This window comes from Flavobacterium sp. TS_SC_5, from assembly GCF_056156265.1.
Genome location: NZ_CM149588.1, coordinates 1,995,515 through 2,052,284, shown reverse-complemented (window position 1 = coordinate 2,052,284; position 56,770 = coordinate 1,995,515). Strand labels below are relative to the sequence as shown.

General features: G+C 33.8%; 61 protein-coding genes, 3 tRNA genes, 1 pseudogene and 1 riboswitch (2 of these 66 cut by a window edge). Of the genes and pseudogenes, 37 read left to right on the top strand and 28 right to left on the bottom strand.

The features are described from left to right. The 5 genes from AC0J6S_RS09145 to AC0J6S_RS09125 form a co-directional block, all read left to right on the top strand. Positions 1–119: the 3' end of a heme-binding protein gene (locus AC0J6S_RS09145; RefSeq protein WP_474953530.1), read on the top strand. The gene continues 424 nt to the left of window position 1, outside the view; only the last 119 of its 543 coding nucleotides appear in the window; the start codon falls outside the window, past its left edge; it ends in the stop codon at positions 117–119. Positions 120–137: 18 nt separating this feature from the next. Continuing rightward, positions 138–545, top strand: a complete 408-nt coding sequence (gene uraH, locus AC0J6S_RS09140; RefSeq protein ID WP_474953529.1) for a hydroxyisourate hydrolase — start codon at positions 138–140, stop codon at positions 543–545. Between the two features lie 161 nt (positions 546–706). Next, positions 707–991, top strand: a complete 285-nt coding sequence (locus AC0J6S_RS09135) for a rhodanese-like domain-containing protein (RefSeq protein ID WP_474953528.1) — start codon at positions 707–709, stop codon at positions 989–991. A gap of 1 nt (position 992) precedes the next feature. Continuing rightward, positions 993–1,313 (top strand): rhodanese-like domain-containing protein, encoded by a 321-nt coding sequence (locus tag AC0J6S_RS09130; protein ID WP_474953527.1) that lies wholly within the window; start codon positions 993–995, stop codon positions 1,311–1,313. A 174-nt stretch (positions 1,314–1,487) separates the two neighbouring features. Continuing rightward, positions 1,488–2,063: a YciE/YciF ferroxidase family protein gene (locus tag AC0J6S_RS09125; protein ID WP_474953526.1), complete on the top strand. Its 576-nt coding sequence runs from the start codon at positions 1,488–1,490 to the stop codon at positions 2,061–2,063. A gap of 132 nt (positions 2,064–2,195) precedes the next feature. Here the strand turns inward: AC0J6S_RS09125 and AC0J6S_RS09120 are convergent, their stop codons facing one another. The 3 genes from AC0J6S_RS09120 to AC0J6S_RS09110 form a co-directional block, all read right to left on the bottom strand. Next, on the bottom strand, positions 2,196–3,290 hold the full coding sequence (locus tag AC0J6S_RS09120) for an alkene reductase (protein ID WP_474953525.1): 1,095 nt from the start codon (positions 3,288–3,290) through the stop codon (positions 2,196–2,198). A 27-nt stretch (positions 3,291–3,317) separates the two neighbouring features. Further along, complete coding sequence (locus AC0J6S_RS09115) at positions 3,318–3,818, bottom strand: hypothetical protein (protein ID WP_474953524.1); 501 nt, start codon at positions 3,816–3,818, stop codon at positions 3,318–3,320. 92 nt (positions 3,819–3,910) lie between these two features. Further along, a complete protein-coding gene (locus AC0J6S_RS09110) occupies positions 3,911–4,492 on the bottom strand; it encodes a Crp/Fnr family transcriptional regulator (RefSeq protein ID WP_474953523.1) in 582 nt (193 codons plus the stop codon). Positions 4,493–4,642: 150 nt separating this feature from the next. Between AC0J6S_RS09110 and AC0J6S_RS09105 the strand changes: the two genes are divergently transcribed. Together AC0J6S_RS09105 and AC0J6S_RS09100 are read left to right on the top strand one after the other, a co-directional pair. Then, the gene (locus AC0J6S_RS09105; protein WP_474953522.1) at positions 4,643–5,494 is read left to right on the top strand and encodes a transketolase; all 852 of its coding nucleotides are present in this window, start codon (positions 4,643–4,645) and stop codon (positions 5,492–5,494) included. Between the two features lie 75 nt (positions 5,495–5,569). Then, positions 5,570–6,523: a transketolase family protein gene (locus AC0J6S_RS09100; protein WP_113666293.1), complete on the top strand. Its 954-nt coding sequence runs from the start codon at positions 5,570–5,572 to the stop codon at positions 6,521–6,523. 67 nt (positions 6,524–6,590) lie between these two features. On the opposite strand, the gene AC0J6S_RS09095 is transcribed toward AC0J6S_RS09100, so the two are convergent. Next, positions 6,591–7,592, bottom strand: coding sequence for an FKBP-type peptidyl-prolyl cis-trans isomerase (locus AC0J6S_RS09095; protein WP_474953521.1), 1,002 nt, complete (start codon positions 7,590–7,592; stop codon positions 6,591–6,593). 79 nt (positions 7,593–7,671) lie between these two features. Here AC0J6S_RS09095 and AC0J6S_RS09090 point away from each other — a divergent pair, with 79 nt between their 5' ends. Further along, positions 7,672–8,073, top strand: coding sequence for an RNA-binding S4 domain-containing protein (locus AC0J6S_RS09090; protein ID WP_165152824.1), 402 nt, complete (start codon positions 7,672–7,674; stop codon positions 8,071–8,073). A gap of 169 nt (positions 8,074–8,242) precedes the next feature. After that, positions 8,243–8,743: a phosphoribosyltransferase family protein gene (locus AC0J6S_RS09085; protein ID WP_474953520.1), complete on the top strand. Its 501-nt coding sequence runs from the start codon at positions 8,243–8,245 to the stop codon at positions 8,741–8,743. Here the strand turns inward: AC0J6S_RS09085 and AC0J6S_RS09080 are convergent. Further along, the gene (locus AC0J6S_RS09080) at positions 8,735–9,253 is read right to left on the bottom strand and encodes a shikimate kinase (protein ID WP_474953519.1); all 519 of its coding nucleotides are present in this window, start codon (positions 9,251–9,253) and stop codon (positions 8,735–8,737) included. The genes AC0J6S_RS09085 and AC0J6S_RS09080 overlap by 9 nt on opposite strands. A gap of 126 nt (positions 9,254–9,379) precedes the next feature. Here AC0J6S_RS09080 and AC0J6S_RS09075 point away from each other — a divergent pair. From AC0J6S_RS09075 to AC0J6S_RS09060, 4 genes are all read left to right on the top strand, one after another. Then, a tRNA-Lys gene (locus AC0J6S_RS09075) sits at positions 9,380–9,452 on the top strand. A 39-nt stretch (positions 9,453–9,491) separates the two neighbouring features. Further along, a tRNA-Lys gene (locus AC0J6S_RS09070) sits at positions 9,492–9,564 on the top strand. 42 nt (positions 9,565–9,606) lie between these two features. After that, positions 9,607–9,689: transfer RNA gene (locus AC0J6S_RS09065), tRNA-Leu, on the top strand. Positions 9,690–10,123: 434 nt separating this feature from the next. Further along, a complete protein-coding gene (locus tag AC0J6S_RS09060) occupies positions 10,124–10,588 on the top strand; it encodes a hypothetical protein (RefSeq protein ID WP_474953518.1) in 465 nt (154 codons plus the stop codon). Between the two features lie 15 nt (positions 10,589–10,603). On the opposite strand, the gene AC0J6S_RS09055 is transcribed toward AC0J6S_RS09060, so the two are convergent. The 10 genes from AC0J6S_RS09055 to AC0J6S_RS09010 form a co-directional block, all read right to left on the bottom strand. Further along, positions 10,604–11,695 carry a DUF6371 domain-containing protein gene (locus tag AC0J6S_RS09055; protein ID WP_474953517.1) on the bottom strand — a complete coding sequence of 364 codons (1,092 nt, stop codon included), beginning with the start codon at positions 11,693–11,695 and terminating at the stop codon, positions 10,604–10,606. A gap of 128 nt (positions 11,696–11,823) precedes the next feature. After that, a complete protein-coding gene (locus AC0J6S_RS09050) occupies positions 11,824–13,368 on the bottom strand; it encodes a DNA primase family protein (RefSeq protein WP_474953516.1) in 1,545 nt (514 codons plus the stop codon). Further along, the gene (locus AC0J6S_RS09045; protein WP_474953515.1) at positions 13,358–13,657 is read right to left on the bottom strand and encodes a hypothetical protein; all 300 of its coding nucleotides are present in this window, start codon (positions 13,655–13,657) and stop codon (positions 13,358–13,360) included. The genes AC0J6S_RS09050 and AC0J6S_RS09045 overlap by 11 nt, the downstream gene beginning before the upstream one ends. A 5-nt stretch (positions 13,658–13,662) precedes the next feature. Next, positions 13,663–13,947, bottom strand: coding sequence for a helix-turn-helix domain-containing protein (locus AC0J6S_RS09040; RefSeq protein ID WP_474953514.1), 285 nt, complete (start codon positions 13,945–13,947; stop codon positions 13,663–13,665). Between the two features lie 108 nt (positions 13,948–14,055). Next, a complete protein-coding gene (locus AC0J6S_RS09035; protein ID WP_474953513.1) occupies positions 14,056–14,865 on the bottom strand; it encodes a hypothetical protein in 810 nt (269 codons plus the stop codon). A gap of 76 nt (positions 14,866–14,941) precedes the next feature. Next, positions 14,942–16,201: a phage integrase SAM-like domain-containing protein gene (locus tag AC0J6S_RS09030; protein ID WP_474953512.1), complete on the bottom strand. Its 1,260-nt coding sequence runs from the start codon at positions 16,199–16,201 to the stop codon at positions 14,942–14,944. Between the two features lie 821 nt (positions 16,202–17,022). Beyond that, complete coding sequence (locus AC0J6S_RS09025) at positions 17,023–17,559, bottom strand: DUF4252 domain-containing protein (protein ID WP_474953511.1); 537 nt, start codon at positions 17,557–17,559, stop codon at positions 17,023–17,025. A 1-nt stretch (position 17,560) separates the two neighbouring features. Beyond that, on the bottom strand, positions 17,561–18,064 hold the full coding sequence (locus AC0J6S_RS09020; protein ID WP_474956348.1) for a DUF4252 domain-containing protein: 504 nt from the start codon (positions 18,062–18,064) through the stop codon (positions 17,561–17,563). 173 nt (positions 18,065–18,237) lie between these two features. Then, positions 18,238–18,735: a hypothetical protein gene (locus AC0J6S_RS09015; protein ID WP_474953510.1), complete on the bottom strand. Its 498-nt coding sequence runs from the start codon at positions 18,733–18,735 to the stop codon at positions 18,238–18,240. Next, the gene (locus AC0J6S_RS09010; protein ID WP_474953509.1) at positions 18,722–19,231 is read right to left on the bottom strand and encodes an RNA polymerase sigma factor; all 510 of its coding nucleotides are present in this window, start codon (positions 19,229–19,231) and stop codon (positions 18,722–18,724) included. The genes AC0J6S_RS09015 and AC0J6S_RS09010 overlap by 14 nt, the downstream gene beginning before the upstream one ends. 123 nt (positions 19,232–19,354) lie before the next feature. On the opposite strand from AC0J6S_RS09010, the gene AC0J6S_RS09005 reads away from it, so the two are divergent. Continuing rightward, positions 19,355–20,806, top strand: a complete 1,452-nt coding sequence (locus tag AC0J6S_RS09005; RefSeq protein ID WP_474953508.1) for a S41 family peptidase — start codon at positions 19,355–19,357, stop codon at positions 20,804–20,806. 72 nt (positions 20,807–20,878) lie between these two features. On the opposite strand, the gene AC0J6S_RS09000 is transcribed toward AC0J6S_RS09005, so the two are convergent. Continuing rightward, positions 20,879–22,834, bottom strand: coding sequence for a TonB-dependent receptor plug domain-containing protein (locus tag AC0J6S_RS09000; protein ID WP_474953507.1), 1,956 nt, complete (start codon positions 22,832–22,834; stop codon positions 20,879–20,881). Positions 22,835–22,934: 100 nt separating this feature from the next. After that, positions 22,935–23,207, bottom strand: a riboswitch (cobalamin riboswitch). Positions 23,208–23,289: 82 nt separating this feature from the next. Between AC0J6S_RS09000 and AC0J6S_RS08995 the strand changes: the two genes are divergently transcribed. The 3 genes and pseudogenes from AC0J6S_RS08995 (at position 23,290) to AC0J6S_RS08985 (ending at position 26,243) form a co-directional block, all read left to right on the top strand. After that, entirely contained in the window at positions 23,290–24,432 is a 1,143-nt protein-coding gene (locus tag AC0J6S_RS08995; protein ID WP_474953506.1) for an ABC transporter substrate-binding protein, read from the top strand. A 52-nt stretch (positions 24,433–24,484) separates the two neighbouring features. After that, positions 24,485–25,461, top strand: a pseudogene (locus AC0J6S_RS08990) (iron chelate uptake ABC transporter family permease subunit). Then, on the top strand, positions 25,461–26,243 hold the full coding sequence (locus tag AC0J6S_RS08985) for an ABC transporter ATP-binding protein (RefSeq protein ID WP_474953505.1): 783 nt from the start codon (positions 25,461–25,463) through the stop codon (positions 26,241–26,243). The pseudogene AC0J6S_RS08990 and the gene AC0J6S_RS08985 overlap by 1 nt, the downstream one beginning before the upstream one ends. On the opposite strand, the gene AC0J6S_RS08980 is transcribed toward AC0J6S_RS08985, so the two are convergent. Both AC0J6S_RS08980 and AC0J6S_RS08975 read right to left on the bottom strand, forming a co-directional pair. Continuing rightward, the gene (locus AC0J6S_RS08980) at positions 26,240–26,695 is read right to left on the bottom strand and encodes a tRNA (cytidine(34)-2'-O)-methyltransferase (RefSeq protein WP_474953504.1); all 456 of its coding nucleotides are present in this window, start codon (positions 26,693–26,695) and stop codon (positions 26,240–26,242) included. The two genes, AC0J6S_RS08985 and AC0J6S_RS08980, sit on opposite strands and share 4 nt — an antisense overlap. A 55-nt stretch (positions 26,696–26,750) precedes the next feature. Further along, on the bottom strand, positions 26,751–27,326 hold the full coding sequence (locus AC0J6S_RS08975) for a pseudouridine synthase (protein WP_474953503.1): 576 nt from the start codon (positions 27,324–27,326) through the stop codon (positions 26,751–26,753). Positions 27,327–27,494: 168 nt separating this feature from the next. Between AC0J6S_RS08975 and AC0J6S_RS08970 the strand changes: the two genes are divergently transcribed. The 5 genes from AC0J6S_RS08970 to AC0J6S_RS08950 all read left to right on the top strand — a co-directional run bounded on the left by AC0J6S_RS08970 (position 27,495) and on the right by AC0J6S_RS08950 (position 31,082). Beyond that, a complete protein-coding gene (locus AC0J6S_RS08970; RefSeq protein WP_474953502.1) occupies positions 27,495–27,860 on the top strand; it encodes a hypothetical protein in 366 nt (121 codons plus the stop codon). A gap of 210 nt (positions 27,861–28,070) precedes the next feature. Further along, positions 28,071–29,441: a DNA recombination protein RmuC gene (locus AC0J6S_RS08965; RefSeq protein ID WP_474953501.1), complete on the top strand. Its 1,371-nt coding sequence runs from the start codon at positions 28,071–28,073 to the stop codon at positions 29,439–29,441. Between the two features lie 7 nt (positions 29,442–29,448). After that, positions 29,449–29,814, top strand: coding sequence for a 6-phosphogluconate dehydrogenase (locus AC0J6S_RS08960; RefSeq protein WP_474953500.1), 366 nt, complete (start codon positions 29,449–29,451; stop codon positions 29,812–29,814). Further along, complete coding sequence (locus AC0J6S_RS08955) at positions 29,815–30,360, top strand: acyl-CoA thioesterase (protein WP_474953499.1); 546 nt, start codon at positions 29,815–29,817, stop codon at positions 30,358–30,360. It abuts the gene before it with no gap. A 182-nt stretch (positions 30,361–30,542) separates the two neighbouring features. Next, positions 30,543–31,082 (top strand): YceI family protein, encoded by a 540-nt coding sequence (locus AC0J6S_RS08950; protein ID WP_474953498.1) that lies wholly within the window; start codon positions 30,543–30,545, stop codon positions 31,080–31,082. Positions 31,083–31,084: 2 nt separating this feature from the next. Here AC0J6S_RS08950 and AC0J6S_RS08945 read toward each other — a convergent pair whose 3' ends face one another. Further along, positions 31,085–31,999 carry a TIGR01777 family oxidoreductase gene (locus tag AC0J6S_RS08945; protein WP_474953497.1) on the bottom strand — a complete coding sequence of 305 codons (915 nt, stop codon included), beginning with the start codon at positions 31,997–31,999 and terminating at the stop codon, positions 31,085–31,087. A gap of 117 nt (positions 32,000–32,116) precedes the next feature. Here AC0J6S_RS08945 and AC0J6S_RS08940 point away from each other — a divergent pair, with 117 nt between their 5' ends. The 9 genes from AC0J6S_RS08940 (at position 32,117) to AC0J6S_RS08900 (ending at position 40,168) form a co-directional block, all read left to right on the top strand. Further along, complete coding sequence (locus AC0J6S_RS08940; protein WP_474953496.1) at positions 32,117–32,776, top strand: TetR family transcriptional regulator C-terminal domain-containing protein; 660 nt, start codon at positions 32,117–32,119, stop codon at positions 32,774–32,776. Beyond that, positions 32,776–34,083 (top strand): ABC1 kinase family protein, encoded by a 1,308-nt coding sequence (locus AC0J6S_RS08935; RefSeq protein WP_474953495.1) that lies wholly within the window; start codon positions 32,776–32,778, stop codon positions 34,081–34,083. The genes AC0J6S_RS08940 and AC0J6S_RS08935 overlap by 1 nt, the downstream gene beginning before the upstream one ends. Continuing rightward, positions 34,083–34,217, top strand: a complete 135-nt coding sequence (locus AC0J6S_RS08930) for a DUF2256 domain-containing protein (protein WP_338647841.1) — start codon at positions 34,083–34,085, stop codon at positions 34,215–34,217. Before AC0J6S_RS08935 ends, AC0J6S_RS08930 begins: the two co-directional genes overlap by 1 nt. Then, positions 34,193–35,497: a DASH family cryptochrome gene (locus AC0J6S_RS08925; RefSeq protein ID WP_474953494.1), complete on the top strand. Its 1,305-nt coding sequence runs from the start codon at positions 34,193–34,195 to the stop codon at positions 35,495–35,497. Before AC0J6S_RS08930 ends, AC0J6S_RS08925 begins: the two co-directional genes overlap by 25 nt. 7 nt (positions 35,498–35,504) lie before the next feature. After that, positions 35,505–36,989, top strand: coding sequence for a cryptochrome/deoxyribodipyrimidine photo-lyase family protein (locus AC0J6S_RS08920; RefSeq protein WP_474953493.1), 1,485 nt, complete (start codon positions 35,505–35,507; stop codon positions 36,987–36,989). Between the two features lie 55 nt (positions 36,990–37,044). Beyond that, positions 37,045–37,329 carry a TIGR03643 family protein gene (locus tag AC0J6S_RS08915; protein ID WP_474953492.1) on the top strand — a complete coding sequence of 95 codons (285 nt, stop codon included), beginning with the start codon at positions 37,045–37,047 and terminating at the stop codon, positions 37,327–37,329. 61 nt (positions 37,330–37,390) lie between these two features. After that, a complete protein-coding gene (locus tag AC0J6S_RS08910) occupies positions 37,391–38,074 on the top strand; it encodes an SDR family NAD(P)-dependent oxidoreductase (protein WP_474953491.1) in 684 nt (227 codons plus the stop codon). Positions 38,075–38,114: 40 nt separating this feature from the next. Continuing rightward, positions 38,115–38,726 (top strand): GTP cyclohydrolase I FolE, encoded by a 612-nt coding sequence (folE, locus tag AC0J6S_RS08905; RefSeq protein ID WP_241258514.1) that lies wholly within the window; start codon positions 38,115–38,117, stop codon positions 38,724–38,726. Positions 38,727–38,749: 23 nt separating this feature from the next. Then, the gene (locus AC0J6S_RS08900) at positions 38,750–40,168 is read left to right on the top strand and encodes an SDR family oxidoreductase (RefSeq protein WP_474953490.1); all 1,419 of its coding nucleotides are present in this window, start codon (positions 38,750–38,752) and stop codon (positions 40,166–40,168) included. Between the two features lie 78 nt (positions 40,169–40,246). Here AC0J6S_RS08900 and AC0J6S_RS08895 read toward each other — a convergent pair whose 3' ends face one another. From AC0J6S_RS08895 to AC0J6S_RS08865, 7 genes are all read right to left on the bottom strand, one after another. Continuing rightward, positions 40,247–41,542 carry a cryptochrome/photolyase family protein gene (locus AC0J6S_RS08895; protein ID WP_474953489.1) on the bottom strand — a complete coding sequence of 432 codons (1,296 nt, stop codon included), beginning with the start codon at positions 41,540–41,542 and terminating at the stop codon, positions 40,247–40,249. Further along, positions 41,542–42,003 carry an SRPBCC family protein gene (locus AC0J6S_RS08890; RefSeq protein WP_165152788.1) on the bottom strand — a complete coding sequence of 154 codons (462 nt, stop codon included), beginning with the start codon at positions 42,001–42,003 and terminating at the stop codon, positions 41,542–41,544. Before AC0J6S_RS08890 ends, AC0J6S_RS08895 begins: the two co-directional genes overlap by 1 nt. A 179-nt stretch (positions 42,004–42,182) precedes the next feature. Next, on the bottom strand, positions 42,183–42,623 hold the full coding sequence (locus tag AC0J6S_RS08885) for a sterol desaturase family protein (RefSeq protein WP_474953488.1): 441 nt from the start codon (positions 42,621–42,623) through the stop codon (positions 42,183–42,185). A gap of 46 nt (positions 42,624–42,669) precedes the next feature. Next, positions 42,670–43,509: a phytoene/squalene synthase family protein gene (locus AC0J6S_RS08880; RefSeq protein WP_474953487.1), complete on the bottom strand. Its 840-nt coding sequence runs from the start codon at positions 43,507–43,509 to the stop codon at positions 42,670–42,672. 1 nt (position 43,510) lies between these two features. Next, positions 43,511–44,986, bottom strand: a complete 1,476-nt coding sequence (locus tag AC0J6S_RS08875) for a phytoene desaturase family protein (protein WP_474953486.1) — start codon at positions 44,984–44,986, stop codon at positions 43,511–43,513. Between the two features lie 38 nt (positions 44,987–45,024). Continuing rightward, complete coding sequence (locus tag AC0J6S_RS08870) at positions 45,025–45,921, bottom strand: MerR family transcriptional regulator (RefSeq protein ID WP_474953485.1); 897 nt, start codon at positions 45,919–45,921, stop codon at positions 45,025–45,027. A gap of 452 nt (positions 45,922–46,373) precedes the next feature. Beyond that, positions 46,374–48,416, bottom strand: coding sequence for a CotH kinase family protein (locus tag AC0J6S_RS08865; protein ID WP_474953484.1), 2,043 nt, complete (start codon positions 48,414–48,416; stop codon positions 46,374–46,376). 413 nt (positions 48,417–48,829) lie between these two features. On the opposite strand from AC0J6S_RS08865, the gene AC0J6S_RS08860 reads away from it, so the two are divergent. The 3 genes from AC0J6S_RS08860 to AC0J6S_RS08850 all read left to right on the top strand — a co-directional run bounded on the left by AC0J6S_RS08860 (position 48,830) and on the right by AC0J6S_RS08850 (position 50,680). Then, positions 48,830–49,465, top strand: coding sequence for a phosphoribosyltransferase (locus AC0J6S_RS08860; protein ID WP_474953483.1), 636 nt, complete (start codon positions 48,830–48,832; stop codon positions 49,463–49,465). Positions 49,466–49,504: 39 nt separating this feature from the next. Further along, the gene (locus AC0J6S_RS08855; RefSeq protein WP_474953482.1) at positions 49,505–50,140 is read left to right on the top strand and encodes a dienelactone hydrolase family protein; all 636 of its coding nucleotides are present in this window, start codon (positions 49,505–49,507) and stop codon (positions 50,138–50,140) included. 102 nt (positions 50,141–50,242) lie between these two features. Then, positions 50,243–50,680 (top strand): VOC family protein, encoded by a 438-nt coding sequence (locus AC0J6S_RS08850; protein WP_474953481.1) that lies wholly within the window; start codon positions 50,243–50,245, stop codon positions 50,678–50,680. A 264-nt stretch (positions 50,681–50,944) separates the two neighbouring features. On the opposite strand, the gene AC0J6S_RS08845 is transcribed toward AC0J6S_RS08850, so the two are convergent. After that, positions 50,945–51,904 carry an ion channel gene (locus AC0J6S_RS08845; RefSeq protein ID WP_474956347.1) on the bottom strand — a complete coding sequence of 320 codons (960 nt, stop codon included), beginning with the start codon at positions 51,902–51,904 and terminating at the stop codon, positions 50,945–50,947. Between the two features lie 298 nt (positions 51,905–52,202). Between AC0J6S_RS08845 and AC0J6S_RS08840 the strand changes: the two genes are divergently transcribed. The 3 genes from AC0J6S_RS08840 to AC0J6S_RS08830 all read left to right on the top strand — a co-directional run bounded on the left by AC0J6S_RS08840 (position 52,203) and on the right by AC0J6S_RS08830 (position 55,432). Then, on the top strand, positions 52,203–53,096 hold the full coding sequence (locus AC0J6S_RS08840; RefSeq protein ID WP_474953480.1) for a dienelactone hydrolase family protein: 894 nt from the start codon (positions 52,203–52,205) through the stop codon (positions 53,094–53,096). Between the two features lie 322 nt (positions 53,097–53,418). Then, the gene (locus tag AC0J6S_RS08835; RefSeq protein ID WP_474953479.1) at positions 53,419–54,726 is read left to right on the top strand and encodes an AAA family ATPase; all 1,308 of its coding nucleotides are present in this window, start codon (positions 53,419–53,421) and stop codon (positions 54,724–54,726) included. Positions 54,727–54,733: 7 nt separating this feature from the next. After that, positions 54,734–55,432: an RloB family protein gene (locus AC0J6S_RS08830; protein ID WP_474953478.1), complete on the top strand. Its 699-nt coding sequence runs from the start codon at positions 54,734–54,736 to the stop codon at positions 55,430–55,432. Between the two features lie 350 nt (positions 55,433–55,782). On the opposite strand, the gene carB is transcribed toward AC0J6S_RS08830, so the two are convergent. After that, positions 55,783–56,770, bottom strand: partial view of a carbamoyl-phosphate synthase large subunit gene (carB, locus tag AC0J6S_RS08825; protein WP_474953477.1) — the 3' portion only. 1,865 nt of this gene lie beyond the right edge of the window; only the last 988 of its 2,853 coding nucleotides appear in the window; its start codon lies beyond the right edge, outside the window; it ends in the stop codon at positions 55,783–55,785.

Below are 56,770 nucleotides of genomic sequence, written 5' to 3'. Positions count from 1 at the left end.
TTTGGCACAACGGAAAAGTCATAGGTGGCATTGGTGTTGCCGGAGGAGGAAGTCCTGAAAACGATGATTTAATCGCTAAATCAGGCGCAATTGCAACCGCACAAATCACAACACATTAATTTTAAACACAAACAAAAATGAAAAATTTACTATTTAGTTTACTTTTTACGGCTGTAGCAACAGCAAGCTATTCTCAAAATAATACTTACCAATTGTCCAGCCATATTTTAGACATTTCCAGCGGAACTGCTGCAATTGGCGTCCCGGTTGTATTAGAAAAATACGATGAAACCACAAAAATATGGTCGTATGTGGATGAAAAAATAACGGATAAAAATGGTAGAATTATCGATTTTCTGAATTATAAAGAAATAAAAAAAGGAATTTATAAACTTAGATTCTTGGTCGCGGACTATTTTAAAAGCAAAAAGACAGATAGTTTTTATCCATTTATTGAAGTTGTTTTCCAAATTAAAGATGCCAATCATTATCACGTTCCCATTACGCTTTCCAGTTATGGATATGCAACGTATCGTGGCAATTAGTTTCGCTTGATTATTTTTGTAAGTTCCAAAAAAAGTAAAACGATTCCCGAAATGCTTTCCGAATTTTGTTGTTAAATAAATACGATTCATAACTTACGTAGTCGTAATTTTGTAGTATTAGATTTTACACCAAAGGGGAATAATCGTTAAAAAATAAAAAAATGGAAGTAGCAAAAATTATCAAAGAGAAACTGGGAACCATTGTAGATGTGCGTTCCTATGACGAATTTATGGGCGGTCACGTTGCCGGTTCAATCAATATTCCGCTGAATGAAATTCCGCATAGAATGCAGGAAATTCAGGAACTCAAAGCGCCATTAGTACTTTGTTGCGCCTCTGGAAATAGAAGTGGTCAGGCACAAGTTTTTCTGACCGCACACGGTGTGGAATGTTATAACGGCGGTTCCTGGCTGGATGTGAATTACCTTCAATCCCAAATCGTGTAACATGATAAACATACTCAAAAAAATATTTAGGCTTGGCGCCAAGGTGAATTATCCGGAATTAATAGAGAACGGGGCAATTGTCATAGATGTGCGCAGCAAAGCAGAATATTTAGCAGGCCATATTAAGGATTCCATTAATATTCCTGTGGATACACTTCGCAATAATCTGTTCAAACTACAAGATAAAAACCAACCTATTATTACGTGTTGCGCCTCCGGAATGCGCAGTGCTTCAGCAAAAAGTATTTTAAAATCAAATGGCTATACCGCAGTGTACAATGGTGGCGGATGGAGCAGTCTTAAAAATAAAATAGTACGATAAAAGAATTTTTGGCAACAGTAAATAATACTATTCGTATTTACAATTAGTTAATTAACAGTTGATTAGATTATTATTTGATTAATTTTATTCCACTTAAAAAATTTAAGTGAATGAGTTAGATAGAAAAAATAGTATCTATTATTTCTATACAATTTAATCTTAAAAACTACTATTATGAGAACTGCAATTAGTAAAAAAGAAGATGTTAAAGGTGCTATGCAAGCAAAAAGCAATGCCGCACATGGATTAAGAGACTTATTTGAAGGCGGATTGAAAGACATTTACTGGTCTGAGAAAGTTTTGACAAAAACGTTACCAAATATGGTAAAAAACGCTTCCTCACCGGAATTAGTAAACTCATTAAAAAGCCAATTAAATGAATCGAAAGAACATGTTTCTCGCTTAGAGAAAATTTTTCAAGAGAATGGTATGAAACCAACTGCAAAAAAATGTGATGCTATGGAAGGTATTCTAAAAGAAGCCGATGGTCTAATTAAAGAAACTGATATAGGTGCAGTAAGAGATGCAGGAATTATTGCTGCGGAACAAAAAGTGAAACATTACGAAATAGCAACGTATGGTACCTTGCACGCCTTTGCTAAAACATTAGGAGAAAACAAAGCTGCCAATTTGCTTGCAATGACACTCGATGAAAAGAAAAAAACAGATGCAACATTAACCGGAATTGCAATGTCAACCATCAATAAGCAAGCTCACAAAGCAAATGCGATTACAAACATTAAAGCATAATTTTGATACTAAAAACAGCTTAAAACTGTTTTTCCTACTACTTGAAAAGCCCGCAAATTGCGGGCTTTTCTGTGAATTATAATCTGACTTGAATAAAATGTAATCTGTTTTTATAGCTAATAAAAATTTAAATTATTCAGCCATTGCTGGATAATCAATGTATCCTTTCACTGTATCAGTATAAAAGGTAGTTTGATCGGGTGTGTTTAATGGCGCATCAGTTTCATAACGAGCCACTAAATCTGGATTCGCAATAAACGGAACTCCGTAAGCAACAAGATCAGCGTAACCGTCTTCGATAACTTTGATACCAGTTTCTTTGTTAAAACTTTTATTTATGATTAAAGTTCCTTTGTAAAATGGTCTGAAATGTTTGGCTACTTCAGTAACGGCAAAAGGCACCTCACTTACATCAGTGAAAGGCTCCGTCAAATGGATATAAGCCAAACCGTAATCATTCAGTTTATTGATCATGTACTCATAGGTAGGAATTGTCTGTTCATCCAGCATCATTCCCTGCGCATTGTGCAACGAAGGATTCAAACGAACACCAACTTTAGCATAATCAATAACTCCTTCTAAAGCATCTAGAATTTCAAATAGGATTCGGGATTTGTTTTCCATAGAACCACCGTATTCATCCGAACGATAATTAGAATACCCATTAAAAAACTGTTGCAACAAATATCCGTTGGCTGCGTGCAATTCGATCCCGTCAAAACCAGCTGCAATTGCATTTTTGGCTCCGTTTTTGAAATCTAAAACGGTTTGTTTGATGTCTTCAATGGTCATTTCTTTTGGAATAACTGTATCTACAAAACCATCATTAGTGTACGCTTTTGCAAAAGGATTTAAGGCTGAAGGTGCGTGTGGCAATTCACCGTTATGTAAATCTGGATGCGACAATCGGCCTGTGTGCCACAATTGTGCAAATATAGTTCCTCCTTTTTCGTGTACTGCTTTTGTAACGAGTTTCCAACCTTCGGTTTGGGCTGCACTATAAATTCCGGGTACATTGATAAAACCAACTGCTTTTGTACTCACAAAAGTTCCCTCAGAAACAATTAAACCCGCTGTTGCTCTTTGCGCATAATATTCTGCTGTAAGTGCTGTAGCAACATTTCCTTCATTATTAGAACGGCTTCGTGTCATTGGTGCCATCACCATTCGGTTTTTTAAACTACTGCTTCCTAATGTATAAGGCTGGAATAAAATTGATTTGCTCATTTGATTTTTTTTTAAATTATTGTTAGTTTATATGGTACTGGCTTTCAAACCAATACTTGTAAATAATGTCAAAATAGTCATTACGGCTTCCTTATCGTTTCCGTTCAAAAAAAAGGAATCGTTAGAATCATCCGCTGATTCGAAACTCTGAACAACTTTCGAAAAAGGAAACAAATCCTGCAATTTTTCAGCAGAATTTTCGATAGTAATCGTGTTCTTCTTGTTTTCCAAAAAAAGTACAATCTTGCCTGTAGCCACATTTCTGATTTTTTCAATCAGGTTGACATTAGTTGTAGCAGCATTTGAAAGTATAATAACGTCAGCTTCCCAACTTGCATTGGTTGGACAAATCATCAGCTCCGCATTTGCGTTTGGATATTCTGAAAGTATTTGGGAATAAAAGGTATTCAGTGCAACCAAATCATGATCAAACAGCAAAACGGGATTGGTTGTGGCAATTTGCTTCGCTAAAAAAATACTGTTGGTTTCTGAAACACCAAGTACTGCAAATGTTCTTCTGTTTGACATCGACTTTTATTTACCTGGCAAATTTAGGGCGGTATCGGTATAATTTCTGTTGATGTAAAACAAGAAATTCTATTGATCTATGTCAATTAAAATTAACTCCTATTATTAATTTGTTTGCGAACCCGACTCAATGTTTCCGGTTTCAGTCCAAGGTAAGAAGCGATCATGTGTTGGGGTACACGTTGAACAATTCCGGGATAAGCCAATCCCAAATTGGTATATTTTTCTTCGGCGGTTTCAGTTAAAGCCGAATTTATTCTGGCTTGGTTTGCGATGTAGGCATTTTGCAAAAGCAAGCGTTGGTATCTTTCGAACATGGGGATTTTATCCATCAATGCTTCTCTTGCTTCAGTGGTCAGCAGTAGCAATTCAGAATCCTCAAGCGCTTCAATGGTATAAATAGAGTTACTATTGGTTAGAAAACTAGACAAATCTGTAATCCACCAGCCTTCAATCGCAAATTGTACGATGTGTTCATTTCCTTTTTCGTCCATGGAAAAAGAGCGAAGAATACCTTTTTCAACAAATGCATTATAGATACAAATGTCTCCTTCCTGCAGCAGGATCTGTTTTTTACGTAACTTTTTTGGGATAAAAAACGTTTTACACAACTCCATTTCTTCTGGGGTTAGTGCCACTTTTTCCTGAATACTTTTGAATAATTGTTGAAACATGGTTGCAAGATACTAAATAGTGTTAAAAGTGAAAAATAGTGTTGGTGCCAAAAAATTGAATCCTTAATAACTATTAATAAATCTAAAAATGGAACCTTACATTAATCAAATTATCTGATTATATTTGCGCAGTCTAATTTTAACACACAAATGAAACCGAACACACAACAATTAAACGATTTAACAATCCAAGTCAGAAGAGATATTCTTCGAATGGTACACGCAGTCAACTCAGGTCACCCAGGTGGTTCTTTAGGTTGTGCTGAATTTCTGGTAGTTTTATACCAAAATATCATGGAACGCAAAGAAGGTTTTGATATGGACGGAATTGGAGAAGATCTTTTCTTCCTTTCAAACGGGCATATTTCACCTGTATTTTACAGCGTTTTAGCAAGAAGCGGTTATTTTCCGGTATCAGAACTGGCTACTTTCCGTTTGATCAATTCAAGATTACAAGGACACCCAACTACACATGACGGTTTACCAGGTGTGCGTATTGCGTCTGGTTCTCTTGGACAAGGATTATCTGTAGGGATTGGTGCTGCTCAAGCAAAAAAATTGAATGGTGACAATCATATTATTTACACGCTTCACGGTGATGGTGAATTGCAAGAAGGTCAAAACTGGGAAGCCATCATGTATGCTTCTGCAAAAAAAGTAGATAATCTTATTGCTACAATCGATTTAAACGGAAAACAAATTGATGGTTCTACTGACGAAGTTTTAGCCATGGGAAGTATTCGTGCTAAATTTGAAGCTTTTGATTGGGATGTTTTAGAAATTGAAAGAGGAAACGATATCGAAGCTATCATTGCTGGTATGAATGATGCTAAATCAAGAACTGGGAAAGGAAAACCAGTTTGTGTATTGTTGCATACTGAAATGGGCAATGGTGTAGATTTTATGATGTACAGTCATGCTTGGCACGGTAAAGCGCCTAATGATACGCAACTTGAAATTGCTTTAGGTCAAAATTATACTGAAGGAGAAAGCGACTATTAAATAATTATGAGTTATAAATTATGAATTAAGGGGTTTTCCTAATCATTCAATTTTTAAATCATTCAATTAAAGAAAATGAAAAAATATACAAATACAGGAAGTAAAGATACTCGTTCAGGTTTTGGAGCGGGAATGACTGAATTAGGTCAAAAAAACGAAAATGTTGTGGCACTTTGTGCGGATTTAATAGGTTCCTTAAAATTTGACGATTTCAAGAAAAATCATCCGGAGCGTTTTTTCCAAATTGGAATTGCGGAAGCGAACATGATTGGAATTGCAGCAGGTTTAACCGTTGGAGGAAAAATTCCTTTTACTGGAACTTTCGCTAACTTTTCTACAGGAAGAGTGTACGATCAAATTCGACAATCCGTTGCATATTCTGAGAAAAATGTAAAAATTTGTGCTTCACACGCTGGATTAACTTTAGGAGAAGACGGTGCAACACACCAGATCCTTGAAGACATAGGATTAATGAAAATGTTACCGGGAATGACTGTAATCAATACGTGTGATTATAACCAGACAAAAGCGGCTACATTAGCAATTGCAGATCATCATGGTCCTGTTTATTTGCGTTTTGGTCGTCCGGTTGTGCCTAATTTTATGCCAGCTGACGAACCTTTCGAAATAGGAAAAGCAATTGTTTTAACCGAAGGTTCCGATGTAACTATTGTAGCTACGGGACATTTAGTTTGGGAAGCTTTAATCGCAGCTGAAGCATTAGAAGCACAAGGGATTTCGGCTGAGGTAATCAATATTCATACTATTAAACCATTGGATGAAGAAGCTATTTTGAAATCATTAGAAAAAACAAAATGTATTGTTACTGCTGAAGAACACAATATTCTTGGTGGTCTTGGCGAAAGCGTTTCAAGAGTGTTAGCCTTAAACAGTCCCTTACCGCAAGAATTTGTGGCAGTGAATGACAGCTTTGGAGAATCTGGAACACCAGAACAATTAATGGATAAATACAAATTGAACAACCAAGCAATTGTTGAAGCAGTTGAAAGAGTAATGAAAAGAAAATAATCTATTCATTTAATAGCAAAAAAAATCCAGTTCATTTTTGAACTGGATTTTTTTTGAACGGTATTTTTTAATTACATTTTACTAAATGCCTTTTGACTCTGTCAGGATTAGTAGTATTACCGTCGCAGCTAGGGATAGACTCAAAAGGGATTAAAACACCATTAGTACCTGTGATTTCTGTTCTGGTACTTACGCCGTCCCCATCATCATCCGTATCTAAAAAGTTCGGGATTCCATCGCCATCCGTATCATCCAAATTTGTTGTGGGAGTTGTTGGGTAGTTTGTCTTGTTTCTGTAATCATAAACGTAGCCATCTCCGTCAAGATCTTCTTGAAAATTCATGATTCCATCACCATCTGAGTCAAGTCTGTTAATTTCATACAATTTAAAACTAAATATTAATGGCGCATATGCCGGAATACTATTACTTCCTAAGCTGTAATATCCTAGTCCAGAGGGGATAAAAATCACTCCTGCTCCAAAATCATTATATGAAACAGTACCATCAGCATTAGATGAATAGTTTCCGGTTTTAAATTCTGGAAAAGTTTCTCCCCAACCATTAATTGTAGTCGTTAGATTAAAAAACTGTTGTGGATTTTTTGATTCTTCAAAAAAAGTAGCCGTTAACGTTTCCACTTCGGCAACTTTTTGTCGGGAAAGGTAATCCCCTTTATATGCCGCCAACACACCATCAACATTAGAAGGTGATTTTCCGGTTCCTTCTCTTAAAATCAGGTAATATAATTTATAGGTAATATCGTGAAATTTCACATCTCTACTCAAAAGTTTTGGAAAAGTAGCACTATTCAAATAAGAATAAATGGACGGTTCTGTTCCGCCTACAGCAATCTTAGTAAAAGCAACATCCTGATCGTCTTGAAAACCAGCGTGGTTGACAACCGTAATATGATATGTTTTTAAATACTCTTCAATATCTGTTAAATCAGTTGCATATTGCACTGCATAATCTCTTGGCGGGGTAATTTCCGCAGCATCATCCTTTGAGCATGAAAATAAAGAGACAGTTGTAATTAATAGAATAAAATAATACTTAAATTTGTTCATTATAGCTAATTTTTTAAGTGCGCAAGATACAATTTTGATTGATTTTTGTAAACTATTTAACTCCGATTTTAGAAAATTTATGAGAATAGATAAATATTTATGGTGCATGCGGTATTATAAAACGCGAAACATGGTTACCGAAGCCTGTAAAAAGAATCATGTCACGGTAAACGGCTTGGTTGCCAAACCATCAAAGGAAGTTTTTCCTACTGATAAAATCACTTTTAGAAAAGACCAAATCACCCAAATCATTACGGTTTTAGACATTCCTGAAAATCGTGTAGGGGCAAAATTGGTGGATATCTATAGACGAAACGACACTCCGGCTGAAGCGTATCAGCATTTGGAACTTTTAAAGTTATCAAAAGAACATTATCGAAAAAATGGAACCGGGAGACCAACCAAAAAAGACAGAAGAGACATTGACGAATTTCTCCCCTCCCCGACCCTCCCCGAAGGAGAGGGAGACGAGCCTTCGTAAATTAAGTGAAATATCTAATAGCCTTTGCAAAACCCAGTTTCCGCCCGGAAGGTATGATGGGAAGACAAGTGTTGACAAATAAAAATTAAGTAAAACATCGAATAACCTTTGCCAGACCTGGCTCCCTCCCCTTCGGGGAGGGCTGGGGAGGGGAAAAAACCTTTAAACAATGAGCAAAAATATCATTTTAACAAATCAGGAAATAGAACATAAAATAAAAAGAATTGCCTACCAAATCTACGAAACCTTTGTAGATGAGGAAGAAATTGTAATCGCGGGCATTGCTGCTAATGGTTTTACATTTGCAAAAAAAATAGCATTGGCTCTGGAAACAATATCACCTATTAAAGTTTCACTCTGCGAAGTGCAAATCAACAAACAAAATCCACAACTTCCCATTCACACTTCCCTATCAAAAGAACAGTATACCAATAAAGGTTTGATTCTTGTTGATGACGTATTAAATTCAGGCACTACATTAATCTATGCCGTAAGACACTTCATAGACGTTCCTTTGAAAAAATTCAAAACGGCCGTACTTGTAGATAGAAACCACAAAAAGTACCCCGTAAAAGCCGATTTCAAAGGAATTTCTCTTTCGACGTCATTATTGGAGCACGTTCAAGTAGTTTTTGATGAAAATAATGACAGTTATGCGTATTTAAGCTAAAAGAGTTAGAATATCCAGAACGGTCTGATCAATGGTTTTATCATCGACCACAACTTTATGTTGTGCTTGGTTGTAATAAAAACTTCTTTCGAAGAGATGCATTGCAATAAACTCTCTCATCTCCTCATCACTTTTGTTGGCGATTAGGGGTCTTTTACTTTTATTAGCAGATAATCTTTTAAATAAAGTCTCAATTGACGCTTTAAGATAAATGGAAACAACATTATCTGCTTTTAGCAGCTCATGATTATTGGCATAACAAGGCGTTCCTCCGCCCAAACCTATAATTAATTGCTCCGGCGAATTCAACAATTCGATAAAAACTTCGTGCTCTACCTTTCTAAAGTAAATTTCTCCATGCTTTTCAAAAATGGCATTTATGGATAAATTCAACTTTTCTTCTATCTTTTCATCCAAATCTACAAAAGGGATACCGATATTTTTTGACAACTTATTTGCAATAGTGGACTTCCCGCATCCCATATAGCCTAATAATATAATTTTTCTCATGAAATAAAACCTTATAAACTAAGGCGTTAAGATTTATTGTTTAAAAAAGACAAATTTATAATAAAATTGCTTGGAAAACTCCAAAATAAGTCCTTATATTTGCACCCGCATTCAAGGAAAGAATATGACTCGATAGCTCAGTTGGTAGAGCACATCACTTTTAATGATGGGGTCCTGGGTTCGAGCCCCAGTCGGGTCACAATTTTAGTGATCAACACATAATTTTCTTGAAAGCATTGACTCGATAGCTCAGTTGGTAGAGCACATCACTTTTAATGATGGGGTCCTGGGTTCGAGCCCCAGTCGGGTCACAAAAGGTCGAGTAATTTATTACTTGACCTTTTTTATTTTAAGGCCACGTGGAGAAACGGTAGACTTGCCAGCTTGAGGGGCTGGTGCTCGCAAGGGCGTGTGGGTTCAAATCCCACCGTGGTCACTTTTTAGAACAAAAATAAATCATAACTACTTAATTTATAAGTGATTAGGATTTTTTAGTTTTAAATCTGTATTATTTCTGTATTCTAACTATTCAGTTCCTTAAAAAAATCTATTTTCTACAATAATAAATGTTTTGTTTCAAGTGCATACTTTACACACTTTACATTATCTTAATATCTGTGGTCGTATAAAATTTCAAAACTGCCTTAGGTTCTCCGTGGGACTTTTCTAACTACGGTGCGAAGAGCTCCCAAAACATCTAAATAGATAAAATTTATTTGGTACGCGGTACGAGATAGATTTTGGCTATATTTATGCGTACTTTTCTAACTTTTTTTTTTTTGGAATTGCTTATTATTGTCAAATGAGGATTCCCGTAATGTTTGTACTTTTTTTACTCATAAATTTGTTTATTAACCAATAAGCAATCAAATGAAAAACCAAACTAAATTAGAAAAAGTCAATGAATTTAACAACTTGACAGATGAGGAAAAGAAAAAAAGAGTAGAACAAAAAGTAAAAGAAGACGGTAAAAAAATGAAATTTATTGTTCCCATAATTTTATTCTTATTACTCTTTTTATTTTTCAAATGTGCTTGTGATTCTGAGCCTGAAATAAAACTTACAAAAGCCGAAATTCATAAACAAAATATTGAAAAATTATTTCATCCTTGGGATGGTTCAAATATTGAATTAGAAAAAAAAATTAAAGAAAGTTTAAACGATTCCGAAAGCTACGAACACATAACTACAACTTATATCGATACGGGTGATTTTTTATCAGTGAAAAGCATATTTACAGCAAAAAACGGTTTTGGTGGGGTAATAAAGGAAGAAGTAGTAATACAACAAGACACTTTAGGAAATATTATAAAAGTTGTCAAATGGTTTGAATAAAAAAAGGGCGTTCCGTTATGGTTCGCCTTTTTTACTAAAATAATAGTCTGCTAAATCAAACCCGTTTTCAAAATCAGTTTTTTCGATCAACTCACTAACCGCAATTTTAAAACCTATTTCCTTTAATTCGTTGGCTTTATTTTGCCAGTTGAAATATTCGCCTTTATCAGGAAACAAAACAATATTTCTTTTTTTGATAGGTTTCAGTAAATCCAATTTTAAATTTTGTTTGCTCCCTGTGGCAATCCAAATGTAATCAGGAATAAAAATACTCATGATTATTGCCGTCTTTTCACTTTCTACAATAGCAATCGTTTTTTGATAATCTTCATTAACTCGGTGTAATCCAAATAAACATTGGCAAAGATTAAAATCAGGCTCTTTGATTGCATTATGTAGCCAATTGATATGATTGTAAGGTTTTTTTATTCTTTTGCCTGTATGCCTATCGTATTGCATAATCTTGCAGGCGTGAATTTTCTCTTTGTCGTCAATTTGCCAAAACATTGTTGAATTTCCCCAAAAATGGTTTGTTCCTGTAATAAAATAATTTTGCATTGCTTTTTTTACCTCATCAGTTGAAAATTTTGTTTTTAGAAACTCGGTTAAATTGTCATCTTTTGGCTCTTTGAGATACATTTTGTCTATTAATTCCAAACTGTGAAAACTTGGTACGGCTTCGGGCGGTGGTTCTTTGGTGGTAACTACATTTATATAACCACCCTCATCAGTATTGAAATATTTACTTTCATTACTCAAATAATTGATTGTTGAGGTTTTTAAAAACCATTCTAAAATCCAACAATCATTTTTTGTTTGCTCCAGTATTTGTGATTTTGGTATTATTGAAATTATGCCGTTTACATCGGTTAATTTAATTGCTTTGTCTGAAATACTTTTCAATGACAAAAAGGGAACACAAAAAGCCTTTTTACCTTTGGGCGGTGCTTTGTGATAATTACAGTTTTGCTCCCTGTCACATTTACCATAGTCATCAGTTAAATAGGTTTTCGTTTCAATATCAATGTATTTGACAAAGGTTTTTTGTTGGCAATTAGGACAAATAAACTTCCCTTTTTTGCTTAGTGTGTATTTGAAAGTTTCCAAATTATCCGTTTTTAGAAAAAAAAAGATTGTTTTTTTAGGTGCATACTTTACATAGTTTACATTTAATCAATCCTTAAAAATGCAAAGTATGTAAAGTATGTAGCCAAAACAAAAACATTTTATTTTTGTTATTGATTACTAATATAAGCCACATTACCAATCATAATGCGGTTTACATAGATTTTATAATGTTTTAATCTTTGAATAAATTTTATTTTTCCTACTGGTCTGTAACCGTCATCAAAACAAAAGCTTTTATATTGTAGGTAGATAACAGAAATTAAAATAAATTCAGTAGTTGAGGTTTTAAAACCCTGTTCATTAATAAACAATTGAACACTATCACTTTGCTTTTCATAATCACTTCGGGCGTTGTCTATCGCTTCGCATTTACTGAAGTTCTTTTGCTCCATTACCCTATCCAATCCTTTTAAAATCCAGTTGAAAACCCCCGATAATTCATTTTTGATTATTTTTTGTGGTAACTGCTTATCTTGTTGGCTTTCGGGAATAGTAACATCAAAGCCAATAATTAAAAACCGTCTGAAATAAGCGTTTGTGTGTTCCACATCTTTTGGTAATTCATTACAATTGAAAATTAACTTTGCGTATCCAACTATTTCAAACGGATCTCCATACGGCAAACGTGCTTCTATTTTTTCGCCTGAAGACAATACTTTAAAAACATTTATATCCATCTTGCTACTTATCTCACTTGCATAATTTACCAGTTTATGAGCGATTTTTGCTCTATGGTAACCCTTTTCATCTGTTAAACTTTGTAATGAATAGTTGCTTATATTTTCACTTCCCAAAAGGGCGTTTAGTATCTCAAAAAATACACTCTTGCCATTTGCTCCAGTACCATATAAAATAAGCATCTTTTCAAGTTTTAAAACACTCGGTTTAATGAAAATATAACCGCAATACTCCGCAAAAACTTTTTGTTTGTCAGGATCGGGCAAAACCTGATCTAAATATTTTTGAAATAGTGGGGCGGTTGCTTCGGGGTCAAATTCAAAAGGCAATTGGTGTGTAATAAAGTCTTTTTGTTCAAATGGTCTTAAGCCTCTATTAGTTGGTGTAATCTCAAAAGTTCCGTTAAGCAAATTGATCAATATACTATTAGTTTTACTTTTAGGTGTAGGCAAATAAGCATCCGCTAAAAACTGTTTGAATAACTCATCTTTAAAGGTGTGAATTTTTCCTTTGAATTTTTCAACTCCCATTTGCAAAGCCACATTACCCAAAAAGAATTGAAGCCGTTCTTTGTCTATCTCATTCCAGTAACAACCATTATACAAATAAATAAAGCCGTTCTTTTTGCACAAACCCCATTTGTTCACAATAGCAATTTTAAGAAGTTGTTCAATACAAAGTATCAAATAATGATTTTTTGTAAGTTTTGAACTTTTTAGTTTACTGTCTAAAGTGTTAAATTCCGCTTGTTGTTTTTCGGTTAACTCCCCGCTTTTTGAAAGAATTGATTCTAAAACTTTGATTTTCTTTTGAACGTCTTCACTATCAGGAAAAGCCAGTAATTTAAAATCTATTTTCCCGATACTTTTTATAAGTTCCTGTAAAATGTCATCAGTTGTTTTTTGATTCGATTCTAAGCCGTTTATAAGGTTTTCAATGTCGTTTGAAACTACTTGTTTTAAATTATTTTCCATTTTGAAAACTTTTAAAAAGAATTAATAATTTTTCAGTTCCGTAAAATGGTTGTTCGGTTTTAGAAACGTTACAATAAAAAACGCCTATCTCAAAAATCTTTTTTTCTTCTATTAATTCATTGAAATATTGATTGAAAAATTCTGAAATTTTAAGTTCTTCTATTGATAAAAAAATTCCGATCATTTGTTTTGAAAATGGGGACAAATTCAAAAAATCTATAATTTGCCTTTTGTAACCCATTTTAACCAGTTCAAAAAGTCTTTCTTTTGTGATTGCTTGTTTTGTCATAACTACTATTTTTTTAAAGGTGTTATAGTAGCCATTAACTCCGAACGCTTATAGTAACACTTATTAGCAAACTTATAGACGGTAATACGTCCTTTGTTTGTCCATGCCCATAAAGTGCTCGCATTTATTTGTAGTAGTTCCAAAACCTCTGATCGGGTCATCAGGTCTTCATTTTCGGTATGGGTGTTTTGTGTAGTTTGAAAGTCTTTGAATTTAGTTTCAAAAACATTTCCGATTAAGTCCGTTAAATCTTCACGGCTTAAATTTTGAAGTAAGATTGAATTTTGCATTGTTTTATATTTATTGTTCGGGAACAAAAACATACACAATAAAAACCTAATCCATTGATTTACAATTGTCTAAAGTTGTCTAACAACTTGTAACAACTAAACAACTATTTATTTGATTGTTTTTTCAAGTTTTTCTTTGATAGTGATATAGTCATTATCCTTATGGTAATCACTTATCTTTAATTTTACATCGTTTACCTCAAACCACTTATTTACACCTTGCATTTTGATTGATTTTCCTATCAATGATTCTACAAAGTGTTTTCTGCTCAAATCCCTGCTATTAACACTATAATTTATAAGGTTAAATTCTTTGTGTAGTAAATAAATAAGATATGCCATTTTTTTATTATCATAATCCTTAAACTCTTTTTGGATTTTCTCAACAACCGAAATATTAATATCTACATTAAAAAAATCTATAAAATCTTTTTTGGGTTTGCTAAGTTTGATTTTTATAACCTCATCAGTATTGGAAATTTCTTTTTGTTGAGTTGGGTCAATAGTTGTTTCTTTTGATTTTATTATTTCAAACAATTCGTGCATAATATTTTGAAAACTCTCAAATTCATAGTACAAATATTTACAATTAAAGTTAAATATAGGGTTGGGGTTTATAGAACCAACTTTTTGTTGAATTTTACCGTTTTCAAAAGCATAATATTTTACCGGTAAAATTGAAAAAAAATCAGGGAAATTTTTTGTGTTTTCTTCTAATGCTTTGGAAAGTTCATCAGTTTTTTTGGGTAACATTTGTTCGTGAAATACTCGACTTCTACAATAGTTTTTATATTCTAAACTCAACTTACAAAATTCATTTGGATCTAAATTATTAGTTTGTTTTCGTATCTGTTTACTAATCGAAAAATCAGTAATATTTTCTAAGTTCCCGAAAAACTCGGTAATTTCATCTTTCATTTGAATTTTTGTTTTGCCTGTAAAATGTAAAGTATGTAAACTATGTAACCAATAAAACAATCTTTATTTTTAGTGTTTAAAAATAATTGGTTAATTCCATTGCTAAATCTTTGTTGCTTTTGCCTATGTAATTTAAAAACATAACCTCGGTACTATGTCCAGTAACATAAATTAAATAAGTTGTTGGTATTGTTCCGTAAAAGTTTGAAGCAAACGAACGTCTACCAATATGACTACTCACTAAATCGCATTTACGGTACTCTTTTGATACTTTTCTATAAATCCCGCTTTCGGGTTCGGTTTCAATTTTCTTACTCCCTTTAATGACTTGTGTTATCTCGGCAATCTCACAAACTGTTTTGATATAATCATTATATTTTTGATCTGAAATAGCATAAGGAAACGAACCGTTTCTTTTCTCCAGTATTTCAATAATTTTCGGGTGCAGTGGCACGGTCATAATTTTACCAGTTTTCTTTTGAGTAAATTCAATTAAACTTTTGCCGTTTTCAATTCGTATCATTTCTTTAGTAAACCGCATAAAATCTGAAATCCTTTGCCCGCAATAGCACGAAATTATTAACCAGTCTTTTGTATTTTCTAAACTTTCGGTTAGTTTGCTTTGCTCTATATTTTCAATCGCCTTAATCTCTTCAAAAGTCAAAAATATATTAGTTGCTTTCGATCTTGGAAAACTCAATTTATCCAGTTCCAAACTTGTTTCAACTCCTTTGGTTCTTGCATCAATGCAAATCGTTTTAACCTCGGCAAAATCTCTTTGTATTGTTATCCTACTATATTGTTGACTTTCGCAATAATCTGAAAATTCAAGTTTAAACCGCTTGTTTACGTCTTTTATTAAAATTGGTTTTTTCCTATGTGTTTGAAACCTCATTAGTTTTTTTTGCAGTACCCTGTATTTTCTAATTAAAACCTCGCTTGGATAGTTTTCTTTATACTTAATGTAATAATCAAAATATTCAATCAGGTTTTTAGGTATTATTTCGGTGGGTACATCGTTTAGTTTTGGATTGTAATGCAAATCAATTTTAGTTTGTAACCAGTCTTTTGTAATTACTTCGGGTGTAGTGGTTTTAAAGCTATCTAAAATAAGATTTTCAATTGTAGAACAAAGTTCTTTTACTTTAGTCTGTTGATTCCTAATTTCTACATTTCTACTATTAATTTTATGGTGCTTAGTCCAATAGTCTTTTGAAACCTCTATTTTAGTTTTGGCACTCCAAAGATATTTAATTGTATTTTCGGTGTGTTGTAATCGTACTTCTAAACAAGATTTTTCACGTGTTGAGCGATATAAAAAATGTACTGTTGCCATTGTGTATTTTTTAGTTGAAATCAGGAATACAAAAATACATAAATCTGTATTCTAAAATACAACTTAACACAATTAATTACATTTTATTGCAATAAACAAATTTACAAAAACCTTGTTAAACCCCTTATTTATTACTATTTTTGCAATTATTAAAAACGCAACTGATTTTAATTGATTGTGCAAAAGTATTCCCACCGTGGTCACAAAACAAAATGCTTCTGAAATCGTCAAGTAAACTTGATTTTTCAGAAGCATTTTTATTTAACAAAAAAATTACTTTATAGAATTAAGAAGAATCTATCCGCTTAGTTTTGAAAAAAAAATCCTAGAGTATTTAAAAAAAACATAACCATCAAAATTCCCACAGATAAGCTTCCTATAAACAAGAAGAAAGTGCCAATGTATAAATGTAATGTATTGTGTTTTTTTACAATAGTTTCATGATCACGTTTTGCTTGTACTGTTTTTTTCATTTTCTGATTTGATTATTCTGATAAGAAATATCATATAAATCTAACGCAAAACTACAGGAAATAAAAAGCTCTGACAATACCCACTTTTAGTGATTTATTTATAAAAAGCGAATTATTTTTAAGCTGGATTCAAGTTACAATTGCACTTTTTGGTTAAACATATAATTTCATGCACAAAATAAGAAGAACGCATGCACCGATTTTACAAAAGCAATTCAGTTGGGAAATCAAAATGCAGTTAAAAACAAAAAAATGTTTTGTAATTAATTTCAAAAAAAAATTTGAACGTAACAAAAAAAAAGCGTCTTGAACTTAATCAAGACGCTTCACCTTATTAGACTAACTAATTTACTTACTCATTAATTGCTGCAACGGTTTCAGTTGTTCCAAATCAATATTAGATTGCTGTAATACATTCATCATAGTCAGCACGCTGGTTGGGTTCATATCTTTACCCAAAATTCGGACTACTGCAAAACCATTTTCTTTTTTATTGGCATAAAAAACAAATTCCTCGATGTGTTCATCGCTACCAACAAAACTTACAGAGGCACCTTCCTTTCCAGAGCCAAATTTCATCAATTGCTGGTATTTTTTGTCCTTCAAAATCAAATCAACTTTAGCGCGCTCTGTTTCGAACTCCGCTTTATTTTTATCATTCAATTTGAAAGCTAAAACATTCATTTTGTCAAAAGATTTTAAAGCATCATTTTGAGCGACAGATAATTTTGTTTTATCCACATTCAAAATACTGGGAGAAACATCGAGCGCAATAAAATTTTTGTTCTCTGTATTTTCTACAAAATACTTTTGCAAAGTCGGCTCCGAATTGCAGCTGATCAGGAACAAACTAAACAGCAGTAAAATTCCATATCCTATTCTCATCTTACTTTTTACCTTTAGTTGCTTTCTTCAAGTCGTCGCCTCCTGGAATTCTCATCTTATCGGTAAGAATCGAAATTTCATTCAAATCGAAATTACCTGTCAAAGACATTAGAACCGTATCATCATTTTTAGCACCTTCAATAAACATCAGTAATTCTCTTATTTGAGAATCTGTTGCACCAGATTTTACCAAAATTTTAATGTTTCTGCCATTTTCATTCACGCGCATCAACTCTTCTAGCCCGGCTGTTTTTATATACTTCTCAGCAGTAGCCTTCATTTCCCCTTCTACCCGAGTGCTTTTGGTAGTGAATACTTTTAAATTATCGAGCTTTTTTATTAAGGCTAAGTATTGTTGGGTTTCTTTATCCGAAGCGTCAACTTTTACTTTACTCATCAAGTCAAACATTTTTTTGTTGACAATAATCGAGGTTACATCATCTTGTCCGTCGAATTTATCGAAAGCTGCTTGCGCAAAAATTGGACTTGCAATAAAAAGTAACATTACGGTGATTAAAAACTTTTTAGCTGTACTTAAACGTGAGTTCTTTTTAATCTGATTTGCTGGTGTGCAAAAGCTTGGATTGGGATTGATTGATTTCATTTTTTTAAATTTATTTAGTATTATTTGAATTGATTGTAGCGTTTTACGCCGTGATTATTGTTTTCTAAAAGCAGTTAAATACCTCTAGATTTATTTTTAGTTTTTCGGAATACTTTATTTTTTGCGATTTGATATTCTTCAACATACTTTACACTTTCTATGCCAACATTTACATTTTTTGACAATAATGAAAGCGCTTTCTGAGTTTCTTTAAAAGCTACTTCGGGATCATCATACGTTCCTAAATCATTGCTGTTATTTACCGGTTCCGAATAATAGAAAACATACGTACCAATTCCCATCAAAACAACAACCGAAGCTGCAATGGAGACCCAAGCAAAATTTCGTTTTTGATTCCTGTTTTCATCCTTTTGAATTTGTAACACTGGGATTTCCTGTTCAAACTGTTGTTCTTTTGCAACAGCAAAATGGTTAAATATTGCGGTATATTTTTCTAAATGTGGAGCAACATGATGAGTCGAAAAATAACACTGTAATTCTTTCTCTTCCGCAATTGAAGTTTCACCCTCAAAGTATTTTTCAAGTAACGCTTCTACTTTATATAATTCCATAATTATGTGTTTTTGTCATGTATTCTCGTATCGTTTTTCGAGCTCTGGAAAGCGTCACTCTTATGGCACTTTCATTCATATCAAGCATTTTAGCGATTTCTTCGAACTCATATTGTTCAATATCACGAAGCTGAATGATGATTCGTTGTTGCTCCGGCAATTGACTGATACTTCTTTCGACCCAATTCAAACTATCGTAATCTTCCAGTTTTTTATCTAATGCGGGCGCTGAATCAGTATAATTTGTATCAACAATTTTGAGATTTCCAGATCTTTTGGATTTTAATTGGTCTAAACAATAATTCTTTGTCATCGTCATCGCAAAAGCTTCAATGTTGCCGTATCCAGACAAAGTTCCATTTTTGCTCCATAATTTCACCAAAACTTCCTGCGTTGCATCTTCGGCTTCCTCAACACTTACCAGCATTCGCTTGGCTAACCTGAAGACTTTGTCTTTGAATGGAGTTACCATCAGCACAAACTCATTTTGGTTCATAAAAATTCTGGTATTAAACTGTTTATAGAGATAAGACGATTCAAATATATTTTTGCAACATAAAAACATAAAAATAAAACTAAAGTTACTATTTTTACGTTAATTAAGAATAAAACCAAATTTATGAGAACCTACATCAAACTTACGCTTTTATTATTTGTTACCGCTTTTACTATACAAAGCTGTCAGGACAACGATGATATTGCACCGCCAGCCAGTTTAGAAATTCAGGATTTCATCTGGAAAGGAATGAATCAATATTATTTGTGGCAAGCGGATGTCCCTAACTTATCTGACGACCGTTTTGCGGATCAAACAGCTTTAAACTCTTTTTTAAGAGGTTATCCAGTTCCTGAGGAATTATTTGATGCATTAAGAGTGAGTTCCTCAATAGACAGATTCAGTTGGATTGTAGATGATTATTTAGAACTAGAAGGAAGCCTTCAAGGTACTACTAAAAATAATGGTGTCGATTTTGGTTTAAGTTTCAAACCGGGAAGTACGACCGAAATATTTGGTTACGTTCGATATATTATTGAAAATTCCGATGCTGCTACTAAAAACATCAAACGTGGTGATTATTTCACTGCCGTAAATGGAACTCAACTAACCGTTAGTAATTATCAATCCTTATTATTTGGTTCAAATGAAAATTATACGCTAAATCTTGCAGATTTTAACGGAAGTGCAATTGTTGGAAACGGAAAATCAGTTTCTCTTACAAAAACTGTATTAACTGAAAATCCAATTTTAGTTAATAAAGTTATTACTTCAGGTGCCCACAAAATTGGCTATTTGATGTATAATGGCTTCTATGCTAATTTTGACACACAATTAAATGATGCTTTTGGTCAATTAAAAACACAAGGAATTACTGAATTAGTTTTAGATTTAAGATACAATGGTGGTGGTTCTGTTCAATCTGCTACACGTTTGGCGAGTATGATTACCGGACAATTCACAGGGAAAGTTTTTGCAAAACAGCAGTGGAATAAAAAAATTAATGATTATTTCGAAGCTGAAAATCCGGATGCTTTGTACAATTATTTTACTGATAAAATAGGAAGCACGCCCATTAACAGTTTAAACTTGAATAAAGTTTATATTCTGACCAGCGCAAGCTCCGCATCAGCAAGTGAATTAGTAATCAATGGATTAGAACCACATATCAACGTAATCCAAATTGGAGATGTAACGGTAGGAAAAAATGTTGGATCAGTTACTCTTTATGATTCCCCTAGTTTTGGTTCAGAAAACAGAAATCCAAACCACAAATATGCCATGCAGCCCCTTGTATTGAAAATTGTCAATTCCGTTGGTTTTGGGGATTATTTCAACGGATTGGAACCTGATTTTCTGCAAAAAGAAACGTTAAGTACTTTAGGCGTTCTTGGTGACACGGCTGAACCTCTATTAAGCACAGCGATTGCAAAAATTACTGGAACTGGTAGAATGACTAAACAAAGCTTAGGAAAAGAATTTGAATTTTTCACTGACACAAAATCGGTAAAAGGTGTCCAGAATCAAATGTACATTGAGAAAGCACCAGAAGGACTTTTGAAAGCTTTGGAATAATAACGATAAATCTTACAGACAAAAAAAGGCTTTCATCACCGAAAGCCTTTTTCTATTTAAAGAAATCCCGAATTACAATTTGATATTCATACCCAATTTAAAATTCCTTCCTAAAGTATTATAACCAACATTTTCAACAAAATCAGCGTTTAAAATATTGCTAACTGCACCAAAAACAGACAACCTGTTTTTCAATAATTCATAACGAACAGACGAATTTACTAACTGATACGAGTCTAAAACAATATTCTGTGTAGCAAAAGTTGCTCCGTCAAAAAAAGCATCATTTCTACTGTCTACATATTGATAATCTACATTGAAAAATAATCTGTCATTAATTTGAAAATCCAAAGCTGAATTTACTTTATGTTTTGGAATCAATCGATCCAGCGCTTTATCTACTTGCGTAAAAGTATAGTTTGAATTCCAGTTAATTTTTTCGCTCAAGGCAAAAGAGAATTCGGTTTCTACTCCTTTTGCTTTATTCATTCCATCTATATTAATGTAGTTCGAATCGAAAGTTACCGGATTGAAATAAAATCCGATGAAATTAGTTTGCTCACGGTAAAAAGCAACAGCATTCAGTTTGATTTTTTTATCTAAAAAATGCGTCTCAAAACCTGCTTCCACAGTTCTGTTTTTCTCCGGTGTCAAATCCGCATTTCCATATTCAGAATACAATTGGTACAAACTTGGCGTTACAAAAGCGGTGCTGTAAGAAGCCAAAATCTTCAATGGAACCGATTTAAAATCATAAGAAGGATTTACATTGTAAACCAATTGATTTCCATATTGACTGTGAATATTCAATCGCGCACCAGCATTCAGATTCAATCCAAAATCCGTGGAAAGAACTCCAGTAATGTAAGGATCAATCATATTGAATTTAGTAGCTTCCTTCAAAATTCCACCAAAAGGAGTGATACTGTTCATATCATGAAACTGATATTGTGCTCCGGCAACAAGAAAAAACGATGCTGAAAATTCGTATTTATTAAAACCATCAACGTTGACACTTCGGGATTCATACTCTGAAAACCCAGGTTTATTGGAATAAAAATCGAAATCGTTGTACGTTCGAACAATTTTGTTAAAGCTGGAATTCAAAACAAATTCCCCTTTAGAATATTTGTATTTTGGTAAAAAACCAAAACGAAATTGTTCTGATTCGGTGGAATTCAAATCGGTATCATTTGTACCGGTATTATCAAACGATGCATCATAATCGGAACTTATTTTATCATAATTACCAAAGAAATCCAATGTCAATTTATCAGTTGCTTTATACCCTAACTTCGCCAGATAATTGATTCTGGAAAAACGATCTTCTTCATAATTATCCGTTGAATTTACAGGAGCAATCTGTGACATTCCGCTTATTTCAGTACTGTTCAACGACGCAAAATAATTCACTTTATTCGAATTTCCATTTACCGAAAAACCTTGATTATAATTCTGAGCGCTAGTTTTGTCAGTATTTGCGGTATTGTTGGTTCCCACATTTACATATGCATTCCCTTCAATGGCTTTCTTGCCTGATTTTTTCAAAGTAATATTTATTACTCCTGTTCCGGCACCTGAACCATACAACGTACTCGATGCACCTTTCATAATTTCAACGCTTTCTACCTGCTCCACCGGAAGCAAACGCAAATCATACTCAAAACTAATTCCTGAAGCATCATTTACCGGAATTCCATCAATAAGAATCAACACTTGATTGTTTTTTCCACCCCGAATGTAGTACCCTAAGTTTTTTCCGGCAGCGGTTTGGTTCCCGTTAATTTCTACACCTGCAACAGAACTTAAGACATTTGCAAGGCTTTGTCCAGCTTTGTTTTTCAAATCCTCAGCAGTAATTTTAGTAATTACTTTTCCTGATTTTTCTTTTGCCAAAGCAAATTTGGAGTCGGAAACTACCACTTCTTTTAATTCATCTTGAGAGGAAATAGTTTCATTTTGTTGCGCAAAAGCACAGCTTGTCACTAGTACGCACAACGCACTAATACGAACGATTTTTTTGTTCATTTTAATTAAACATTTAGTAACAGCAATTTTCTGTTACATGACTAAAAATGGGGAGAAAAGCATAGAATTACCCATACCCAAACCTTTTTTCCCGAAAGTTTGATACTCGATGTAATAGGCAGGTCTCCTGGCTTGCGTCTTGTTGTTTACCTTCCCATTCGCCTTGACGAACAGTGGTTTTGTAGATAACAACAAGCTTGATAGCTTACAGTTGCGGGTACAGCGTGAGATTTTTGAATATGGATTTATCAAAATTGATTACAGATTTTAAATCTGAAATCAAAAATCGTTAATCAACAATTTTCAATCACTCTCTTCCCTTTTAATGCCGGTTTGAAAAAACAAAACAGCAACCTCAATACGGGTGCAAATATAGCTTTATGATTGGAATAAAAAATAAAATTTGATTTTTAAAACGGATTAAATATACCTTTGCAGTTCTTGAAAAACATTTTATGAAATCTTTTTTATTACCATTTACGCTCTTTTTATTTGTCATTTCGATAGCTGGATGCAAACAAAATAACAAGAATCCTACTACCGGAATTACAGCCTCTGCTAATGAAATTCAATATGCCGAAGGATTAGAAATTTACAAATATCAAGGGTATTCTATCGTAAAAGTTACCCGACCTTGGCCTGAAGCCAAAGAAAGTTTTACTTATGTTTTACAAGAAAAGAACGGTATCATTCCAGACAGTTTAAAGCAGTTTTCCATCATTCCAATACCCATAAAATCGATTGTTGTAACCTCAACGACACATATTCCGGCTCTAGAAATGTTAGGTGTCGAAAACACTTTAGTTGGTTTTCCGAACACTGATTACATTTCGTCTGAGAAAACCAGAAAACGCATTGATTCCGGAAATATTAGAGAAGTAGGAACCAACGAAACTCTAAATACCGAGGTTCTAATTGATATGGCTCCAAATGTCATTGTCAGTTTTGGTTTGAATGATAGTAATCCAACGCTTGATAACCTTCAAAAAAGTGGTTTAAAAGTACTTTTGAATGGCGATTGGGCTGAACAATCCCCACTTGGAAAAGCGGAATGGATTAAGTTTTTTGGAGCCTTATATGGATTGGATTCCAAAGCAAATACCATCTTCTCTGAAATCGAAAAAGAATATACAAATACTTTGGCTTTAGCCAAAAAAGCAACATCAAAACCTACTGTTCTAAGCGGTGCAATGTTTCAGGATCAATGGTATGTGCCGCAAGGCGAGAGTTGGGCTTCGCTGTTTCTTAAAGATGCACAATCTAATTATTTGTGGGCTGAAACTAAAGGAACCGGCAGTTTGCCATTGCCTTTTGAAAAAATTTTAGAAAAAGCGCAAAATGCTGAATATTGGATTGCTCCTGGAGATTTTTCTTCGTTGAAACAAATGAGTGACAGCAATCCGCATTACAGTGAATTTGCCTCTTTTAAAAATAAAAAAGTATATTCGTACGGCATAAATAAAGGAGCTAAAGGTGGGATTTTATATTTTGAATGGTCTCCTACCCGACCGGATTGGGTTTTGAAAGATTTGATTACAATTTTTCATCCTGAATTGTTGCCTAATCACAAACTATTTTTCTTTCAGAAATTAGAATAAATTGACTAAAACTAACCGAAATACAGTTCTTTTCATCATCCTAACCTTTGGGATGCTATTTTTGTTTGTCGTAAATATCAGTTTAGGTTCTGTTGCCATTCCTGTAAAAGAAGTGTTTAGGAGTCTAACTGGGGGAATTGCAAGTAAAGAAACCTGGGAATACATCCTTATCAACTATCGCTTACCGAAAGCTATTGCTGCTATTCTTGTTGGAATGGGGTTATCCATAAGCGGCTTATTAATGCAAACTTTAGAAATCCGCTGGCAGGACCTTATGTTCTGGGATTAAGTTCCGGTGCGAGTTTGGGCGTTGCAACCGTTATTTTAGGCGCAGCGCTGTTACCGCCTTTTTTAGCAACACTTTTACTTTCTTCTTACGGAATTATTTTGGCCTCCAGTTTAGGAAGCTTCACCGTTTTACTGGCTGTATTGGCAGTTTCCCATCGATTACGGGATACGATGGCTATCTTAATTGTAGGCCTTATGTTTGGGAGTTTGACTAGTGCCATTGTTGGTACCCTGACTTATTTCAGCACCGCCGAACAATTACAGAAATTCACATTCTGGTCACTTGGAAATCTTGGTAATTTATCATGGACCTCTATTTCACTTTTAACCATCTGCGTAGCGATTGGATTATTACTCAGTTTACTCAGCATCAAGCCGTTGAATTCATTACTTCTGGGAGAAAATTATGCCAAAAGTCTGGGTTTAAATTATAAAAAATCACGACTGATTATCATTTTTTCCACCAGCATTTTGGCCGGAAGTATCACTGCTTTTGCAGGTCCAATTGCTTTTATTGGATTAGCAGTTCCTCATATTGCAAAGCTAGTTTTTCAGACAAGCAATCACACAATTTTATTTTGGAGTACCATACTTTTTGGGGCGATTATCATGCTCATATGCGACAGTATTTCGCAACTTCCAGGCAGTGATTTTACGTTACCAATTAATGCCGTAACTTCTATTTTTGGAGCTCCGATTGTCATTTGGCTATTAATCAGGAAACGCAAAATGATGGGATAATGGAAAATAAAATCATCTTACAGGGTTCACAAATCAGCATTGGTTATTCTCATAAAAAAGAAAAAACTATTGTTGCTTCCAACATTGATATTTGTTTAGAAAAAGGAAAACTTATTGCTTTAATCGGTGCTAATGGAATTGGAAAATCTACACTATTACGAACCATAACAGGCATTCAAAAACCAATTTCAGGAACTGTTTTGCTCAATGGCCAAAATATTCATGAGATAGACGCTTTGACCTTGGCACAAAATCTAAGTGTGGTTCTAACCGAAAAATTACCTCCCAGCAATTTGACTGTTTTTGAACTCATTGCTTTGGGAAGACAACCATACACGAACTGGATAGGAAAATTAACTGCTGAAGACATAGCAAAAGTGAATGAAGCGATAGAATTGACTCAAATTAGTCATCTAGCTGCTAAAAGACATTACGAAATCAGCGACGGACAATTACAAATAGTCTTAATTGCACGAGCTTTAGCGCAAGACACACCGTTAATTATTTTGGATGAACCCACAACTCACTTGGATTTGCTGCATAAAGTGGTATTATTTAAACTATTAAAAAAACTCACTCAGGAAACTCAAAAATGCATTTTATTCTCCACTCACGATATCGACATGGCGATACAATTGAGTGATGAAATGATCATTATGACTCCAGAAAACATAGTGCAGGATCAACCTTGTAATTTGATTCTAAAAGGAACTTTTAATACGCTTTTCAAAGACGAGCATATTATTTTTGACGCGTCCAAAGGGAAATTTGTAATTTCTTAAAGCTTCAATCCTATTTGTCTTTTTGCTTCGCCAATGACAAATGTTACCGAATTAGCAATATTGAAACTCCTAATAAGCGGTGACATTGGAATGGTAAGATGATTGGGAAATTCATTTAAAACAGCTTCGCTCAAACCCTTACTTTCTTTTCCAAAAACTAACCAATCTCCATCTTGAAAATTAGTCTCCAGATATGATTTTTTGGCATGTGAACTCATAAGAAAAACACGGGATAAATCAGGAATTTGGGATTTCCACTCTGATACATTTTGATATTCGGTCACATCAAGATGCACCCAATAATCCAAACCGGAACGTTTCAGGTTTTTATCATTGATGACAAATCCAAAAGGATGAATTAAGTGCAAACGGCTTTCGGTACCTACACACAATCGGCCAATATTTCCGGTATTATTTGGTATTTCAGGTTCTACTAAAACGATGTTTAACATTTTATACTTTATTAAAAGATTGAAAAATTAAAAGATTGAAACTTATTCCAATCCTTTAAATTTCTATTTGAAAATTTCCTACTTCCTTAACTTCTCCTGCCTGTAAATCATGGAGATGTACATTTCCTATTCGAACACGAACCAATCGCAAAGTAGGAAAACCAACAGCTGCAGTCATTTTACGAACTTGCCGAAACTTCCCTTCATTCACCGTAATCGAAGCCCATGAAGTTGGTCCGTGACGTTCATCGCGAATTTTTTTACCTCTTGCACCAAAAACTGGAATTTCGTGTATTAAAGAAGCCTTGCAGGGTTTTGTAATATACTTTGTTCCGTTAAAACCTATTTCAACTCCTTTTTGCAACCGCTCAATTGCCTGCTGATGAATAATTCCATCGACTTGTACATAATATTCTTTATCGACTTTCTTGCTTCGAATGATTTCGCTAATCATCCCATCCGTAGTCAATAACAGCAATCCTTCGGAATCTTCGTCAAGACGGCCTATTGCCATCGTTCCTTTAGGGAAATCATGCAATTCACCAAGCAATTTCTTTTTTCGCTTCAGCTCATAAATAAACTGACTTAAATATCCGTAAGGCTTGTGGATAATGAAATGCGAATGGGACATTGTATTTGTTTTAAAGATGGCAAAGATAGTTTTGTTTTCGCTGGATTTAAAACTGTCAAACCATACATTTATTAGTGTAAACCAAAAGCTATGTTAAAAATTCGATTATTCAACATTAATGGCGTAATATTATAGGAGTAATTAGTAATAATTTTAAAATTACAGAATATGGAAAACAATGATTTAGGTTCAAAAAAGACGAATAACAAGCAAAATATAAACGAAGGATTTAGCGGTGAGAACTTGTCCAAAAATAATAATCCGGAGTCAACCAATTTGAAGTCAGAAGTTGAAACTGACAACCACGGAAATCAAAAAATTGTTCAAAGGGCAAGAAATATAGATGGAACTTTAGAACAAAATGATGCCGCTACTTCTGAGAATTTAAAGTCAGACGTTGAGCAAATTCCTGAAGAACAGGCAAAAAAGATGGTAGAAAACAAAGATCATAACTCTGATATAACTCCAAATCGTTATCCAAACGAACACCCTGATAATAAAGAAGACAGAGGGAACATAAAACTGGATGAATAATCATTCCATTTAATTAAAAGGCCAATATGAAAACTAATTCATATTGGCCTTTTTTTTATTTACAAATCACTAAAACACACAAATTAAAAGAACAATTAATACCTAAAGCCACAAAATTCGTAAATACTAAAACTTGCATTAGTATTTTGATTTCTCCAAGGAAACCAAAAAACTTTTGTTTATTTTTACAACTTTACAAAAAGAAATTCTATGTCAAATATGCTTCCGTTTTTATTGATTTTCATTGTTGCGCTCGCCATTGGTATTTTCATTGGTAAACTCATTTTCTCTGCCCGATTTCAATCAGAAAAAATTAGTTTAGAAGAAAAACTTATTGCTTTTTCCACCCAATTCAATCAACTGAAAGAGCAGATTATTGCTGACAAAACAACTTTCGAAAAGCAATTAGAAAACGTCAACATTGAAAAAGAAAATATTCGAAGTGAAAAAGACAGCCTAGCAATCCAACTTTCGAAAAAAGAAGTTGATTTTGAGAATCTTTGGGAACGCAACAAAGAACAAAAAGAAGAAGTCGAGAAGCTACAAGAAAAATTTACCAAGGAATTCGAGAATCTTGCCAACAAAATATTAGACGAAAAGTCGAATAAATTCACGGAGCAGAACAAGGAAAATATGAAAAATATCCTGACGCCATTACAGGATAAAATTCAATTGTTCGAAAAGAAAGTCGAAGATACCCATAAAGAAAGTATTGATTATCACGCGGCTTTGCGCCAACAAATTCTGGGTTTACGTGAAATGAATATCCAGATGAGCAAGGAAACCATCAACCTGACCAAGGCTTTAAAAGGCGACAGCAAAATGCAGGGAAATTGGGGCGAATTAGTTTTGGAACGCGTTCTTGAAAAATCAGGATTGGAAAAAGGCCGTGAATATGAAGTGCAACAAGCCTTCACTACAGAAGATGGGAACCGTGTTTTTCCAGACGTTGTCATTAATCTGCCTGATGGCAAAAAGATGATTGTCGATTCTAAAGTCTCTCTAACAGCTTACGAGAAATATATTAATGAGGAAGATGATATTTTAAAAATAAACTATTTAAAAGAACATGTCAATTCCATCAAACGCCATGTTGAGCAATTAGGAAGTAAAAATTATCATGATTTGTACCAAATAGAAAGTCCTGATTTTGTACTGTTATTTATCCCTATAGAACCCGCTTTTGCAATGGCGCTTAATGAAGATACAAGTTTGTACAACAAAGCATTTGAGAAAAACATCGTTATTGTTACGCCTGCAACTTTATTAGCGACTTTACGAACTATTGACAGCATGTGGACCAATCAGAAACAACAAGAAAACGCACTCGAAATTGCGCGACAAGCGGGCGCTTTGTACGATAAATTTGAAGGTTTTGTTGCAGATTTAATTAAAATCGGAAAAAAAATAGACGAGAGCAAAATAGAATACAGCGGTGCGATGAACAAACTCGTGGAAGGAAAAGGAAACCTAATTGTGAGCGTAGAAAAATTGAAAAAAATGGGAGCTAAAGCTAAAAAAGCGCTTCCAGAAAGTATATTGAACCGAGCAGAAAAAGACGAAAATCAACTTTTAAATTAAACAGAAAATGAGAAAATTTTTAATGGTTATCAGTGCCATAGTCGTCTTATCTATTGTAGCTTATTTTACTTTTTTATACAACGCCACGTACAGCGAAGGTGTTCGTTCAGGCGAATTAATAAAAGTAAGTAACAAAGGCGTTGCTTTCAAAACATGGGAAGGCGAAATAAGCCAAGGCATTTCAGGAGCACAAATCTTTTCTTTTTCGGTACTAGATAGCGAAGAAAAAGTAATTGCTGACCTGCAAGAATTAGAAGGACAATATGTACAAGTAAATTATGTGGAACGTTACCGTACGTTTCCGTGGTGGGGTGATACTCGCTATTTTATTACAGAAGTCAAAAAAGTAAATTCTCCATTTAAAATAAAATAGATGAATCGTACCTTTAAAACTGTAGCTTCCTCCGACATTAGTATTTCGGAATTAATGTTGCCTTCCAATACGAATTTCAGCGGTAAAATACATGGTGGATATATCTTATCCTTATTGGATCAAATAGCTTTTGCTTGTGCCTCAAAATTTTCCGGAAATTATTGCGTAACGGCATCGGTAGATACCGTAAATTTCTTAAAACCTATCGAAGTCGGGGAATTGGTAACAATGAAAGCCAGTGTAAACTTCGTAGGAAACAGTTCAATGATTGTGGGTATCCGAGTGGAAGCCGAGAATATTCAGACTGGAAAAATCAAACATTGCAACTCTTCTTATTTCACAATGGTCGCCAAAGATAGTGAAGGCAAAAGCACTTTAGTACCTGGTTTAATTCTCTCTAACATGAATGATGTGCGCCGCTATTTTAACTGTATCAAGCAAGTTTCACTGAAAAAAGAACAAAACATTCATGAAGAAGTATTTGATTACACTTCGAAAGAATCATTAGAAAGTTTAAAAAAGTATAATGTAAAGTTAGAACTATAAACGCAACGAAATTTATGATTAGAGGAAAGCAGTACTACACTTTTTTTATAAGTATAATTTCATTGTAATTTCTGATTTAAAAAATCCTCCACAATTAATTAAACCCCAAAATTTTCATTGGGTCGCTACTAATGTTTCCACTATTTTTTTGTAACTTTAAGTAATTTAATTCATAAATCATTATGAAAAAAATTACTCAAATAGTGCTAATTTTGATTACAATTACTGCTACGGCCCAAGAAAAAATGGTGTCATACATGGGGATTACAAATTTTGAGGCATCCATTCCCTTGTTTGAAGAAGTAAAAGCAATAAACGAAAAAACTACCTGTGTTTTAATACTAAAAACAGGTGAAATAGCTTGTTGGGTAAACATCAAAGATTTTAAATTTAAAAGAGAATTGATGCAAGATCATTTCAATAAAAATTACATGGAAAGCAATCGTTTTCCAAGGGCTGTTTTTAAAGGTAAAATTTATAAATTTGATTTACAAAAACTTACTACAACCAACAATCAATATAAAATTACGGGAAAAATAACAATTCGCGGGCGAACTAAAAAAATTGTAATCAACGGAACTCTTAAAAAAGTGGATAAAGGAATAGAACTTTATTCCGCCTTTCCTTTAAACACAGATGATTTTAGTATCGAAATTCCTTTTATTGTCCGCAACAAAATATCAAAAAAAGTAAATACTCAAATTATTTGTGTCTTAGAATAGTCCTATTTCGTTAAACAATCTCTTAATGCTTCTTCTAAAGTGTTAAATTTAAATTTGAAACCGGTTTGTTCCATTTTATCTGAGGAAACTCTCCTTCCGGTTAATACAATTTTAGCCATTTCACCCATAACTAATTTTAGTACAAAAGCAGGAACATTGGGTAACCAAATAGAATATCCAAAAATACGTGCTAATGTTTTAGAAAAAACAGCGTTGGTCGTGTTATCGCAAATAGCTGCATTATAAGGACCCTCCATAAGTTCATCTGAAATAGCTTGCAAATAAATAGCACACAAATCATCAACATGAATCCAAGGCATATATTGCTTCCCGGAGCCCAATGCCGAACCCAATCTATATTTGAACAAGGGAATCAGCTTCTTCAAAAAACCGTCATTTTTACCTAAAACTAATCCAGTTCGGATTTTCACTGTTCGAATATTCAAATTCTCAATAAAGTCAATAGAATCTTCCCATTTTTGACACGTATATCCCAAGAAATCATTTGCCGGTTTCATATCTTCCGTACAAATTTCTTCCCCATTTACAGCACCATAAATCCCCACTGCCGAAGCAGATATAAAAGCATCTAGTTTTTTATAATGCTTTTTTAAAACGGAATATAATAATTGAGTGGATTTTTCCCGACTATCAATTATGGCTGCTTTTCTCTTCGCAGTCCATCTTTTCTCTGCTATATTTTCACCTGCCAAATGAATAATATAATCTGCTTTCAAAATTGCTTCATCATCAATAGTCTGCTTTGCAACATCCCATTTATAATAGAAAACATCTCCTTTATTTTGTTTTTCACTCCTACTTAATATGGAAATAGAATATCCCTTGGCTACTAATAAAGCAGTCAAATTTTTTCCAATAAATCCCGAACCGCCGCTTATTAAAACATTTTTTTTCATGATAGTGTAAAGCTAATGATTTATAATGATATAAAATTATATTAAATTTTGTTTAACTTTATTAATATATCGTTAAACATTTCATACCTTTATACTTTAATTAGAAAAACATCAAAAATGGCTACTAAAAAAACAACAATAACAAAGGACAAAATAGTTTCAATGTACATGAATTATGTACTAGAACATAGTGAAAAACCAAAGTCAGTCTATAATTTCACAAAATTAAATGATTTTACCGAAACAGAATTTTATGCATTTTTTGGAACTATTGAAAGTATTGAAAAAGAAATTTTCAAAATGTTTGTAGAAAAAACTATCGATTTGCTAAATAAAAACAAGGAGTACGAGATGTATGACATGAAAAGTAAAATGCTAAGTTTTTACTTTACTTTCTTTGAAATACTAACTGCCAATAGAAGTTACGTTGTACTTGTATTGCAAGAGCACAATAACCAGTTGAAAAAATTGATGCAGCTTTCCGGACTAAGAAACAGTTTCAAAAATTTCCTTACTGAAATCATTTCGGATGAATTTAGAACACAACAAGAAAAACTTCAAAATTTTCAAGAAAAAACTTTTCAAGAAACATCTTGGCTTCAACTTTTATTGACTTTGAAATTCTGGTTAGATGATTCGTCACCTTCTTTTGAGAAAACAGATATTTATATTGAAAAATCAGTAAAAGTGACTTTTGAACTAATGAACATTGCTCCTATTGACAGCTTAATCGATTTTGGAAAATTTATTTTCAAAGAAAAAATATACAACAAGTAATGAAAACTATAGACTACATCCCTACTTCAAAAATTGAAAGGGCTACAAAACTGGTACAAACCGGTGCAAAAGTAGGTGTAAACTACCTAAAATATTACGGAGAAAAAATGGTCAATTCTGATTTGACTCGTGATAAATTAAATGAAGATAATGCCGAAGATATTTACGACGGATTAAAAAGCTTGAAAGGAAGTGCGCTAAAAGTTGCACAAATGTTAAGCATGGACAAAAGCTTTTTGCCACAAGCTTACGTTGAAAAATTCTCGTTGTCTCAATTTTCTGTACCGCCGCTCTCAGCTCCATTGGTATTAAAAACGTTCAAGACAAATTTTGGAAAAACACCGTACGAAATATTTGATGAGTTCAATGCTGAATCAAGGAATGCTGCAAGCATTGGACAAGTGCATATTGCGGTAAAAGACGGCAAAAAACTAGCTGTAAAAATTCAATATCCTGGAGTTGCCAACAGCATTTCATCGGATTTAGCGATGGTAAAACCAATTGCAGTGAGAATGTTTAACCTTCAAGGTAAAGACTCCGATAAGTATTTTAAGGAAGTTGAAGATAAATTAGTTGAAGAAACCAATTATTTATTAGAATTAAAACAAAGCCAAGAAGTAGTTGCTGCATGTAAAAAAATTCAAAATTTAGTGTTTCCAGACTATTATCCTGAATTCTCTTCAGAAAAAATTATCACGATGGATTGGATGAGCGGCAAGCATCTTTCAGAATTTACAAAAATAAATACCAATCAGGAAGTAGCCGATAAAATTGGGCAAGCTTTATGGGATTTCTACATGTACCAAATTCATGTTTTGAAAAAAGTACATGCTGATCCACATCCTGGCAATTTCTTGGTGAATGAAGAAAATCAATTAGTGGCGCTGGATTTTGGTTGTATGAAGCAAATTCCAAATGATTTTTATACTCCTTACTTTGAATTAATTGATAAAAAGGTCATAAACGACACAAAATTGTTTAATGCAAAATTGTTTGAATTGGAAATTTTACGTGTTGATGATTCAAAAGAAGAGGTAGCTTACTTCACAGAATTGTTTCATGATTTATTGTCTTTGTTTACAAAACCATTTCAGGCAAAAACATTCGACTTTTCTGATGAGACTTTTTTTGAAAGTATTGCAGCATTAGGAGAACGCTTTTCAAAAGATACCAATCTTAGAAAAATGAATGGTAACCGAGGTTCTAAGCATTTTATTTACATGAACAGAACATTCTTTGGATTGTACAATTTGATGTTTGATTTAAAAGCAAAAATTGTTGTCAATGAATATCAAAAATACAAGTAGTGAAAAAGGAAAATCTGCCTTCAAAAATGTGTCTGGTTTGCAACCGACCATTTAACTGGCGGAAAAAATGGGAAAAAGTTTGGGACGAAGTCAAATATTGTAGCGAGAAATGCAAAAGAAACAAAAAGGGTTAGTTTGGTTTAGAAATGATTTAAGAGTTCATGATAATGAATCGTTGACGAATGCTATAGATGAAAATGAAACTGTAATCGCAGTGTATTTTTTCGATCCAAGGCATTTTGAGGATACTAATTTTGGATTTAAAAAAACAGAAAAGTTTCGGGTAAAGTTTCTGATTGAATCGGTAACGGCCTTGAAACAAAATATGGAAAAATTGAATATTCCGCTTTTGGTTTATCACCAAAAACCTGAAGATGCGATTCCCAAAATAATTACTCAAAATGAAATCAGTTCTATTTACTTCCAAGAAGAATGGACGAGTGAGGAAATGGAAGTTTTAGAGAATGTAAAATCGAAAGTTTCAGATTCGATAAACTTTAAAAGCACGTACAATCAGTTCTTATTTCATCCTGAAGATATTCCGTTTGACATTGCATCGATTCCAAATGTTTTTACACAATTTAGAAATCAGTGTGAAAAATCAACAAAAATCCGTTCTGAATTTAGGGCTAAACCGCTGCTGAAAGAGAATTTAATTACAAACGAAACTGTAATTCCCAGCATGGAAAAATTAGGTTTTACTGATTTTAAAATGGATTCTAGAACGGCGTTTCCTTTTCGCGGTGGTGAAGATGAGGCAATAAAACGATTGCAAAATTATTTTTGGGAAACCAAAAAACTAAGCGTTTATAAATTGACCCGCAACGGATTAATTGGTACTGATTTTAGTTCTAAATTTTCACCTTGGTTGGCAAACGGTTCCATTTCGGCAAAGACTATTTATTGGGAAATTATAAAATACGAACAACAAATCGGGAAAAATGAATCCACCTATTGGTTGATTTTTGAACTAATTTGGAGGGATTATTTTAAATACGTTTCATTGAAAAATGGGAATTCGATTTTTAAAATTGGAGGGATTTTAGACAAAAAATACGTTTGGAAAACCAATAAATTAGCGATAAGTGATTGGATAAACGGTACTACATACGAACCATTTGTAAATGCCAATATGATTGAATTGCAACAAACAGGATGGATGAGCAATCGTGGCAGACAAAACGTAGCGTCATTTTTTGCAAAAGAGCTGCTGATAGACTGGCGCATTGGAGCTGCCTATTTTGAAGCAATGCTAATCGATTACGATGTACACAGCAATTACGGCAATTGGATGTATGTTTCCGGTGTTGGTAACGATCCCAGGGACCGAAAATTCAACATTAAGTTACAAGCGTCCAATTACGATGGGGAATCAAAATTCCAAAAATTATGGCTGCAACAACAATTATTTTAAAAAGTAAATGAGTACAAATAAAAAACATATTAATGTAGTTTGGTTCAAAAGGGATCTTCGTTTACAGGATAACGAGGCGATTTTTAATGCAACAAAAACTGGCATACCCACATTGTTGCTTTATGTATTCGAAAAATCTTTAGAAAATGATTCGCATTACAGTTCAAGACATTGGAATTTTATTAAGCAGTCACTTTTAGATATTAACAAACAACTGGAACAATCGAACACGCAGGTGTTAGCAGTATCGTCAGAGGTACTTCAAGTTTTCAATATTCTTGAGGAAACATATAAAATTGAAACCGTGTGCTCACATCAGGAAACCGGCTTAAAAATCACTTACGAAAGAGATAAAACGTTCAAACGCTTTTGCAAAAACAATCAAATTAATTGGATTGAAAATACCAACAACGGAATTTTCAGAGCCTTACGTAGCAGAACGAATTGGGTTTCAAAATGGGAAGACTACATGAATCAACCGCAATTTATTTTTGATGGTAAACCAGAAAATTTTCTAAATACGGAAGCAATATTGGAACTCGAAAAAGCTTTAGAAAAAACCAATTTAGAAACTGTTCCGGATGCTATTTTCCAAAAAGGTGGGAGCAACATGGCCCAGAAATATTTACAAACATTTTTTGATGAACGATACCACAATTATAATTCACATATTTCGAAACCTTTATTAGCTCGAAAAAGCTGTAGCAGGTTATCACCCTATATTGCTTGGGGAAATTTATCTTCGAGACAAGTATTGCAAAAAGCGGCTACGTTCCTCTTGACCTGCAATAACAAAAAGCAAATAGATTCATTTGTTTCTAGATTGACTTGGCAAGCACATTTTATCCAAAAATTTGAAATGGAAGAAGTCATGGAGTTTGAAAGTGTCAATAAAGGATTTCATTCGTTGAAAAAGAAATTGAATGAAAATTATATTGAAGCATGGAAAACAGGACAAACCGGATTTCCTTTGATTGATGCTTGCATGCGTTGTTTGAACGAAACGGGTTATTTGAATTTTAGAATGCGTGCCATGTTAGTTTCATTTTTCACCCATAATTTATGGCAACCTTGGCAGGAAGCAACGCAGCATTTATCACAAATGTTCTTAGATTTTGAACCAGGAATACATTTTCCGCAGTTGCAAATGCAAGCAGGCGAAACCGGGATTAATATGTTACGTATATATAATCCTATAAAGAACAGTTATGAACACGATCCTGACGGAGAATTCATAAAAAAATGGGTGCCGGAACTGCGCGATTTGCCACGAGCTTTTGTACATGAACCCTATAAAATGACCTATTTAGACCAAAAATTTAACGATTTTGAAGTAGGCATTAATTATCCGAAACCAATTGTAAATATGGAACGAACAAGAAAATTTGCCAGTGATTTTTTATGGAAAATGAAGAAAAATCCATTGGTCAAAGAAGAAAGTTCACGGATATTGAAACTTCATACAATGGCTGATATAGGCGATAGCGAATAATTTTCAACAACAATTTCAAAAAAAATTCAATAGCAATTTCAAAAAATAGAATCTCGTGACTATAAAAAAAGAACTTACTGATTTAGACAAAGACCGAATCATAGAAATGGCTTGGGAAGACCGCACTACTTTTGATGCCATTTTATTGCAATTTGGGTTAAAAGAACAAGAAGTAATTGACCTGATGCGTACCGAAATGAAACCTTCCAGTTTTAGAATGTGGCGTGAAAGAGTACAAGGCCGTAAAACAAAACACGAAAAATTAAGGGATTTTCGTGAAGGGCGATTTAAATGTACGATGCAAAGACAAATTAACAACAACAAGATTGCCAAACGATAAGTTTTCGATAATTAAGAAACAAACCCAAAATAAATTTTAAATAACTGATTGAATAATACATATGAAAAACATAGTAATCATTGGTGGTAGTAAGGGAATTGGCAATGCCATTTTGTTGCAACAATTAGAGACAAACTTGGTTCACAACATCAGCAGAAACGAACCTGAAATAACCCATCCCAACCTTAAACATTACTCATTAGACGTTTTAAAAGATACACTTCCAGAAATAGAAGTTGTTGACACCTTGATTTATTGTCCGGGTTCTATCAACTTGAAGCCTATTGGAAGTTTGAGCATAGATGATTTCAGAAATGATTTTGAAATTAATGTAATTGGCGCAGTAAAATCCATTCAGAAATACTTACCTGTTTTAAAAAAGGGAACTAATCCATCGATTGTTTTGTTCAGCACGGTGGCTGCAAAATTAGGGATGCCATTTCATGCGAGTATTGCTACTGCAAAAGCGGGAGTGGAAGGATTAGTGAAATCCTTAGGAGCAGAACTGGCTTCGGTAGTGCGCATCAATGCCATTGCTCCCACGATTACCGAAACAACACTTGCAGCAGGTATTTTGAGAAACGATCGTATGAAAGAAAACATGGTGGAACGCCACCCGATGAAAGGATATTTGAAACCGGAAGAAGTAGCCAATATGGCTAACTTCCTAATATCGGAAAACGCAAAATCAATATCAGGTCAGGTTTTCGAAATGGATTACGGAATCGTGACTTTTAAAATCTAAAAAATAAATAGCCAAACTTAAAATAGAAATACAGCATACCATGATAAAAGAAATGAAAAGTTACGAGAAAATTGAACAATACGACACCGAAATTACAGAAGCATTAGCAGATAATTACAAAGTAATCATTGAGAATTTAGGTGAAGATGTTACACGCGAAGGGCTAGAAAAAACACCGGAACGCGTGGCAAAAGCGATGCAATATTTAACCCATGGTTACGGACTAGATCCATTAGAAATCCTAAAATCGGCGATGTTTACAGAAGATCACCAACAAATGATTGTTGTAAAGGATATCGAAGTGTACTCTATGTGTGAACACCACATGCTGCCATTTTTTGGAAAAGCACATGTCGCTTATATACCAAATGGTAAAATTGTTGGTTTAAGTAAAATTCCAAGAGTCGTGGATGCTTTTGCCAGAAGAATGCAAGTGCAGGAACGATTGACAGATCAGATTAAAAATTGCATTCAGGATGCTTTAAACCCACTTGGAGTGGCGGTTGTGATTGAAGCGCAACACATGTGCATGCAAATGCGTGGGATCCAAAAACAAAATTCAGTTACAACGACTTCTTCTTTTACAGGAGCTTTCGAGAAAGATAAAACAAGAAAAGAATTTATTAGTTTAGTTTCCAATAAATTGAGTTAATTTTAATTTCTTAAATACAAATCATGAAAATTCTCTTAACAGGTGCAACAGGTTATATCGGGAAGCGACTTTTGCCTTTGTTGGTAGAGCGAGGACATGAAATAATCTGTTGTGTAAGAGATAAAAACAGGTTTTATTGTCCAGTTGATTTTCAAAAATATGTTACGGTAATCGAAGTTGATTTTCTGAATCAGGAAACATTAACCGCTATCCCTGAAGATATTGATGCAGCCTACTATCTAATACATTCCATGTCGGGATCAGCTTCAAATTTCGATGAATTAGAAAGTAAATCTGCACTAAATTTTGTGCAACGATTGAATGCAACCAATGCCAAACAGGTTATTTACTTGAGCGGCATTGTCAATGATAAATCGTTATCCAAACATTTATCTTCCAGAAAAAAGGTAGAAGAAATTTTAAATACAGGAACTTTTGCCGCAACTACTTTGAGAGCTGGAATTATCGTTGGTTCTGGAAGTGCATCATTTGAAATCATTAGGGATTTAGTGAATAAACTGCCCATAATGATCACTCCAAAATGGCTGAATACAAAATGCCAGCCGATTGCAATTCCGGATGTTCTTGATTTTTTATCCAAATCATTACTGAATCCACTTACCTACAATCAGAGTTTTGACATTGGCGGACCCGATATTTTAACGTACAAAGAAATGCTTTTGGGTTTTGCTGAAGCAAAAAAATTAAAGAGATGGATTTTCACTGTTCCTATAATGACACCGAAATTATCTTCCTATTGGCTTTATTTTGTAACCTCAACATCTTACAGGCTCGCCTCAGCTCTGGTCAGCAGCATGAAAGTCGAAGTAGTTTGCAGTGATAACCGAATCAATGAATTACTGCATGTTACGCCGATGTCCTACAAACAAGCACTTTCTCGCGCATTAATAAAAGTAGATGAAGATAAAGTAGCTTCTAGTTGGAAAGATTCCTTAATCAGCGGACGTTTTAGCAATAACATGTCGGAATATTTAAAGGTTCCAAAAAAGGATTGCTACATCGACCGTCGCAAAATGGAAATCATCGATCGTAATTTCACCATAAACAGGATTTGGTCCATTGGTGGTGATACGGGTTGGTATTATGGCGATTGGCTGTGGGATTTACGCGGTTTTATTGATAAATTATACGGTGGTGTTGGTTCCCGAAGAGGTAGAACAAACCGACACGATATACATTCTGGTGATGCTTTAGACTTTTGGCGTGTTTTGTATGCCAATAAAGAAGAGGGGAAATTAATTTTGTTTGCCGAAATGAAACTCCCAGGCGAAGCTTGGCTCGAATTTAAAATAATAGGAAATACGTTATATCAAGCTGCAACTTTCAGACCCCGAGGAATTTGGGGAAAATTATACTGGTATTCCGTTTTGCCGTTTCATGGATTTATTTTTAAAGGAATGCTGCAGAAACTGATTAAATAATATTTTACAAACATATAAGTCATTTCAGTATTTAGATAGTGTAAATAAAAACTTAGATGACTTATATGTTAAAATAAATTATTTCAAAATTCCGGCTTTGTAAGTCGCAATTGCTCTATCTCTCGCCATGGCGTGTTCTACCATAGGTTTTCCGTATCCCAAATCGAATTCTTTAATCCATTTTCGGATATAAATTCCTTTTTCATCAAATTTCTTTTGTTGAATCTCTGGGTTGAAAACACGAAAATAAGGTGCGGCATCACAACCAGTTCCTGCTGCCCATTGCCAGTTGCCAACATTGGCAGACATATCGTAATCGAGTAGTTTCTCGGCAAAATAGGCTTCTCCCCATTGCCATTGAATCATTAAATGTTTAATTAGAAAACTGGCAACCACCATGCGAACTCTGTTGTGCATGTAACCCGTTTCATTAAGTTGACGCATTCCGGCATCGACCATAGGATATCCAGTGGTTCCCGTACACCAAAGCTTGAAATCTTCTTCATTATTGCGCCACTGAATCCCATCATAAGCCGATTTAAAGTTTTGAGTAACAACTTTTGGAAAGCTGAATAAGATTTGCATAAAGAATTCTCTCCAAATCAATTCACTCAAAAAGACATCGTTTTTATGAAATGCCCAATTAACTAATTTCCGGACGCTTATCGTTCCAAAACGCAAATGTGGTGACAGATAAGAGGTTTTATCCAATGCTGGAAAATCTCTAATATCTTGATAATTTGCAATGTATTTTAAGTTGTGAGGCTTTACTTTTATAGGACTTTCTTCGAAACCTATTTGTTCTAAAGTAGGAAAAGCAAAACTGTTTTTATGGAAATTAGAAAAAAGGGCTTCCGTATCATGTTCCTGAACCGGCGTCATTGATTTGTATTTTTCCAGCCATTTATTTTTAAAAGGTGTGTACACCGTATATGGCAATCCATCTGCTTTTGTAATTTCTTTCTCTTCGAAAATTACTTGATCTTTAAAAGAATAAGCAATGGTTTTTTTTGTTTCCAAAAGTTCACAAATCGCTGTGTCTCGTTGTATTGCGTACGGTTCGTAATCTTTGTTGAAGAAAACTTCTTTGACGTCATATTCTTGTAAAAGTGATTGCCAAACATCAAAAGTTTTTCCTTTTTTGACCAAAAGTGAACTTCCAATTTCCTGTAATTGCGTATTTATTTTTGAAAGTGATTCATGAATGAAACCTACTCGGGCATCATTTTTTGGTAAACTGTCTAAAATAGAATCATCAAAAATAAACAATGGAACTACCGAATATTTGGACTGTAAGGCCTGAAATAAACCTACATTATCTTCCAGACGCAAGTCGCGTCTGAACCAAAAAATAGAAATTTCTTGCTTGCTCATTACTTTGCATTAAACATTTCGTCCACCTTTTTTACACGGTATTCAAAAATGGATTTCAATTTATTTTTTACAACCAATGTATTCATGATTCGACCCAGAAAACCAAGCGGTAATCCGTAATGTACTACATCCGTCATTTTAGTTCCGTTTGGGGTTGCTTCAAAAAAATGTTTATGATGCCAAAAACTGTAAGGTCCAAAACGCTGTTCGTCTATAAAGTAACTATTTTCTTTTACTTGTGTGATTACAGTCATCCATGACAAAGTGATTCCAAAAAGTGGCGTTACTTTATACTGAATAATTTGTCCTGGGTACATGGATTTTTGATCAAAATCTGTGATTTGAAAACCCATTCCTTCCGGTGTGATTTTCTGAAGATTTTTTGGGTTCGAAAAAAAGGACCAACATTCTTCAACAGTTGCATTTACATGCTGAACGGTTTCTTGTTTGTATATTTTCATGGTTGAGTTTTAAAGATAAATACAGTCATGGAACACTGAGTTCGAGTGAGGGATAATAGTAGAGCTCTTTTTATAACAGGCCTCGTTTTTTTCAACGAGACCAGCTATAAAAAAGCGGGAACGGATAGCCTGACCCCGCAGTAACGCTAGTGAAAGCTGGGTCACGCCCCAATTAAACTTTATATTTTGTAGTATTTGAAAGGTACGAAAAGCATTCCGAAACATTCTCCGTGCTCCTTGCCCAAATGTTTGTGATGTACTTTGTGCGCTTTTCGCAAGCCTATTAAATACTTGTTGTTAGTGTGTTTGAACCACTTAAAACGTTGATGAATTAAGACATCATGAATCATAAAATAGCACATCCCGTAAAACATAATTCCAAGGCCGATGAAGAATTTATAATTCAAACCACCTTCAACACCATAATAAAAAAGCACAATGCTTGGAACAGCAAAAATCACAAAGAAAATATCATTTCGTTCGAAAACGTTCGCGTATTTTGGCTGGTGATGATCAGCGTGAAAGTACCACATTGAACCGTGCATTACATACTTGTGTGTAAGCCAAGTGACGCATTCCATTATTAAAAAAGTACCTAGAAAAATCAAAAAAAATATCATTTTATTCTGTATTTAAGTATAACAATTTATTTAAAAAAGCTGTAATTTAAACTAATTTCAATTTATAAGACACAAAAGACTTTGCCAATAAACCGGCTTTGGTGTAGTTAGAAACTCGGATTCTTGCGTTTCCTATTTCATGGCAAGGCGTGTTTTCTAATTTTTTTAATAGTTTTTTGTAATACACAAAAGCTGTGTATACACCAAACTTAGCTTCGATAGGAAGTTTCACAATGCCTTCGTAAGCGACTCTGAAATCTTCTTCAATCTCATTGATAATTGCGGTTTTTGCCTTTTCATCGAACGAATTCAAATCAACACCTGGAAAATAATTACGGTTCAAAACCAAATTATCATCCTTTAAATCCCGAAGAAAATTCACTTTCTGGAACGCAGAACCTAATCGCATGGCCTCATCTTTTAGTTGCTCATATCGTTTGTTATCACCAGCCACGAAAACCTTAAGACACATCAAACCTACTACATCGGCGGAACCGTAAATGTAGTCATCGTACTCGGCTTTGCTATGATAATCAGATTTTATCAAATCTAATTTCATACTTTTTAAGAAAGCCTGAATAAGATCATCTGATATATTGTTTTGCTTTACTGTTTGTTGAAAAGAATTCAATATGGGATTTAAACTTATTCCTCTATCAAAGGCTTTGTAGTATTCATCCTCAAACTCTGTGATCAAACTTTCTTTATCAAAACCGTGGAATGAATCAACGATTTCATCTGCAAAACGGACGAAACCATAGATACTATATATGGCATCTCTTATACTTGGCGACAACATATACACCGCCAGAGAGAAAGAGGTACTATAATTTTTAGTAACTAACTTGCTACATTTAAAAGATACATCATCAAATAATTCCTTCATACTATTGTTCTGAAAATTGCTTATTAATTAATTCCGACACTAATTTTCCAGAAATCAGTGCTGGTGGTACGCCTGGACCCGGTACGGTTAATTGACCTGTAAAATATAAATTCTTAACTTTTTTACTTTTTAATTTTGGTCTCAAAAATGCCGTTTGCAATAATGTATTTGCCATACCATAAGCATTCCCTTTGTATGAGTTATACTCCGACACAAAGTCATTTTTACAGAACGATTGCTTAAATATAATATTATTTTTTACACTTTGTTTCGTTAATGTCTCAAAACGATCTATTATTTTATCAAAATACTCTTCTCGCAACGATTCAGTATCATTGATTCCAGGCGCCAACGGCACAAGAAAAAAGCCTGACTCCATTCCTTCCGGAGCGGCTGTTTTGTCCGTTACCGATGGGAAATTTGCATAAAACAAAGGTTCTTTTGGCCATTGTGGTTCATCGTAAATATCTTTAGCATGTTGATAAAAATCAACATCAAAAAATAATGCATGATGCGAAATATTTTCTATTTTTTTATTAAAACCTACATAAAACAATAATGATGATGGTGCAAAAACTCGGCTATCCCAATATTTTTCAGAATATGCTCTATGTTCCTGATCCAATAAAGTTTCAGTGTGATGATAATCAGCACCACTCAAAATTAAATCGGAGGCAATAATTTTGCCATTGACCTGAAGGGCAACCGCAGTTTTATTTTCGACGATTATTTTTTCGATGTTTGAATTAGTTTGAAATTTCACTCCCAATTCTAGCGCTAAACTTTCCATTCCCCGAACGAGGTCAAACATTCCTGTTTTTGGATGCCAAGTTCCAAGACCAAAGTCGGCATAATTCATAAAACTGTAAAACGACGGCGTATCCGAAGGTTTGGCTCCTAGAAATAAAACTGGAAATTCCAAAATTTGAATTAAACGTTCATTCTTAAATTTCTTGCGAACATCTCTACTGATGTTGCTAAAAAATTGTCCCACTTTCATGGCTGTTTCCACAGTTATCAATTCAAGTGGAGAAACGCCCGGACGGTAAACCAAATCTTTGATGGCGATATCGTAATTACTTTTGGCTTCAGCCATAAAGTCATTCAGAATTTTACCGCTTCCTTTTTCGATAGCTTCAAAAGCGAATATAATATCGGGTAAATTGTCTGCTATCGTAATGAAATCATCGATTCCGTAATACACCCGGTATGCAGGAGACAGCTTAATAAGCTCATAATAATCTGTTGTTTTCTTTCCAAAATCAGCAAAGAAACGCTCGAAAACGTCTGGCATCCAGTACCAACTAGGACCCATATCAAAAGTAAATCCGTCTCGTTTTAATTGTCGTGCTCGCCCTCCAATTGTTGCGTTTTTTTCATAAACCGTAACATCATGACCGCTTTGTGCTAAATACGCCGAAGCTGCCAATGCAGAGAAACCAGAACCTATAATCGTAATTTTTTTTGTTTTTTTCATTTGTTTAGCAAATATACGAATTGTTTAAACAAGAATAGTTATATCCAGTCAACTAATTCCGTAATTGAATTAAATATTGTAACTCGATCCGAAAGCTCTTCTTTTTTAATAAACTCAACCATACGACCAATATACCATAATTCAGTTGTATCATCCAATAATTCATCGGTCATCTTTTGGATGTAACTATCTAATATATCTTTTTCAGGCTGCACCGTTAGGTACGACACAAAAACAATGGAATCAAAATGTTTTTTTAGATCTTTAAGATTTTCAATTGGCATACTTTCTCCTAAATATATGGTTTTGTATCCATGCAATAAAATTTCATAATTGAGATACATAAGTCCCAATTCATGAATTTCATTCATTGGAAGAGACAAAACAAAAACTTTATCGAGTTTAGTTTGCTTTAAAATTTGAAGCTTTTCAGTGTTTATTAATAGTTTTTGTTTAATTAAATAACTGATAAAATGTTCATGAGCTGGCGTTATAGTATCGGATTGCCACAATAAACCAAGCTCGTTCATTAAAGGAATGAAAACTTGATGAAAGACTTCTTTGAATGATTTTTCTGCGATCAACCAGTTGTAAGTATTAAAAAAAAGCTCTTGATCAAAGTTCATCATCGCCATTTTAAACTCGCTAATAGCGTGACTTTTGGCCGTTTTACTTGAAATTATTTCTCGCACTAAAGAAGGTATTTTTTCTTGAGGATAAGTCGCTATTTTCGAAATTTTATAACCGTAATCATGTAATAATGTGATATTTAACAACTTTTGCAAACTAGCTAAATCATACAAACGAATGTTAGTATCCGTACGCATCGGTTGAAGAATGTCATATCTTTTTTCCCAAATTCGAATGGTATGCGCTTTAATCCCTGAAAGATTTTCAAGATCTTTAATACTAAACACACTTTTTATATTGTTCATCGTTTTTCTGTATTTATTAAACAAATGTAAAATAAATTTTATTATAAACGTTTATAATCAGCCTTAAACTTTTTTAATTATACAATTATTTCGAATACAGTTACACACAAAATAAGTTAAAACGACTCTTACTCAAATGTTAAATATTGATTTCATGTCCAGTGTATATTTAATAATTAGTCTATAAAAAACTAACTGACAATATTTTAAGACCAATAAATTGAAACATAATTTAGTCTTTGAATCATTATATTATTAATTAACGTTTGTTTTATGTTTAAACAATAGTCATCCACAATTAGAGATTATGTTGTAATAAAATTATTCTAAAACAATAATTTGTAGAAGCAATGACAACCAAAAGTTATACTAGGTACTAATAAAAAAACAGATAAGTAACAGTTTGCACTATTACTTATCTGTTCCCCTATTTGTAAAACAGAATGTTTAAATTATTTTTTGATGATTTTTCTGCTGGTAAACCCCTCTTCATTATAAATCGTTATAAAATAAATACCACTGGAGTATGCGCTCATATCCATATTTATACTTTTGGAATCTGTTTTAATTTCATGCTGTAAAACACCCACAATATTGAACATTTTAACTCCAGTCATCGGTTTACTTGCTTGGATTTGAAGTGTACTTGAAACTGGATTTGGATAAATAGAAAGTGTGGAAGAAGCTAAAAACGAACGGTTTGCTAAAGTATCATTATTAGTAGCTACCCAACTTGACGCTAAATTGTTATCTAAAGTAGTGCTTATCAAATCCAGATACATACCACCGCCATCAGGTGTTGTGGGCCAAGGCGCCGCATCAAAATATTCTACTGAGTCTATTATATTTCCATCGGCATCAGCCAAAACAATTTTCTGAGATTTATTAGATAAGTTTCGGACAAACTGACCAAAAGGAACTATTCCGTATTTACTTTGAAAAGCTGTATTATTACTGGTCAAAAAGATTGTTTCATTTCCTCCAATAGCTGAATTGAACGGAAACTGAAACGTTAATCCTAATTGTCTAAAATAAACCCCGGAAAGATTTATGGATCGATCACTAATGTTTTGCAACGCTATAAACTCTAAATCATTACTGACCGGAAAACTGGTGGACGTTTTAGGATTGTAATTGATTTTAGTTATAACCAAAGGTGGTAACGAAACAGTAGCACAGTTTGTAAAAGATCCTATATTATTTGTAATCCAAGTGGTTCTGTCAACAATAAAAGTTCTAATTCGGTTTACGTCAACATCATGATCGTCTAGTGTCCCCCATCTTTGTTGCTCTCGCGGAATCGCTTCGCTGATGTAACTTAAGGCGTTATCCATATAAGTAATCAAGACATCTTGGTTCAACGGCTTGCCGGGTGCTTTTACCTCGTCCCATCGCTTAGCCAAGTTGCAATTAAACGACCCATTATCAAACAAATAGCTCCAAAATGGTGGTCCTATTCTATTCCCGTTATTAAATTGCCATTTATCCACATGACTACTGTTTGTAAATGTACTTCCAAAACTTTGGTTAAAATCCCAAACTGGGCCCGCTCGTAATTTTCCACCACGGTCTTTATGGAAAAAAGTACTGGATTGATATACATCTGCGTTTGAACACAATTCATTTACTAACATAAAATCGACAAAAGAAGGCACATCAATAATCGTTCTATATCCATCTTCTAAATCATCATCATAGGCGTGATCTTGCATTCTATTAAACTCAGCTTCAATATATTGAGTTTGTTCAGGTGTCGCATTTTCAGGTTTAGGTAAATCATGTACAAATTTAGTTTCGTCCATCCAGAATGCTACGGGATCGCCGCCTGTGGTTTTATCCGCTTTGGTTATATATCCGCCAGTGATATTGGGTAACGCATTATCAGTCGCTTCAATCTTTAAAACGTTAACCCTATTTTCATTGGATTTTATTTTTTCCTGAAAAACATATAATCCTTTATAATCCCCGTTAATCACAACCTCACAGTATTCCGTTTTAGAGGCATAATTCCCCAATTCTCTCGACATGTAATAGGCTAAATAGTCCCTAACTAAGGAAGGATCAAAACCCAATCCATTCAAAATCCAGTCATTTTCACTTGGCATCCCAAAAATACTTACGTTATTATTAGAAGTATTATCTGCTTTTAAAGTGGTTAAACTATACTGCTTTTTGGGAAGTGTTTGCGTGGAAGAACCTCTAATTTCGATACCAATTCTACCATTGTAATTTAAAAACTCAGCTGTGTTTTGATCCGTCAGGTAATTTCTGGTTCCGTCAGGTCTCTTGATGATCTTCATAGTTGCTAAGATTTTTGGATCATCGATAATCTCGAGAGGCAAACCAGTGTTCGGGTCATTATCGGTAGTCATAATAACAATAGGGAGATTACTATCCGTAAAAGTTTGCGCTGTAACGGAATAAGAAGTAATCATTACAATTAACAAAATAAATTTTGAAATTGTAGTAGGGCTGAAAATGTACAATTTTTTCATGATTTGATTTCTTGTTAAATTAAAGCATAAATTTAATAAAAAAAATAACATAAAATACTGATAATCAATTATTTATAATATAATTAATTACTAATGTATCCTCAAAATTTTTGATTTAGATATATGACCCAGAGCGACTTACGTTTTCCCCTTTTTCAATGAAAAAGAATTGAAATGCGAATTTCCTTTTTTGGGGTTCAGGAAAATAAATAGTACGGAACGAGTAAAAAAATAATGCATATTCTGCCACAATATTAAAAAACGGAATAGTCCATGTATACCAAACTAATAGTGACTTTATAATTTTACAGCTAAAATTTTCAAATTGTAAAACAGTATAAATTTAGTCTATATTATTGAAAATCAGTATATTTACATAAATTATTTTTTAATGTTTTATAAAAACGACCGTTATGTACAAGCAGCTATTAAAAGATAGAACGGAAGCGGGCTTTTTACTATCAGAGAAATTAAAAAAATACCAAAATACAAATAGCGTAATTCTTGCCGTTCCTAGAGGCGGGGTTCCGGTAGGATTTGTAATTTCGAAAACCTTACACCTGCCTTTAGATATTGTACTCTCTAAAAAGATTGGACATCCTAATAACAAGGAATTTGCAATAGGAGCTGTTTCCATGGATTCCATGATTCTTGATGTACATCCTGAAGTCCCAAAAAAGTACACAGACCATGAAATTAACAAACTCCGGCAACTCCTCAAAGAGAAATACGAACTCTATAGTGGCAACCGAAAACCAATTGATATTGAGAACAAAAATGTGATTCTGGTAGATGACGGCATTGCGACAGGAAATACCTTGCTTGCCAGTATTGCCATGCTCCGAAAAAAAAATCCTGCAAAAATAATTGTTGCCGTTCCTGTACTTCCTTCTGATACCGTGCCGCTATTTGAGAAAAATGCCGATGAATTTATTTATTTGATTGCATCCTCTTATTTCCGGGGAGTAGGAAGTCTATATGAAGAATTCGATCAGGTGGATGACGAGGAAGTAATTAAGATGCTGAGTATTATCAATACAACTGAATAATCAATTATTAAGCTTTAAAAATACCTAAAATTAGAAATCATGGAAAAATTAGATTTAAATATTCCGTTAGCGTCAGTTACGTTGAAAGGAGATTTGATTGTACCCGAAAATGCTACTGGAATAGTTGTTTTTTCGCACGGAAGCGGCAGCAGCAGATTCAGTTCCCGAAACAAAATGGTAGCAGAACTCATTCAGCAACACCACATAGGCACGTTCCTTTTTGACTTGCTTACGGAGGAAGAAGATGAAACAAATGAAAATCGATTCAATATTGATTTGCTCAGTGACCGATTGATAGCAACAACACAATGGTTGATGGACCAGGAAAGCACCAAAGCACTACCAATAGGATATTTTGGTGCAAGTACTGGAGCTGCATCAGCATTGCGGGCTGCTGCGCATTTTAAGGAAAAAATAAAAGCAGTGGTTTCCCGTGGCGGCCGCCCTGATTTAGCAATATCCGATTTGCCACACGTAACCGCTCCTACGCTGCTGATTGTGGGCAGTCTAGACACTCCAGTAATCAGCATGAATAAAATGGCTTATGACACATTAGAAGCTCCAAAAGAAATGAAAATCGTCCAAGCCGCAACCCATCTCTTTGAAGAACCCGGAAAATTGCAGGAAGTCGCGGATTTAGCCACTGATTGGTATAAAAAGTATTTGACGAAATAGCAAAGCAACATCCGCTAACTAAATTAGGTCTTAGATTTCAGGTCTGATTTAGTCCCTTTGAATTAAAAAAGTTAATTGATTAATCACATTAAAACTAGAATCATGGCAACAGTAAACACCTACATCACCTTTAATGGTTTTTGCGAAGAAGCTTTTCTTTTTTACAAATCCGTTTTTGGTGGGGAATTCTCTTATTTTGGAAGATTTAAAGACATGCCAATAACCGAAGGCCAAACCTGTCCTGCGGGAGAAGCCGAGAAAATCATGCACGTTTCGCTTCCTATAAGTAAAGAAACGGCGATTATGGGAAGCGACAGTTTCGAATCCTTTGGAAATGAAACCATTTATGGAAATAATTTTTCGCTTTTCCTCAATACCGAAAGCAAGGAAGAAGCAGACAAGTTCTTCAAGGCACTTTCTGTCGGTGGAAAAATTATCATGCCGATGGAAAACACTTTTTGGAATGCCTATTTTGGAACCTTGGTTGATAAATTTGGCGTCAATTGGATGGTGAATTTTGATTTGGTGGAAGGAAAATAGAATAGCACCAACAAATAAATATTATATTAAATAGTGCAACACGAATTCCACAAATTTCAAAAAAATTAATTGATGAAAATACGTGAAATTCGTGTCTGTATTTTTTAAAATTATTTCTATAACCTATAACGGTATTTTTATTTGAAGTAAGATAATAACTTGGATTATTTTATATCAAAAACACTTTTTGCATTTTTAAATATTTATCAAAAAATAAGTACTAAATTTAAATATTAATTTTAAAATTTTAAACAATAATTAATATTACAAATCAACATTTTTAAACACATTCAATTTATCCAAATTCAAGATTGTCTTTGAATTATCAGTACTTCGAGTATACATGGGTTCAAATTTTGCTCCGTAAACTACCTCATCAAAAGTATAAGAGGTCCTAGCGGCAACCGTGTTACTAAACATATCATCAAAGGTTTTAATAAAAACGAGAATCTCCCCATTTGTATTTTTAAAATCCGTGTTTGTAAATTTATAAAGTGGACTATTTTCTGTAATAGGATGAACTAGGGTCCAACTCAAAGTCAAGGCATTTATTCGATCCAATTCCAGTTCTAAAGCGTAGAATTTATTAGTCATTCTTCCATTTTCCTCGATGCTCATTCCTAGTGTCATTTTAGCTTCAGCATCTGTAAAATTCGTATTTTTAAAAGGCGTAATCCTAATCATTAATGCTGTATTTTCAGCATAAGGGGCGATTATAGCATTATGAGAAAACTTTAAAAAAGCTGTCGGTTTACTAAATCGACCAAAAAATAAACCTGTGGCAATTGCAAAACTCAGTAAACCTATTAATGCTTCCCCTGCAGAAAGCGCACTCGTAAGAAAACCTGAGGGACTTATATGACCATATCCAACCGTTGTGAAGGTTTGGGCACTGAAAAAATAAGCCTGCCCGAATTTGACCCATTCACTATCTGCATTTGAAATTCCATTGAGATGTTCAATTCCAAGACCATAATAAATTGAGGCAAATATAAAATTGATTGTTACATAGAAAGTTAGAATGACCAAGATAAATCTCCATCCTGGCATATCAATCATAGTGTGATACCAGCTAATCCGCTGCAAAACATGCATTCCACGTTTCTCTACATTAGCTTTTCCATCCTTATTTACGAAACGACCGCCATAACTGCTGGCGTTAGTTCCAAAACCGGTATTCTTGTCGGCTTTCGCTTTAGCATTAATAGTATTCAAGAGAAGAATTTTTTATTAATTATTTAACGGTAAAACTAGTTAAAATCAACTCAAAAAAAAAAGATGCTTTTTCTAATAATTTAAATTTTAAAATTACAATACCTATCAAAAACACCTTTTAGAAATACTCTTTTCGAACTTTTACCGATAAATTTGGAGTGAATTGGCTGGTGAATTTCAATTTGGTAGAAGAAAATAAATTTCACTTGCATTTTGCCATAGTCACAAAACGTACAATAAAAAATGAAATTTCCCTCCTGCAAAACAATCGCTTTTTTTCTTAAATTAGTTGAATTAAATAAATGCTATGAAAAAACTAACCAAAGAAGATATCAATCAGGAAGTATTTGACTTGTACGATGACTATGCACACAATAAACTTGATAGAAGACAATTTGTCGAGAAATTATCCTTGTTTGCGGTAGGAACGCTCACGCTTCCTTCGCTTCTTAGCTTTATGACACCCAATTACGTGGATTCTATATTAATAAAACCTGGAGATCCACGGTTGAAATCAGCATTCATCACCTATGATTCTCCCAAAGGAGGAGGAAAAATTAAAGGCCTTTTATCGCAACCCACAGGAACCAAAAAGAAACTGCCGGGAATCATCGTTGTACATGAAAACCGTGGACTGAATCCTTATATTGAAGATGTAGGACGAAGAGCCGCTGTGGAAGGATTCATCACTTTGGCACCCGATGCATTATCACCACTGGGCGGTTATCCCGGAAATGATGATGCGGGAAGGGAATTACAAAAAAAACGTACCCGTGAGGAAATGCTAGAAGACTTCATTGCAGCTTACAAATACCTAAAATCGCATAAAGATTGCAATGGTCATATTGGTGTGGTAGGATTTTGTTTTGGCGGTTGGATTGCGAATATGATGGCAGTCAAAATACCGGATTTGTGTGCCGCAGTTCCGTATTACGGCGGACAGCCCACAGCTGCCGAAGCCGAAAAAATAGAAACGCCTATCCTAGCGCAGTATGCCAGTTTAGACACCCGTGTAAATGAAGGCTGGCCCGCTTATGAAGCCATCCTTAAAAAGAATAAAGTAGAACATATTGCTTATTTCTACGAAGGCATGAATCATGGTTTTCATAACAATACCACACCCAGATATGATGAAAAAGCCGCGACTTTATCGTGGAAACGAACGATTGATTTTTTTAAGGAGAAATTGAAGAAGAAATAGTTATAATTTTTTATTATTTAAAAGTCCCACTATGGGGACTTTTTTTATTTTTTAAGAATATACTGCGAAAATTAAATAGAACCCAAGAATTTATTATATTTTAAAATAAATAAAATCTGATGCTTATCAGACAAAGCAACCCAATATAAAGGAGATCAGTCTGACTTTGTCAGGACTATTTACTAGTTAGTGGCAAGCGTGAGAAAACTGCACAATAGAACTCTTTTTAAACAACAAGATTTCAAAAACTATGTTAATTTTACATTTTAATGTAAATTAATATATATATATTTGCTTATTATTTACAATAAATACAATTATTATGTTATTGCAATTTTCAGTTAAGAACTTCAAAACGTTTAAAGAGAAAACTTCTTTAAACCTTGTTGCGTCAAACTATGACAAAGATACCCGTGAAGCCGATAATATTTATAATGACAATAAATTCGATATTAGACTACTTAAAAGTGCTGTAGTTTATGGGGCAAATGCTAGCGGAAAAAGCAAATTTTTTGAAGCGCTAAATTTTATGAAACATTTTGTTATGTCAAGCTCAAAAGATAGCCAAAAAGGAGATGAAATCGACACTGAGCCATTTAAATTAAGTAGCGAAACTGAAAATTCTCCATCAGAATTTGAAGTTGTATTTACACACAATGATGTGATGTTCCGCTATGGCTTTGAGGTTGATAAAAAAAGTGTGATTTCTGAATGGCTTTATTACAAACCTAAAACTAAAGAAATTGAACTTTTTTACAGAGATGGTGATATTTTTGAAACACATACTAGAAACTTCACTAAAGGAAAAACAGTTATTAAAGAAGGACTTGTGAGAAACAACGCTCTATTATTATCTGTTTCTGCTCAATTTAACGATAAAACTTCTATTGAAGTAATGGATTGGTTCAAAGAACTTAAAACTATCTCGGGACTCAATGAATCTGGTTATAGAGGTTTTACATTAAGCAAAACTGATGATCCTAATCAAAAAGTAAAAATTTTAAATTTGTTAAAAGCAGCTGATTTGGGAATTCAAGATATTAATCTTGAAAAGATTGATTTAGCTAATCTTCCTAAAGATATGCCAAAGGAACTTAAAGATAGAATTACTAAAGAAGTTATTGACGACAAGAAAGAAATTCTTTCAGACGTTTTAACTTCTCACAAAAAATTTGATTCTAACAAAAAAGCTATTGACTTTGTTAATTTTTCATTATTTGATGATGAATCATCTGGAACTAAAAAATTCTTTGCTTTAACTGGTCCTATTTTAGATGTTATTGAAAATGGTTACACACTAATTGTTGATGAACTTGATTCAAAACTACATCCTAATCTAGTTTGTAAAATCGTTTCCTTATTTAATTCAAAAGAATTTAATAAAAAGAATGCGCAATTAATTTTTAATACTCACGATACAAATCTTCTGAGTTCTGGATTATTTAGACGTGATCAAATTTGGTTTACTGATAAAAATAAATTTGGTGAAGCCAAACTTTATTCTTTAGCGGATTTTAAATCTGACGAAGTCCGAAAAACCGAATCATTTGAAGAAAATTACATTAAGGGTAAATATGGAGCAATTCCATATTTAGGGTTTTTTAATAATCTTGATAATATTCTGCCGTAATATGAGAATGAAGGATAAAAAAGCAGAACAGGCTCTAGATAAAGAAAAGCATAGAGCACAATTAAAAGCTAAACGTAGAGCAGAAACCAGTATTGAAAGACTAGAACCTGTATTAACCAAAAAACCAACAATTCTAATAGTTTGTGAAGGTAAAAATACAGAACCATCATACTTTAATCAATTTAGACTTACATCAGCTACAATCGAACCAGTTGGAGAAGGATTTAATACAATATCTTTAGTTAATCGAGCAATACAACTAGCTAATCAAACTAGTTACGAACAAGTTTGGTGTGTTTTTGATAAAGATGATTTTGATAATATTGACTTTAATAATGCAATTTTACTAGCTGATGCCAATGGTTTTGGTATAGCATATTCTAATCAAGCATTTGAATATTGGATTCTACTTCATTTTAATGACCATCAAGGTGGTGGAATGCACAGAGATGAGTATAACGAGAAATTAAATAAATCTTTGAAAGAATTTAATATTACCTATGATGGCAAAAAAAGTAAAATGATAACCGAAGAAATTTTTGATTTACTTGATGGAATTGATCAAAAATCTGGAAAAGAGCGAAAAATTCTAGCTATTGAAAGAGCTGAAAAAATTTACGACAGATTTGACCACAATAATCCTGCAAATGAAGAATCATCAACAACGGTTTACAGATTAGTAAGAGAATTATTAAAATATTTATAATAGACAAAACGCCAGCCACCAACAGCGGTTTTAAGAAATTGGAGTTTTCGGGCTTAATTTAAAGTTTGTTTTGTATTTGAATTAAAAGTAATAATCCGAAAGAAAAATCTTAATTTAGCCCCAAAACCCGAGCAAAGCCGCGGGGACGTTAAAAACCAAAATTAAATAAAATTATACCATTAAAAAAAGTGCTTATGGCTATTCGCCATTTTTAATATCTAAACAAAAAAAAAGCCTACACTGGCCAAATGTCTCCGAATTTGCGCCCACAATAATAATCCACTAACACAAAAAATATCCCACAAAAAAAAGCCCCAATCGGGGCTTTTCAAATATTACAAACTCAAGTTTTATTTACTCAAATACATTTTTCTTCTAGAGTACAATTCGTAGAACTGATCGTCTTTCAAGTCATCAATAAACAAGATGCTTTCTCCTGTTGATTTCATTTCTGGTCCTAATGCTTTGTTTACATTATGGAATTTGCTGAATGAGAAAACCGGTTGCTTGATGGCAAATCCTTTAAGCTGTGGGTTGAAAGTGAAATCGGTAACTTTATTGTGACCTAACATTACTTTAGTCGCATAGTTCACATAAGGTTCTCCGTATGCTTTTGCAATAAATGGAACCGTACGAGACGCTCTAGGATTCGCTTCAATGATGTAAACAATATCATCTTTTATCGCAAACTGAATGTTTATTAATCCAACGGTTCTCAAAGCCAAAGCAATATTTTTGGTATGATCTTTAATCTGTTGCATTACAAATTCGCCTAAGTTAAATGGTGGCAAAGTGGCGTTACTATCGCCTGAATGCACTCCGCAAGGTTCAATATGCTCCATAATTCCTATGATATACACATTTTCTCCATCGCAAATTGCATCTGCCTCTGCTTCTATCGCACCATCCAAATAATGGTCTAAGAGCAATTTATTTCCTGGAATGGTTTTCAATAAATTGATTACGTGTTCTTCCAGTTCTTGTTTGTTGATTACAATTTTCATTCCCTGACCACCCAATACATACGAAGGGCGAATCAATAAAGGAAAATCCAAAACATCCGCTAAAGCCGATGCTTCGTCAGCTGTTTCTGCAATTCCAAATTGTGGAAAAGGAATTTTTAAATCGGTTAAAAGTTCTGAGAAACGTCCTCTATCTTCGGCTAAATCCAAAGCATCAAAGCTGGTTCCTATAATCTTAATACCGTATTTAGAAAGCTTTTCCGCTAATTTAAGAGCCGTTTGACCTCCCAATTGCACGATTACACCTTCCGGTTTTTCATGTTGGATAATGTCGTAAATATGTTCCCAGAAAACCGGTTCAAAATACAATTTATCG

Coding starts and splice junctions, on each gene's coding strand:
- AC0J6S_RS08955 (WP_474953499.1), top strand. CDS start 29,815: ATGAATCGTACCTTTAAAACTGTAGCTTCCTCCGACATTAGTATTTCG.
- AC0J6S_RS09000 (WP_474953507.1), bottom strand. CDS start 22,834: ATGAACAAAAAAATCGTTCGTATTAGTGCGTTGTGCGTACTAGTGACA.
- AC0J6S_RS09085 (WP_474953520.1), top strand. CDS start 8,243: ATGAGCAAAAATATCATTTTAACAAATCAGGAAATAGAACATAAAATA.
- AC0J6S_RS09030 (WP_474953512.1), bottom strand. CDS start 16,201: ATGGCAACAGTACATTTTTTATATCGCTCAACACGTGAAAAATCTTGT.
- AC0J6S_RS08960 (WP_474953500.1), top strand. CDS start 29,449: ATGAGAAAATTTTTAATGGTTATCAGTGCCATAGTCGTCTTATCTATT.
- AC0J6S_RS08875 (WP_474953486.1), bottom strand. CDS start 44,986: ATGAAAAAAACAAAAAAAATTACGATTATAGGTTCTGGTTTCTCTGCA.
- AC0J6S_RS08910 (WP_474953491.1), top strand. CDS start 37,391: ATGAAAAACATAGTAATCATTGGTGGTAGTAAGGGAATTGGCAATGCC.
- AC0J6S_RS09090 (WP_165152824.1), top strand. CDS start 7,672: ATGAGAATAGATAAATATTTATGGTGCATGCGGTATTATAAAACGCGA.
- AC0J6S_RS09115 (WP_474953524.1), bottom strand. CDS start 3,818: ATGTCAAACAGAAGAACATTTGCAGTACTTGGTGTTTCAGAAACCAAC.
- AC0J6S_RS09005 (WP_474953508.1), top strand. CDS start 19,355: ATGAGAACCTACATCAAACTTACGCTTTTATTATTTGTTACCGCTTTT.
- AC0J6S_RS09045 (WP_474953515.1), bottom strand. CDS start 13,657: ATGACAAAACAAGCAATCACAAAAGAAAGACTTTTTGAACTGGTTAAA.
- AC0J6S_RS09095 (WP_474953521.1), bottom strand. CDS start 7,592: ATGAACAAATTTAAGTATTATTTTATTCTATTAATTACAACTGTCTCT.
- AC0J6S_RS09080 (WP_474953519.1), bottom strand. CDS start 9,253: ATGAGAAAAATTATATTATTAGGCTATATGGGATGCGGGAAGTCCACT.
- AC0J6S_RS08985 (WP_474953505.1), top strand. CDS start 25,461: ATGGAAAATAAAATCATCTTACAGGGTTCACAAATCAGCATTGGTTAT.
- AC0J6S_RS08830 (WP_474953478.1), top strand. CDS start 54,734: ATGAAGGATAAAAAAGCAGAACAGGCTCTAGATAAAGAAAAGCATAGA.
- AC0J6S_RS08895 (WP_474953489.1), bottom strand. CDS start 41,542: ATGAGCAAGCAAGAAATTTCTATTTTTTGGTTCAGACGCGACTTGCGT.
- AC0J6S_RS08995 (WP_474953506.1), top strand. CDS start 23,290: ATGAAATCTTTTTTATTACCATTTACGCTCTTTTTATTTGTCATTTCG.
- AC0J6S_RS08970 (WP_474953502.1), top strand. CDS start 27,495: ATGGAAAACAATGATTTAGGTTCAAAAAAGACGAATAACAAGCAAAAT.
- AC0J6S_RS08885 (WP_474953488.1), bottom strand. CDS start 42,623: ATGATATTTTTTTTGATTTTTCTAGGTACTTTTTTAATAATGGAATGC.
- AC0J6S_RS08860 (WP_474953483.1), top strand. CDS start 48,830: ATGTACAAGCAGCTATTAAAAGATAGAACGGAAGCGGGCTTTTTACTA.
- AC0J6S_RS08950 (WP_474953498.1), top strand. CDS start 30,543: ATGAAAAAAATTACTCAAATAGTGCTAATTTTGATTACAATTACTGCT.
- AC0J6S_RS09105 (WP_474953522.1), top strand. CDS start 4,643: ATGAAACCGAACACACAACAATTAAACGATTTAACAATCCAAGTCAGA.
- AC0J6S_RS09010 (WP_474953509.1), bottom strand. CDS start 19,231: ATGAACCAAAATGAGTTTGTGCTGATGGTAACTCCATTCAAAGACAAA.
- AC0J6S_RS08890 (WP_165152788.1), bottom strand. CDS start 42,003: ATGAAAATATACAAACAAGAAACCGTTCAGCATGTAAATGCAACTGTT.
- AC0J6S_RS09025 (WP_474953511.1), bottom strand. CDS start 17,559: ATGAGAATAGGATATGGAATTTTACTGCTGTTTAGTTTGTTCCTGATC.
- AC0J6S_RS09060 (WP_474953518.1), top strand. CDS start 10,124: ATGAAAAACCAAACTAAATTAGAAAAAGTCAATGAATTTAACAACTTG.
- AC0J6S_RS08920 (WP_474953493.1), top strand. CDS start 35,505: ATGAGTACAAATAAAAAACATATTAATGTAGTTTGGTTCAAAAGGGAT.
- uraH (WP_474953529.1), top strand. CDS start 138: ATGAAAAATTTACTATTTAGTTTACTTTTTACGGCTGTAGCAACAGCA.
- AC0J6S_RS09125 (WP_474953526.1), top strand. CDS start 1,488: ATGAGAACTGCAATTAGTAAAAAAGAAGATGTTAAAGGTGCTATGCAA.
- AC0J6S_RS08835 (WP_474953479.1), top strand. CDS start 53,419: ATGTTATTGCAATTTTCAGTTAAGAACTTCAAAACGTTTAAAGAGAAA.
- AC0J6S_RS09135 (WP_474953528.1), top strand. CDS start 707: ATGGAAGTAGCAAAAATTATCAAAGAGAAACTGGGAACCATTGTAGAT.
- AC0J6S_RS09120 (WP_474953525.1), bottom strand. CDS start 3,290: ATGAGCAAATCAATTTTATTCCAGCCTTATACATTAGGAAGCAGTAGT.
- AC0J6S_RS09100 (WP_113666293.1), top strand. CDS start 5,570: ATGAAAAAATATACAAATACAGGAAGTAAAGATACTCGTTCAGGTTTT.
- AC0J6S_RS09040 (WP_474953514.1), bottom strand. CDS start 13,947: ATGCAAAATTCAATCTTACTTCAAAATTTAAGCCGTGAAGATTTAACG.
- AC0J6S_RS09130 (WP_474953527.1), top strand. CDS start 993: ATGATAAACATACTCAAAAAAATATTTAGGCTTGGCGCCAAGGTGAAT.
- AC0J6S_RS08855 (WP_474953482.1), top strand. CDS start 49,505: ATGGAAAAATTAGATTTAAATATTCCGTTAGCGTCAGTTACGTTGAAA.
- AC0J6S_RS08925 (WP_474953494.1), top strand. CDS start 34,193: ATGCAAAAGAAACAAAAAGGGTTAGTTTGGTTTAGAAATGATTTAAGA.
- AC0J6S_RS08865 (WP_474953484.1), bottom strand. CDS start 48,416: ATGAAAAAATTGTACATTTTCAGCCCTACTACAATTTCAAAATTTATT.
- AC0J6S_RS08935 (WP_474953495.1), top strand. CDS start 32,776: ATGAAAACTATAGACTACATCCCTACTTCAAAAATTGAAAGGGCTACA.
- AC0J6S_RS08900 (WP_474953490.1), top strand. CDS start 38,750: ATGAAAATTCTCTTAACAGGTGCAACAGGTTATATCGGGAAGCGACTT.
- AC0J6S_RS09020 (WP_474956348.1), bottom strand. CDS start 18,064: ATGTTACTTTTTATTGCAAGTCCAATTTTTGCGCAAGCAGCTTTCGAT.
- AC0J6S_RS08975 (WP_474953503.1), bottom strand. CDS start 27,326: ATGTCCCATTCGCATTTCATTATCCACAAGCCTTACGGATATTTAAGT.
- AC0J6S_RS09110 (WP_474953523.1), bottom strand. CDS start 4,492: ATGTTTCAACAATTATTCAAAAGTATTCAGGAAAAAGTGGCACTAACC.
- AC0J6S_RS09015 (WP_474953510.1), bottom strand. CDS start 18,735: ATGGAATTATATAAAGTAGAAGCGTTACTTGAAAAATACTTTGAGGGT.
- AC0J6S_RS08965 (WP_474953501.1), top strand. CDS start 28,071: ATGTCAAATATGCTTCCGTTTTTATTGATTTTCATTGTTGCGCTCGCC.
- AC0J6S_RS09050 (WP_474953516.1), bottom strand. CDS start 13,368: ATGGAAAATAATTTAAAACAAGTAGTTTCAAACGACATTGAAAACCTT.
- AC0J6S_RS09035 (WP_474953513.1), bottom strand. CDS start 14,865: ATGAAAGATGAAATTACCGAGTTTTTCGGGAACTTAGAAAATATTACT.
- AC0J6S_RS08840 (WP_474953480.1), top strand. CDS start 52,203: ATGAAAAAACTAACCAAAGAAGATATCAATCAGGAAGTATTTGACTTG.
- AC0J6S_RS08980 (WP_474953504.1), bottom strand. CDS start 26,695: ATGTTAAACATCGTTTTAGTAGAACCTGAAATACCAAATAATACCGGA.
- AC0J6S_RS08880 (WP_474953487.1), bottom strand. CDS start 43,509: ATGAAGGAATTATTTGATGATGTATCTTTTAAATGTAGCAAGTTAGTT.
- folE (WP_241258514.1), top strand. CDS start 38,115: ATGATAAAAGAAATGAAAAGTTACGAGAAAATTGAACAATACGACACC.
- AC0J6S_RS08850 (WP_474953481.1), top strand. CDS start 50,243: ATGGCAACAGTAAACACCTACATCACCTTTAATGGTTTTTGCGAAGAA.
- AC0J6S_RS08945 (WP_474953497.1), bottom strand. CDS start 31,999: ATGAAAAAAAATGTTTTAATAAGCGGCGGTTCGGGATTTATTGGAAAA.
- AC0J6S_RS08870 (WP_474953485.1), bottom strand. CDS start 45,921: ATGAACAATATAAAAAGTGTGTTTAGTATTAAAGATCTTGAAAATCTT.
- AC0J6S_RS08940 (WP_474953496.1), top strand. CDS start 32,117: ATGGCTACTAAAAAAACAACAATAACAAAGGACAAAATAGTTTCAATG.